Source organism: Mesorhizobium sp. P2_H9 (genome assembly GCF_056403215.1).
The window spans coordinates 1-57671 of sequence record NZ_JBFUFX010000005.1 but is presented as its reverse complement, the minus strand read 5'-3'; the positions used below and the strand labels follow the sequence as shown (position 1 = coordinate 57671).

Here is a 57671-nt window from a genome sequence, read left to right as displayed (position 1 = left end):
ACCACCGGCAACATCATCCGCGGCCTGCGTCTCATCAACGACGTCGACTGGACGGTGTGGTTCGAGGGCGTCAGCCGCATCGACACGCTGCTGCGCGAACGCACCGATTTCGCCGCGCTCGATTTCTTCTCGCGCGACCAGTATCGGACTTCGATCGAGGAGCTGGCGCGCCGCTCCGATCTTTCCGAATTTCGTGTCGCTGAAACGGCGATCGAGCTTGCCGGCCATGCCGCTCCAGGCGATGCCTCAGGCACTTATGCGACCCCTTCCGATCCGGTTGCCAAGGCCGATGTCGGGTTCTTTCTCGTCGGTCCGCGCCGGCAGGAGCTGGAAAAGGCGATCGGCTATCGGCCGACCATCAGCGTTGCGGTCAAACGGGCATTCGCCAGGACCGGCTGGCTCGGCATCGTCGTGCCAGTGTTTGCGCTGACGGCGCTGCTTCTGGTCCTTTCCGGCAATGCGCTGGCCAATCTCGGCCTGTCGGTGCCGTCGATCGTCCTCATGCTGGTGCTGTTTGCCGTGCCGGCGAGCGAAGGCGCGCTCGCCTTCTTCAACACCGTCGTGTCGCTGTTCCTGAAGCCGACGCGGCTCATCGGCTATGACTACAGGCACGGCGTGCCGGCCGAGGCGCGCACGCTGGTCGTGGTGCCATCGCTGATCGGCTCGCGCGACGACGTCGAGGAAAGCATCCGCAACATCGAAGTGCATCATCTCGCCAACACGGCCGATGAAATCCATTTCGCGCTGCTTTCGGACTGGCCGGACTCGAAGACCGAAATCGATGCGGCCGACGTCGAGATCCTGCAATATGCCCGCGACGAGATCGCCCGGCTGAATGCCCGCTATCCCTCAGAGGGCGCACCGCGCTTCTATGTCCTGCACCGCCGCCGGCTCTACAATGCCGCTCAAGGCTGCTGGATGGGCTGGGAGCGCAAGCGCGGCAAGCTGCACGAACTGGATCTGCTGCTGCGCGGCGACAGCGATACGACTTTCCTGCCGCCCGGTGTGCCGTTGCCGGAGAACGTCGTTCACGTGATGACGCTGGACGCAGATACCCGCACCACCCGTGACGCCGTCGCCACGCTGGTCGGCAAGCTTTGCCACCCGCTCAACCGTCCGCATTTCGACGCGGCCAAGCGCGTTGTGACCGCCGGCTACACCATCCTGCAGCCGCGCATCACCGCGTCCCTGACCAGCGGCGACGACGCCTCGTTCTTCCAGCGGGTGTTTTCCGCCAATCGCGGTCTCGATCCTTACGTCTTTGCCGTGTCGGATCTCTACCAGGACGTCTTCGGCGACGGCTCCTTCACCGGCAAAGGCCTCTATCACGTCGACGCCTTCGAGGCGGCGCTGAAAGGCCGCATCGAGGAAAACACCATTCTCAGCCACGACCTGCTCGAAGGCGCGCTGGCGCGCTCAGCGCTGGTCACCGACGTCGAGCTGGTCGAGGACTATCCGACCCGCTATTCGGTCGATGCGTCGCGTCACCATCGCTGGGCGCGTGGCGACTGGCAGCTTCTCGGTTTCATCCTCGACCCGCGCTCCGGCGTGCCGGCGCTGTCGCGCTGGAAGATGGTCGACAATTTGCGCCGCTCGCTGACGCCGATCTTCTGGGTGATGGCGGCGATCGCCGGCTGGACGCTGCTGCCGTTCACGCAGGCCGCGCAATGGCAGGCCCTGCTGATCCTCAGCCTGTTCATGGCGCCGACCTTCAATATCGTCAACGCCATCCTGCCGAAGAGTGGCGACCAGACGGCGCGCGGCCACTTCTCCGCTTTGGCGCGCGATGTCGCCTTCGGCACCGCCATGGTGGCGCTGAAGATCGTGCTGATGGCGCACAATGCCTGGATGATGGGCGATGCCATTGTGCGTACGCTCTACCGCCTGTTTGTCAGCCGACAGAACCTGTTGGAATGGCGCACGGCGTCGCAGGCGCATAAGAGCGGCGACAACGATATCGGCTCCTATTACGGCATGATGTATGGCGCCGTGATCATCGGCTTCGTCGGCCTCGCCATTCCGGTGCTGGCCGATTCCACCGGCGCCTTCGTCGCCTTCTTCTTCGCTTTGTTCTGGATCGGCTCGCCGGCCATTGCCGCCTGGATCAGCCGCTCGGCCGAAACCGAGGACCGGCTGCGCATATCGGCGGCCGACATCCATGCGCTGCGCACGGTGGCGCGGCGCACCTGGCATTATTTCGAAACCTTCGTGACGTCAGAGCATCACAATCTGCCGCCTGACAATTTCCAGGAAAGCCCGGCGCCGGTGGTGGCGCCGCGCACGTCGCCGACCAATATCGGCGTCTATCTCTTGTCCGTGGTTTCAGCGCGCGATTTCGGCTGGATCAGCCTGTCCGATGCCATCACCCGCATCGATGCGACGATGACGACCATCGAGAGCATGCCGCGCAACCGCGGCCATCTGTTCAACTGGTACGATACGACGACGCTGAAGCCGCTCTATCCGCTCTATATCTCGGCCGTCGACAGCGGCAATCTCGCTGGCCACCTGGTGGCAGTGGCTGCCGCCTGCGCCGAATGGGCCGAAGCGCCGTCCGTGCATCTGCAGGGCGATTTCGAAGGCGTTCTCGATACGGTGACGATCCTCGATGAGAGCCTCGAGGAACTGCCCGACGACCGTCGTCAGCTCAGGCCGTTGCGCCAGCGTCTGGCCGACCGCCTCGACGGCATGCGGCGCGCGGTGATGACGATCAAGGCGCAGCCGGAAATGGCGTCGATCCGTACCATCAACCTGGCGGTGCTGGCCGGCGAGATTCGCAAGCTCGCGACCGCCATCCACACCGAGGCCGCATCGCCGCGCAGCGACGTCATCGCCGACTGGGCGGCGCGGCTGGAGGCGACCTGCGAGGCGCATGTGCATGACTCGCACAGCGACGAAAACGCCATCGAAGCCTTGCGTGCCAAGCTGCTGGCGTTGCGCGAGCGTACGCGCCGCTTTGCCTTCGAGATGGAATTCGCCTTCCTGCTGCGGCAGGAGCGCAAGCTGCTGTCGATCGGCTACCGGGTCGAGGAACACCAGCTCGACGAGAGTTGCTACGACCTGCTCGCCTCGGAGGCGCGGCTGACCAGCCTGTTCGCCATCGCCAAGGGCGACCTGCCGACCGAGCACTGGTTCCGGCTTGGCCGGCCGATCGTCGAGATCGGTTTCCAGGGCGCGCTGATGTCCTGGTCCGGCTCGATGTTCGAGTATCTGATGCCGCCGCTGGTGATGAAGGAGCCGCAAGGCTCGATCCTCAACCAGACCAGCAAGCTGATCATCAAGCGCCAGATCCAGTATGCCCGCTCGAAGAACGTGCCATGGGGGATTTCGGAAGCGGCCTACAACGCCCGCGATCGCGAACTGACCTACCAGTACACCAATTTCGGCGTGCCGGGCCTCGGCCTGAAGCGCGGCCTGGGCCAGAACACGGTGATCGCGCCTTACGCGACCGTGCTGGCGGCGCAGTTCACGCCGCGCGAATCCGTCCGGAATCTGGCCAGGTTGAAGGCGATCGGCGCCCTTGGCCGGCACGGCTATTACGACGCAGTCGATTTCACGCCGCAGCGCGTGCCTGAGGGCACCGACCATGCCGTCGTCTTGAACTACATGGCCCACCACTCCGGAATGTCGATCGCCGCCGTTGCCAACGCCATCTTCGAAGGCCGCCTGCGTGACCGCTTCCACAGCGACCCGGTGATTGAGTCGGCCGAACTGCTGCTGCAGGAGAGGGCGCCACGCGACATCCCGACCGCCACCGTAAGGACGGAGGCCGACGAGCGGTCGAAGGACGAAACCGAGCTCGAGAGCCCGGATTCCCGGATCATCCTCGATCCGGCCAGGGCGCTGCGTTCGACCAGCGTCATGTCCAATGGCCGCTACTCGGTCATGGTCACCGCCACCGGCTCCGGCTATAGCCGCTGGGGCGAACTTGCCGTCACCCGCTGGCAGCCGGACCCGACCGAGGACCGGCTTGGCTCCTATATCTTCCTTAGGGATGCCGGCACCGGCGACTGGTGGTCGGCCACATCAGAGCCGAAGCGTGCAACCGATGAACGGGTGCAGACGCTGTTTTCCGACGACAAGGCGAGTTTCGTCAAATCGGTGGGATCGCTGCGTTCCGAGGTCGAATGCATCGTCATCTCGGAAGGCAATGGCGAGGGACGGCGGGTCACGCTGTTCAATGACGGCGCCACCGACCGGCATATCGAAGTGACCTCCTTTGCCGAACTGGTGCTGGGTTCCGAGACGTCGGACAATGCGCATCCGGCCTTTTCCAAGATGTTCGTGGAAACCGAGATCGCGGCCAACAACGCGGCGATCTTCGCCACTCGGCGCAAGCGCGACAAGAATGAACCAGACGTGACCGTGGTGCATTTCGTCACCGATCCGTCCGGGTCGGCGCGTGATGCCGGGGCGGAGACCGATCGTCGCGCCTTCATCGGTCGCGGCCGCACCATCGCCGAGGCCGCCGCCTTCGATCAGGGCGCCAAACTTAGCGGCCATTCCGGCTTCACGCTCGACCCGGTCGCTTCGCTGCGCCGGCAAGTGCGCGTTCCCGCCAACAAGAAGATCTCGCTGACCTTCTGGACCGTGGTTGGCGCCAACCGTGCCGAACTGGATGAAGCCGTCGCGCGGCTCGATCATCCCGAAAGCTTCGCCCGCCAGGCGATGCTCGCCTGGACGCGCAGCCAGGTGCAGACACGCCATCTCGGCCTCAGCCTGACCGACGCCGCCAATGTGCAGAAGCTGGCGCGCTACCTGATCTATCCCGATCCGTTCCTGCGCCTTCCCGCGGAATCCATCGCGTCGGGGCTCGGCAAGCAATCCAGCCTGTGGCCGACCAGCATCTCCGGCGACTTCCCGATCTTCCTGGTCAGGATCGGCGACGTCGCCGATCTGGAGATCGTCGCCCAGGCGCTTCGCTTCCAGGAGTACATGCGCGCCCGCGGCATGATGATCGACTTCGTCGTCGTCAACGAGCAGGCTTCGTCCTACGTGCAGGACCTGCAGCGCGCCGTCGAGACGCTGTGCGAAAACAGCCGCTTGCGCGGCAAGGAACTCGGGCCGCGCCAGCACATCTTTGCCGTGCGCCGCGACCTGATGGACGAGGCGACCTACAAGACCTTGCTCGCCGTCGCCCGCGTCGTGCTGCACACCCGCAACGGCACCATCTTCGACCAGATCGAGCGCGCCGAGGCGGCAGCGCTGCAGGCGCGCGATGCACTGTTGCCGCCGGGTACGACAACCCTTCGCGAACCGTCCTTGCCGGTGCCGAGCGCGCCGGTATTTCATGCTCCGGTCGATAGCAGTGCTGACGGCAGCGGTCTCAGCCTGTGGAACGGGTTTGGCGGCTTCGAAGGCGACGGACGCCACTATGTCACCCGCCTTGCCGGCCGGCGCACAACGCCGCAGCCATGGATCAACGTCGTCTCCAACGCCTCGTTCGGCTTCCACGTTTCGGCGGAGGGCGCTGCCTTCACCTGGAGCCGCAACAGCCGCGACTATCAGCTGACGCCGTGGTCGAACGATCCGGTCTCAAACCGGCCGGGCGAGGGCATCTACATTTACGACCATGCCAGCGGCCGGGCGTTCTCGCCGACAGCCGCCGTGGTACGCGATCCGGCCATGACCTATGAGACATGGCACGGCCAGGGCTTTTCGACCTTCCGCTCCAGGCGCGGGCCGCTGTCGATGGACCTGACCCATGTCGTGGATCCGCTCGACCCGGTGAAGATCACGCGGCTGCGCATCCAGAATTCGGGTTCGCTGCCGGCGCGGCTGCGCGTCTACGCCTATGCCGAATGGGTGCTTGGCGGTCATCGGTCGCGCACGGCTGCAACCATCGTTTCGTCAAGGGATGCCGCCACCGGCGCGCTCTTGGCGCAAAATCCCTACGGGCTGGATTTTGCCGAACGGGTGGCTTTCCTGGCCGCCGATGGCGCCGTGCATTCGGTGACATCCGACCGCGGCGAGTTCATCGGCAGGAACGGCACCAGCGAGCTGCCGCATGCTGTGCTGAGCGGTGCTGGCCTGTCGGGCCGGGTCGAGGCTGGCGACGATCCTTGTGCTGCCATCGCACGCGACGTCGACATCCCCGCCGGCGGCGACGTGACACTGCTCTGGCTGCTCGGCGACGCAGCTTCTCCCGAGGAGGCCAGTGCCCTGGTGCAGACCCACCGCGGTAAGGATTTCGATCAGCGGCTGGCCGACAATGAGCGCGAGTGGCGCGGCTTCCTCGACACCATCCAGGTCGAGACGCCGGACAAGGCGCTCGACGCCATGGTCAACCACTGGCTGCCCTATCAGAGCCTTGCCTGCCGCATCCGCGCCCGCTCCGCCTTCTACCAGGCGAGTGGCGCCTTCGGCTTCCGCGACCAGCTGCAGGACACGCTGGCCCTTCTGGCGCACGATCCGAAACTGGCGCGCGACCAGATCCTCAACGCGGCGCGGCGGCAATTCCCCGAGGGCGATGTGCAGCATTGGTGGTTGCCGCGCACCGATGCGGGCGTGCGCACCATGATCTCGGACGACGTGGTCTGGCTGGCGCACGCCACCGCACGTTATCTGCTGGTGACCGGCGACACCGCGATCCTCAAGGAGCAACTGCCCTTCATCGACGGGCAGGTGCTGGGTGAGGGCGAGCACGATGCCTTCTTCACCCCTGAAATCTCCAAGACCACCGCCTCGCTCTACGACCATTGCGCGCGGGCGCTCGACCTTGCCGTCAAGCGCAGCAGCCCTGCCGGACTGCCGCTGATCCTTGGCGGCGACTGGAACGACGGCATGAACCGCGTCGGCGAGCAGGGCAGGGGCGAGAGCGTCTGGMTGGGCTGGTTCCTTCTGAAGACGCTGGGCGACTTTGCCGCTGTCGCCAAGACGCAAGGCGACAGCAAGCGAGGGCAGGCTTGGACCAAGCATGCCGACGTGCTGAAGCGGGCGCTGGAAAGCACCGCCTGGGACGGGCAATGGTATCGCCGCGGCAGCTTTGACGACGGCACGCCACTGGGGTCGCACGATTCCGACGAATGCAAGATCGACTCGATCGCCCAGTCGTGGAGCGTGCTCTCGGGCGAGGGCGATCCGGCGCGCTCGACCACGGCCATGCAGCAGGCGACAAAGATGCTCGTCGATGACGAGCTCAAGATCGTCAAGCTGTTCACCCCGCCCTTCTCCAGGACGGAGAAGGATCCGGGCTACATCAAGAGCTATCCGCCGGGTGTCCGCGAGAATGGCGGCCAGTACACCCATGCGGCGACCTGGTTCGTTATCGCGCTCGCCGAGATGGGGCGCACCGACGACGCCTACCGCTGTTTCTCGATGCTCAACCCGGCCAACCACGCCCTCGATGAGGGTGCGGCCGAGCATTATCGGGTCGAGCCCTATGTCGTCGCCGCCGATATCTATGCCGGCGAAGGCAAGGGCGGGCGGGGCGGCTGGACCTGGTACACCGGCTCTGCCGGCTGGCTGTACCGGGCCGCGGTCGAAAGCATCCTCGGCATCGAACGGCGCGGCCAGAGCATCCAGTTCAGGCCGAAACTGCCGGGACATTGGGATGGCTATTCGGCCACCCTCAAAATGCTGGGCGCCGAAATCAAGCTTCGCGTCATCCGCGACAAAAAAGCCAAGGCTATCTCGCTCGAGGTCAACGGCACCAAGACAAAAGGGTCGTCTTTCGAACCCAAGGCCGGCGACAAGACCGACGTGATCGTCAGGATTCCGGCCTAAAGCGCCGCGTTCCGGAATGCCGCGCGCCCCTTTTTGGGGCGCGCCACAGTATCCATTCGAAATCGGCACCGACTTTTGCCCATCTGACCTTCGACGGGGAAACCAAGGGGTGTAGATTCAATGGCTTAGAGCGTCCGCGGGCCGTACGGTGCTCATCGCTTTTACTTGGCCCGAGATAATCTCCGGCAAGCCGCCCGAGGGCTTCGGGGACGCGCGCAATCCCTTGCTGATTAAAATTGTGGCAGGGTCCGTCCGCTGCCATGATTTTGCCGCAAGGCTGGCATTTCACCTTTTATCTCAAACCGTTAGATGATCACGCCAGATTTCGTGCCGTCGCCATGTTTTGTTCGCGAAATGGGAACTGACGCGGTACAGGGGCATTGTTTTGCGACGCATCAACAGGTACGAGTCTGAAAATGATGCAGTGCACAATAAATAGTTTGGCGGAGTAAGCTGAAGTGTCCCTTCTGCAAATCTACTGGAGAGCGCTGGGTTATCTCGCAGCCGACAGGAAGCGCGTCGCGCTTATCTGCGGCGCGAATGTCGCCCTCGCAGCCATAGCCATCCTTGAGCCGATCATGTTCGGACGGGTGATCGGTGCCATCTCGGAACGCGGCTCCGTCTTCCAGACGCTGGCGATGTGGGCCGGCCTTGGCGCCTTCAACATCGTCGCCTTCGTTCTGGTGGCGCGTGGCGCCGACCGCTTTGCCCACAAGCGCCGCAGCGAGGTGCTTTGCCAGTCGTTCGAGCGCGTGATCACCATGCCGCTTGCCTGGCATCATCAGCGCGGCACCTCCAACGCGCTGCACACGCTGCTGCGCGCGGTCGAGACCCTGTTCAGCCTCTGGCTCGAATTCATGCGCCAGCACCTGTCCACCGCCGTCGCCCTGGTTCTGCTGGTGCCGACCGCGATCAGCATGGACCTGCGCATGTCGCTGGTGCTCTTGGGCCTCGGCGTACTCTATGTCGGCATCGGTCGGCTGGTCATGCGTCGCACCAAGGAGGGCCAGGCGGCCGTCGAGCGGCACTATCACCAGGTGTTCGCGCATGTCACCGATTCCGTCAGCAACGTCGCCGTGCTGCAGAGCTACAACCGCATCGGTCATGAGACCGAGGCGCTGAAGCGTTACGTCAAGAACCTGCTTGATGCGCAGAATCCGGTGCTCGACTGGTGGGCGATGGCCAACGCGCTGCACCGCCTGTCGTCGACGATTTCGATGATGATCGTGCTTCTGATCGGCTCCTATCTGGTGATGCATGGCCAGTTGCGCATCGGCGACGTCATTGCCTTTACCGGTTTTGCCACGCTGCTGATCGCTCGCCTCGACCAGATGTCGGCGTTCGCCAACCAGATTTCCGAAGCCAGGGCCAAGCTCGAGGAGTTTTATCAGCTCGAGGACTCTGCGGCCGAATCCGCCGAGCCCGATGGTTTGCGCGATCTCGCCAATGTCACCGGTCACGTCCGGTTCGAGAATGTCGGCTTCGAATTCGCCAATTCGGGGCAGGGCGTCGACGACGTGTCCTTCGAGGTCCAGGCCGGCCAGACCGTCGCCATTGTCGGCCCAACCGGCGCTGGCAAGACCACGCTCATCAATCTCTTGCAGCGCGTCTTCACGCCGTCCAGCGGCCGCATCCTGATCGACGGCGTCGATACCCGCGCGGTGACCCGCAAGTCGCTGCGCCACTCGATCGCCACCGTATTCCAGGATGCCGGCCTGCTCAATCGCACGATCGAGGACAACATTCGCGTCGGCCGCGCCGAAGCGACCTATGACGAGGTTCACGCCGCCGCCAATGCCGCTGCCGCGCAGGATTTCATCCTGTCGAAGAGCGCCGGCTACGATACGGTCGTCGGCGAACGCGGCGGACAGCTTTCCGGTGGCGAGCGCCAGCGCATTGCCATTGCCCGCGCCGTGCTCAAGGACGCGCCAATCCTGGTACTCGACGAGGCGACCAGCGCGCTCGACGTCGAGACCGAAGACCGCGTCAAGGAAGCGATCGACGAATTGCGGCGCAGCCGCACCACCTTCATCATCGCCCACCGCCTGACCACCGTTCGCGACGCCGACCTTGTCGTGTTCATGGACAAGGGCCGGGTGATCGAGATGGGCGGTTTCGCCGAACTGTCGATCCGCAACGGCCGCTTTGCCAGCCTGCTGCGCGCCGGCGGCCTGCTCAACGACGAGGAGGTTCGCCGCCTCAGCCGCACCGTGCAGCAACAGCAGGAACAGGCTGCCTGATCTCTCTTCCTTCTCCCACAAGGGGAGAAGGGAAGACCTTGGTGCGACACCACCACTCGATTGCCCCTCATGCGTCGCCGGTCTATGTAGAACCGCATGAGCGACACGACTTCACGCCTTGCCGGCTGGATGGATCTTGCCAACCCGACGCGCTTTGTCGGGCTGGCCGACAGGATCGTGCCTTGGCTGGCGTCCATCGCCGCCATTGTGCTCGCCATCGGGCTTTATATGAGCTTCACGGCGCCGGAAGATTTCCAGCAAGGCATCACCGTGCGCATCATGTATATCCACGTGCCTTTCGCCTGGCTCGCCATGATGTGCTACACGGTGATGGCGATCTCCGCCCTCGGCACGCTGGTCTGGCGCCATCCGCTGGCCGACGTCGCGCTGAAATCCGCCGCACCCATTGGCGCCGTCTTCACCGCCCTGGCGCTGATCACCGGTTCGATCTGGGGCAAGCCGATGTGGGGCACCTGGTGGGTGTGGGACGCGCGGCTGACCTCGGTCTTCATCCTCTTTCTGATGTATCTCGGCATCATCGCGCTGACCCGCGCGCTCGACGACGCCAGCCGCGCCGCCTGGGCCGCCGCCATCATCACCTTGGTCGGCTTCATCAACATCCCGATCATCAAATTCTCGGTCGACTGGTGGAACACGTTGCATCAGCCGGCATCGGTGTTCCGCCTCGGCGGGCCGACCATCGATCCCAGCCTGCTGTGGCCCTTGCTGGTGATGGCGCTTGGCTTCACCGTGCTGTTCTTCGCCCTGCACCTTATGGCGATGCGCACGGAAATCCGCCGCCGCCGCGTGATTGCCATGCGGCGGGTGGCGGCGAGGCAGGCGGAGGGGTAGCCGATCTAAGGCCCGCTGCGCCGGCGCCCCGACAAATCAAGTGTCTGCCGTCTCTGAACGGCCTGTCATTTCTGCAGATTGTGAACTTCGAACGAAGTCTCCTGAGGCGGCGAGGTGAACCCGCCCTTGATGCCCTTTTTCATTTGAGGCATCAGGATATCGTCCCGGAACTGCTCCCAATTCTTCTTGGATTCGTGAACCGCAACAATTGACCAGCCACCGGCCGACGGACCGGCAACATGGAAGACCTGGCCTTTTGGCAGGCTTTTTCCGCCTGCTGGATGCACCGCGGCGATGGACGCCTCGTACTGCTCCTTCGTGCCACCAGGAAAATAATGCATGATTGCGTAAGCCATTTTTTCCTCCCGAGCAAAGCCGGAATCCATCCAATGGCCAGCCTGCTGAACGCAGATTGACGTAAGGGAACGCAGGCGACAAGCCGGACCTTAGACAGGGGCGACCGAGGGCTACCTTGAACTCGGAGTTTGGATTATGTGCGTCACCCTGTGCGGCCGCGCGCGGCCACCGGCAACGTTTCCAGCACCTGTTCGCCCGCAATCAGATGCACCTGGTCGAACAGATTGGTGACGACGCAGCAATGGTCGGGCACGATGCGCACGCGCTCGCCGATACGAAGCTTGGCGTCGCCCGTAAGCGTGATGTTGCCATGTTCCTCGCTGAGGCCGGTGATCCTGGCGCCGGGAATGCCCAGCAACTCGCCGAAATCGGCAAGCCCCAGCGTGTCGCTGGACAAGGCCTTGCTGCCGGAATCGAGGATGGCCCGGGTCGGCGTCGGATGGCTGACCACCGTCGACAGCACCGTCAGCGCGCAATCGTCAAGGCTGCCGACGCCTTTGGCAACCTGGTAGCGGTCGAGATAGATGTAGGTGCCGGGCCGGTATTCGGTGACGACGCTGTCCTCGCCGGAGCGCCACATATCCGGTGTGCCGCCGCTGGAGATGCGCTCGCAGGCAAGGCCGGACGCGGCAAGCGCCTGCTTGGCCTCGGCAAGCCAGGCTTCGGCCTCGTCGGCCCGACCGGCAGCCGGGTAGGTCATCAGCCCGCCGAAGCTAAGCCCCGTTGCCCTGTCGATCTCTTTCGCCAGCGCCACCGCCTCGCTGGCCGACTGGACGCCGCAGCGCCCCATGCCGGTGTCGCATTCGACCAGCACCGGCAGAGGGTGGCCGGCATCGGTGAAGGTGGCGGCCAGTCCCTCAAGCGTCTCCTTGCTGTCGGCGGTTACCGAAAGCGTCACGCGGCCATGCAGCGCCAGCAAGCGCTCCAGCTTGGCTCGCCCGAGAATGTTGTAGGGTAGAAAAATATCGGCAAGCCCGGCATCGGCCATCACTTCGGCTTCGCCAATCTTCTGGCAGGTGATGCCGACGGCGCCGGCGGCGACCTGTTTCCTGGCCCAGTAAGGCAGTTTGTGGGTCTTGATGTGCGGCCTAAGTTTCAACCCATGCCGGTCGGCATGGGCCTGCGCACGCGCGATGTTGGCTTCGGCGCGGCCGGCATCGATCAGGATCGCCGGCGTATCGAGATCGTCTATGCTGAGCATGAATATCACCTTGGGAAATTTGCCCAGACTTATGGCCTCGATCGAGCCGGATGTCATGAGGCCAGCATGCAGTTTACGTCGACACCGGATCGGTGTTCGGTTATGCGCTGTAGGCACCGCCTGAAGAAGGGATCATGATCATGAAGCGCTCCACCATCAACGACATTATCCGCGACGCCGACGCCTTCATCCGCTCGTTCGGCTACATCATGCCGCCCTTCGCCTACTGGAGCCCGGAAGAGATGAAGGCGCGCAAGGCGGACTCCGCCGCCGTCTTTAGCTCGCGGCTCGGTTGGGACATCACCGACTACGGACAGGAGAAGTTCGATGAACTCGGCCTGTTTCTGTTCACCGTGCGCAACGGCGTCTACGCCGACATGAAGAAGGGCATGGGCATGCTCTATGCCGAAAAGATCATGATCTCGCGCAAGGACCAGCTGTCGCCGATGCACCGCCACAACATCAAGGCCGAGGACATCATCAACCGTGGCGGCGGCAAGCTGGTGCTCGAACTGTTCATGCATGATCGCGACGGCGGGATCGATCCGAAGGCCGAGGTGTCGGTGCCGGTCGACGGCACCATCCACCGCTTGCCGGCGGGCGGGCTGCTGAAGCTCGATCCGGGCCAGAGCGTCACTTTGATGCCCGGCGTCTGGCATGCCTTCTGGGCCGAGGGCAAGGACGTGCTGATCGGCGAGGTCTCGACCGTCAATGACGATCTCACCGATAACGTCTTCCGCGAGCCGATCGGCCGCTTTTCCAACATCGACGAGGATGTAGCGCCGCTGCATCTGCTGGTGTCGGACTATGAGAAGTGGGTGGGGTAGGGCGCGTCCAAAAGACGACCTACCGCTGGTGCTTGTCGGCCTTGCGGGTGCCAAGCAGCAGCTTTCGTTCGAGATGCGCGCGTAGCTCTCCGTAGTATGCCGTCAGGAACGCGCGGGCATCATGCGCTTGCGGGGCCGCGCCGATCTTGCGCCCGATCGTCTCGGCCACCGTCTTCAGCGCGAAATAATCGTCGCGACGCAGCACCTCCTCCAGCTTGTGCAGTTCGGCGATGCCATAGGCGTCGAGTTGGGCCTGGCTGAAGCGGAAGGTTCCGGCGCCAGGATCCTTTCGTGTCGACAGGTCCTCGACCAGCGCGACCTTCGGCGCCTCGACCACCCAGGTTCCGGCCAGCAGGTCGCCGATGCGCATGCGGTCGCGGTTGAACAGCGGGAACAGCGAAAAGAGCAGCGCCCATACCAGACCGAAGATCGTTGACAGCGTATCGGCGACGCCGGCCCCGCCGCGCGCTGCGATGATCGAAAGCGGCAAAAACACCTCGATCTCACGCATCAGGTTGCGCGCGATGACTTGATCGATCGTGAGACCGGCGCCACTGCGGGAAGCGACCCGAACGCCGACCATCCGCTTGCCCGGCGTTGCGGCGCGCCGGCCAGCCTCGAAGGCAATGAAATAGATGTTGCGCAAGAAGAAGATGAAGATGATCCAGGCGATGAAGAGCGGCTCCGCTTCTTGCGCGCCGAGCCCCCCAAGACCGAAGATCACAACGAGAGTGACCGCGATTGCAGCGATGACGATGATGACCACATCGAGCAGGAAGGCCGCAGCCCGAGTGCCGGCATCCGCCAGCTTGACCTTGAGGTCGACGCCCTCCGGCGTAATCAAAGGCCTTGTCAGCGCGGCCGGGTTTCTAGCCGTTGCCATGCCGCACCATCCGCAACAGGTAGAAATAGGCGATCCATAGCGCGAGCATGCCACCGCCAATGGCGTAGCGTGCCGTATCGCCGGTAATCGTCTGCCGGCCGATGCCTTCGAGCAGGCCGGCAAACAAAAGCATCATCATCACCCCAACCATGGCGGTCGCCGCAATCCGCCCGGCCTGGGCAGCTGCCGCCATGCGGCTCAGCTCGCCGGGGAAGGCGATGCGCGTGCCGATGCGCATGCCGGCGGCACCCGCCAGCGCGATAGCGAACAATTCGGTGGTGCCGTGGATCGACAGCCAGCCACCAAGTTCGAAGCCCAATCCCTTGGCGGCATAGATCTGGAATATGGCGCCCAGCATGCATCCGTTCATCAGGATAATCAGCACGCTTGGCACCGTAAAAGCGAAACCGAGGGCAAAGGCCAGGATCGCCACTTGGGTGTTGTGGGTGAAGAGATAGGCGGCGAAGCCGGACAGGAAGTGACTGCCGCCATCATAAAGCACGCTGCGCAGCATCTCGGCCGACGAATCCGGATTGCGCCCGCCGGCGAGGCCGGGCGCAATGATGGCGTCGTACCAGCGCTTGTCGGATGCGACCAGCCAGTAACCGGCAATGGCGCCAACAAGCGTCAATCCGACCGAGGCCCAGGTCTCGCGCCACAGATCGCGGATCGCCGCCGGCCAGTCACGCAGGAAAAAATCACCGATGCGCTGGCGCAGCCCGCGCCGCGCACCGTAGAGATAGAAATAGCCGCGCAGGCAGAGCGCTTCGAGATAGGCTACCAGGGCGCTGTCGAGCGAAGTGGCCCTGGCTACCGAAAGCGAGGATAGCGCCGAGCGGTAGAGCAGCGGCAGCGACAGCAGCTCGTCTTCCGAAAGCACGCGCGGCGCCCGTTTCTCGACGCGGGCGAGCAGCGCTTCGAACGCCTTCCAGTCGGCCTCGCGCTCCTGCCGGAAGCTGGCCAATGACTGGCGTACCGCATCGGTGCCGGCGGGCAGCGTCATAAGAGGTTCTCCTCCTTGAGCTGGATATAGCGCTCGATCAGCGTGGGGCCGAGGCGCTGGTGGTCGGCCTCGATGACATGTGCGCCGAGCAGCCTCAGCCGCGCGATGACCACTTGCCGCTCCCTCAACAGACCGCCGGCGGTCACCGACCGCGCGACATCCTCCGGGGTCGCGGGTGGCATATCGGCCAAGGTTTCCAGCTCGACATCCTTCATCATCATGAACAGCACCAGATGGCGCTCGGTCAGCCGTCCCACCGTGCGCAGCATCAGCTCGGCACTGATCGGATCGACGAAGTCGGTAAAGATGATGACCAGGGAGCGCCTGTCGAGCTTGGCTGCCAATGTCGTCAACGCCAGGGTGAAATTTGTCTCCTCGGTCGAATAGTCGATCTCGGCGGCGCGCTTCTGGATCATCGCGAAGCTGGCCGAGCCGCGCACCGCACCGCTGGAAACGCGCGGCCGCGCATCGAAGCCAAACAGGCTGACCAGATCGCCGCCCTTCAATGCGATGAAAGCCGTGAGCAAGGCGGCAGTCACCGCGCGGTCGACCTTCGGGACGCCGTCGACCGGCTCGCACATCAGCCTTCCGCTGTCGATGGCCAGCACGATGTTGTTGTTCTCCTCGATGCGGAACTCACGCGCCAGCAACTTGCCGTGGCGGGCGCTGCGCTTCCAGTCGATCATCCGCCGGCCCATGCCCGGCTGGTAATCCTTCAGCGACTCGAATTCGCGTCCCTGGCCGGCCCGCTTTTGCGCGTGGCCGTCGGCAAGGGTGGAGCGCTGCAGCAATGTGATCGCTTCGTCGCGCGCACTGCTGACGTCGGGCAGCACCGCCACTTTCCGGTCCATCGGCAACACGACCTGGTTCCAGATCAATCCGAACGGTCCACGCCAGCGCAGCCATAGCCGATCAAAGCTGGCGATGCCGCGCCTCAGTGCATCGAATTCGAGGTCGAGCGTGCCGCCATTGGCCGGCAGTGCGCCACCGGTGCCGGCGACCGGCGCCAGCCGCTGGTCATGGCCGACTCGCGCCTGCAGCATGCGCGCCCGCCCGCCGAAGCTCGCCGCGATATGCAGGGTGAACCGCCCGCCGACGCCGACTTGCGGCGGCGCTGAAAGGCTGGCGGTGAGCGAGGCGCGTCCACGCCCGGCGGCCGCGTCGACCGCCAGGAAAGCAAGCAGTGCGCAGATCCACAACAGGCCGAGATACCAGAAGGAAGGTAGCGCAAGCGCGATCAGGAAGGCGGGGATGGCGCCCGCCGCCGCTGCCCAGACCGCTCGGCCGCTCGGATAGATCAACGGGGCGCTGCCGTCTGGTCGACGAGGTCGGAAACGATCTGTTCCACCTGCCGCCCGTCGATTTGCGCCGCCGGCGACAGGATCACGCGATGACGCAGCGCCGGCACCGCCAACGCCTTGACGTCGTCGGGGATGACATAGGCGCGGCCGTCGAGCGCTGCCCTGGCGCGCGCGGCGCGCGCCAGCATGGCGCCCGCACGCGGGCTGGCGCCAACCTCCAGGTCGGGGCTTTCGCGCGTGCCGCGCACGAGAGCCGCAATGTAGCCGACGACATCGTCGACCAGCGTGACCTGGCCGACGGTGGCGAGCGCCTTCTCCAGCGTCTTGCTGTCGGCCTGTGCCGCGATGCCGTATTGCTTGATGTCGTGGGAGGCGGAACCGCCGCCGTGATGGACGATGATGGCGCGTTCCTCCTGCGCGTCCGGATAGCTCACCTTGTGCTTGAACAGGAAGCGGTCGAGCTGGGCTTCGGGAAGTGGATAGACGCCCTGGTGCTCGATCGGGTTCTGCGTCGCCACCACCATGAAGTTCTGGCTGAGCGCATGCGTGGTGCCGTCGAAGGTAACGGCGTGTTCCTGCATGGCTTCCAGCAGCGCCGCCTGCGTCTTCGGCGGCGTGCGGTTGATCTCGTCTGCAAGCAGCAGGTCACAGAAGATCGGACCGCGCGTCAGCGTGAATTGTCCGCTCTGGAAATTGTAGATGTTCGAGCCGACGATGTCGCCAGGCATCAGATCGGGCGTGAACTGGATGCGCCCGTAGACGACGCCGAGTGCCTGCGCGAAGCAGCGCGCGGTCATGGTCTTGGCCGTACCTGGCGGACCCTCGAGCAATATGTGCCCGCCGGCGAACAATGCCGTCAGCATCAGATCGACCGTGTCTCGCTGCCCGGTGATGGCTTTCGCCACCTCTTCCCTGATCGCGTTCGCCAGGGCCTTCACATCATCGACGTTCACCAAGCCTCCTTGTCGTCCAGTCATGCAGCTCTACCGCTGCCGCGTGCATCTTAGCCAATGTGCCGGAATTGTTCGCGGCCTTGAAGCGCGCGGTAAATCCGCCGGCTTCGTCCTTGTCGCGGGAGTCTAGCCAGTGGTCGAGGGCTTCCCCCTGCAGTCCCTGCGGCGCGCCGAGCAATGCTCCGGCGCGCGCACGCATCAGCACCGCATAACGGTCGCCGAGCTCCTGCAGCCGTCCGGCGCGCCTGAGCAGCATCGCCGTGGTGTCGACCAGTGCCCGCTTGCCGAAGGCGATGGCGCGGGTCTCTGTGCGTGGCGGCCCGAACCGGCCGAGACCGTGCAGGAAGGCAAGTGCGGCCGCCGCCAGCACCGACAATGTCAGCGCCAGGAAGGGCGGCTCGACCAAAAGCTTGGCGAGATCGTATTTCTGCCCGATGCCGTGCAAGGTGAGGTCAAACATCACCGCGCCCTTGCCGGGCTCCAGCATGGCGATCATGTCGAGTGCCGCGGCAGCCTTTTGCGGATCCTTCAACGCCGCATTGTTGATCAGATCAGGGTCGGTCAGGATGTAGAACGGCTCATCGTCGAGCTCGATGAGAACGGCCTTGCCGTTGCCTGCCGCGATCAGCGGATGTTCGTCGGCAACCCACTGCAACTCGTCCGGCGTGGCCACCATGCGACCCTCGACGCTGATCTGTTCCATTGTGGTCTTGCCGGCACCGAGTTTCGCCTTGGCGATGCGGCCGAGCCAGTCGTTGACGGCTGTATCTGGCAGCCGCTCGATCTTCATCTCCCAGCCCTCATGCTCCCACGACGGCATGGTGACCCATTTGGGCAACACGAAAAGCGTGTCCTTGCCCGAGCGAAGCCTGATGATTCTTTCGAGCGCAGCTGGGTCGCTGTTCGGAGCGATGGTGACGATCAAAAGGAAACCGGACGCCAGACCGGAACTGAGATCTTCCTCGCTACGCACCATTGGTGGTGATTGTCCGTTGGCAAGTTTCAGCCATTCGACGAGCCCTGCATACCCAGAACCGCCTTTGGAGAGCGGCGTGGCGCCGCCTGCCGGCTGGCGGAAGTCCGGCGCGTAGGTCGACAGCAGGAAAAATCCCGCTGCCGCGAGCAGGCTGGCAAAAATGCCCCAGAACAAGGTTCTGCGGTTGAACGGTTCCTGCGCGGCATCGACGGCAGGCGCACTCATGTCCAGGCATCCCTGAAGGCAAAACGCTCGTAGGCGCCGCGCGCCTGCTGCCAGCCTTCGACGCCGACCGGCCGGCGGGCAAACAGGGCAGCCTCGACAATGCGCGCGATCTCGCTGAATGCCTGGCGTGCCCGCGACGGCAGGGAAGGGGCAGTGGCAATGTCGCGTGATGTCAGCGACGGGCGCAGGAAGTCGGGCAGCCGCCCTGCAATGTCGGCGACGCTGCGCCGAAGCAGAAGATGCACCGCCTCGTCATACGCGCCGCGCGCGGCGAGCGCGTCGGCCTCGGAGAGCAGGATCTGCGCCGCGCCGGCATCCGGGCGCCACTCCTCTTCCGCTTCTGCCTGTTTGCGGGCGCGTCGCCACGGCAGGCGCCACGCTACCCCCTTTGCTTCGAGAGCGACGAGAAGCGCGATGATTGCCAGGCCGATGATCACCGCGCCCCAGAACAGGTAGATCATGTAGGGGCCAATCTTCCCCAATCCGTCCAGCAAAGGCTTCAGCCATGCCGGCGGCTCGGGCTGCGCAAGGGTCGGCAGGTCGAACTGAATCGAATCATCTGCGAGCAGCTGCTTGTGCACCTTGGCCAGCCACTCGGCTCCCGCAGCGTCTGGCTGTGCAGCTGTCACCCACTCCCCCTGCAACCTGCGGTTCCGCGCGGACACTGGCAATGCAGCAAGAAAATTGCAAGTGGGCTGGACGCCGGAGATCAAACTTGGCAGATTTACTGTTAAGACAGCCGCCGCTATTCGGCGGTGATCACGGGGGGACGCATCATGACTTCGGCAACACTGGGTGGGGCGGACAAATTCCGTATCGGCAGGGTGTTCAACAACAGCTTCGCCGTCATCGGCCGCAATATCGGCCTGTGCCTCGGGTTGGCTTTTTTGTTCTCAGGCCTGCCGGCGATTGTCATTCGACTGCTGACCCAACCGCAAATCGACGCGATTCTGCAAGCCGAACCCGGCGCTGCGGCCAACCCTGCTGCGATGTTTGGTAACCCTTGGGTCACGATTTCCGCCTCGTTGATATCCTTTGTTCTCGCCCTACTGCTCCAGTCGGCGCTTGTGCGGGCGACCATCGAGGACTTGAACGGCAAGCGGCCGACCTTTGGCGACTGTATTCAGATCGCCATCCGCTTTTTGCTGCCGACACTGGGGATCGGCCTGCTCGTCGGCCTTGGGTCGGCCCTGGCCATGATTGCCCTGGTGGTGCCCGGCATTATCCTGTGGCTTGGCTGGTCGGTGTCGGTGCCGGTTCTGATCCAGGAGCGGCTCGGCGTTTTCGGCTCGATGTCGCGCAGCCGTGTCCTGACCAAGGGCAACCGCTGGCCGCTCTTCGGCCTGTTCCTGATCCTGATCATCATCGCAGCGGTCATCCAATGGGCGATAGCGCTGGTGGTTCTGCTCTTTGGTGGAATTGTCGCCTATGTGGCGGCAGCCCTGGTGCAGACGGTGGTGTCGATGGTGCTGTCGATTGCGGCGGCAGTCAGCTACGTCGAGCTGCGTCAGGTCAAGGAAGGCACCAGCGTCGAAGAACTGGCGGAAGTCTTCTCATAGGAAAGGCGTCGCTGCATCGAAGATCGGCCTGAGACATCAGGCCGATCCCGGCAGGGGTCGCAGCCGGGGCATCAGGCATTCCCGAGGCCCCAACGGATTCAGTGACAGCAACTTCGGTTCAATTGCACGCTCGTCCGGCAAAGGCACGATGAGGTGATTGCCACATCCGCCTTGGAAAGTGGTGTGGCGAGCCTGGCCTGCAACCCCGGCAGCTCCACACTCTCGCCGCGACGTTTCAGGCATTCGACCAGCCCGTGCAACGCCCAGACATTGTCGGGATGCTGGGCGCAGCGTTGTACCTTGCCGCTGAGGCCGAGGTCATCACGATAGACCTGCTCGGCTTCTTGCGCATGGCGCTGGTCAAGAAGCAGCGCCGCCAGCGCATGCCTGGGCGGGTGCATCCACGCCCACGGCTCGGTGTAGGACAGATTGTCGTCAAGCTCGACCGCTTGCCGCAGATGGACGTAAGCCTCGTCGTACTGGCCTTTGTGGTAGGCGATTTCGCCATCGAGCAGAGCGGCGCCGACGGCCAGCGAGGCGCGGGTCGGGTTGCTGAGGAAACGCCGTTCAGGCGGGATGCGCGACAGGTGCCGATGGAACCGCTCGCGCTCCAGTTCGGCTTCAGGGAAGCTTCGCAGCGTCGCATGCGCAACACCCTTGGCGTAGTGCTGCATGGCCGTCGTCAGCACATAAAGTTCGGGCTCCTCGACCATCGGCTCGTAAATGATCTCCTGCCAACGCCCGAACCGCACCAGCACATGCGATTTCATCGCATGATAACCTTCCACCGTCTGGGTCAGCTTTGGCCGGTCCGGAATGCTGACGACACTGCGGGTGACCAGGCTGCGCACCTTGTCGGCCGCCCACAGCGCCGGCTGGTACTGGCCTGATAACATGCAGGTGAACATCATCAGATGCAGGTCGTGGCAGCAGCCGAGCAGATAGTAGGTCGGCTCATCGGCATAGGCGAGATAGAGGTCGTTGGCACGAACCGCCTTTTCGCTGGCGAGTTTGGCCTTCTCATAGTCGCCGCACAGCACATAAATATGCCCTGGCATATGGTTCATATGCCCGGCATCGGGGCACATTGCGCCGAGCAGATCCGCCGAGCGCATGCCGCGCTCCGGCATGGTCGACATCTCCAGCAGATGGATGTGCAGATGGACGATCGCCGGATGCTGCGCGACGCCGGCCTCGTCGGCGAGCCGGATCGATCGCTCGCAAACCTCCGCCTCGACGACGTCCGAGTTCGGCGCCGGCTTGCCGGTCTTCAAATCCCACAGACGCCGTACTGTACGCATCATCAGCGCTTCGACAAACAGCGCCATCACGTCGTGGTCGTCGGGAAAGCTTTGGTACCCGCGCCGCATCTCGGCGGCAAAGGTATTGTCCCACTGCTCGAACACCTGTGGCGTCACCGCGTGCGGCTTCTGGAAACGACAGGCCAGCGCCTCGATCAACCGCTTCTCCACCGCGCTGGCGTGAGCCGCGTTGGCGCGTGCAAGCTGGATATGTTCGAAACAGCGTTTGGTCGCCGCATTGGCTTCGGCCTCACCATGCTCCTTCCACGTCAAATTGTAGAAAGGCCCGGCGGCATAGGCGATGCCCCAATGCACGAAAGCGCAATCAGGATCGGTCTCCAGTGCCTTCTCGAAGCATTTGATGCCTTCCTCGTGGTTGAAGCCGTAGCACCAGTTCAGGCCGATATTGAACCAGCGCTGGGTTTCTGCCGAGCGGGTGGAAATGGGGCGCCGATAGGTGCCAAGGTTGAAGTGGTGCATGCCTGCGTGCGTCTCGCGCAAATTCCTGGCCTGAGCCGATAAGTCTGGTCAGTGCAATCTGTGACGAATGCGTGCGCAAGGCAAATGGCATTCCACCGGTGCGTGCCCCGGGTCAGTCGTCGAATCTTCCGGGGCGAAACCCTTCGAGCAACGGATTGGGCTTACCACTGACGATCTCGCCGGCCAGCAATTCTCCGGCGACGAGCCCGAGCGTCGCGCCGCTATGGCTGAAGACGACGTGATAGCCTGGAATGCCGGTCAACTGGCCGATCACCGGCTCGCCGTCCGCCGGAATTGGTTTTGGCCCGGTGTGATAACTCTGCAGGGCAAGCGTCGGGTTTCCATCCAGGACCTTGGAGGCTTCGTCGAGCAGTCCCGCTATCGTCGATGGCCTTGCCCCGTACGTGCCGTCGCCACGCACGACGACTTCGTCTTCGGACCAGGCCGAGTCGAGCGCGAAGGCCCCGTTCGGAGTCGGACGGATGGCGATACGCGGCGTGTTCAACACTGCGCGCAGCGGATGCCGGATCGGGCTGCTGAAGACGAGCAGCGCGCGCGTCGTGCCGTCGCCGATGCGTCGTCCGACTTTCGCGGCCATGTCCGGCACTGCCGAACCGGTCGCGACCACGACGGCATCGGCATCAACGACCTGGCCGGACGCAGTCTTCACGCCACTGACGCGGCCATTGGCGAGAGTGACGTCTGCGGAACCGGCATCGGTGAGGATGCGGCCGCCGCGTTCGAGAAACTCCTTCAGCATTAGGCTGATCAACGAAGGCAGGTCGACCCATCCTTCGCCCGCATTGAAGATCGCGCCCTGGGGCGAGACGGCACTTGCATCGACACCCGGCGTGACGGCGGCGATGTCGCCGGGCGCGAGCAGACGCGTCTCATAGCCGATCGCCTGTTCGTGGCGGAAGATTTCCGGGATCTGGTTGGAAGCATCATCGGTGTCCCAGGTGAGCCCGCCGTCGAGGCGGAGCCAGGCACCGCTGTCCTGTCCGGCGGCCAGCGTCCTGTAGCGGTCGAGGCCCTGCATGCGGAGCCTGTGATAGGCGGCCGAGCGCTTTCGCGCCGAGTTGAGCCAGGCGAGCGAACGCGACGATGCGCCATTGGCGGCTGGACCGTCATTGACGATCGTCGTCTTGGCGCCGAGGCGGGCGAGATGGACGGCGGTGGAGACGCCGAAGATGCCGCCGCCGACGACGACGACCTTGAGAGCGGATTTATCAGTCATAGAAGCAGCTTTCGATGATCGGATGATGGGTTTTTCAGGGATGCGCCGAGCCTGGCCGGTTGGCGCGGCGGCATCTTTCACAGCACCTCGGCGAGGAATTGCTTGAGCCGCGGGCTCTTCGGCCTGTCGAATATCTCCGCCGGCGGGCCAACCTCGACGATGCGGCCCTCGTCCATGAAGGCGACCTGATCCGCCACCTTGCGGGCAAAGCCCATCTCATGGGTGACGACGATCATCGTCATGCCGCGCCGGCCGAGATCGGCCATGAGATTGAGAACGCCTTTGACGAGTTCGGGGTCGAGCGCGCTGGTCACCTCGTCAAACAGGATGACCTCCGGGTCCATCGCCAGGGCGCGCGCGATCGCCACGCGCTGTTGCTGGCCCCCCGAAAGGCGGCTCGGCCGGTAGTCCTTGCGCGCGGCCAGGCCCACTTCGGCAAGGCGCGCTTCCGCCTGGCGCCTGGCCTGGCTTTTCGCCATGCCTTTGATCTCAGTGAGGGCGAGCATGACGTTCTCGAGCGCGGTATGGTTCGGGAACAGATTGAAATGCTGGAAGACCATGCCGACGCGACGCCGCAGCGTCTCCGGTTTCATCGCCAGGATGCTTTCGCCATCGAGCAGTACGTCGCCCGCCTTCGGCTCGACCAACCGGTTGAGGCAGCGCAGCAGCGTCGATTTTCCGGAACCCGACGGTCCGATGACGCAGGTGACCGTTCCCGGCTCGACCTTGAGCCGGATCTGCTTGAGCACCTGCAAATCGCCATAGGCCATGTCGAGATCGCGGACGTCCAAGCTGCCGGCCTTGATGGCTGACGGCGCGGCGCCGGTCGACACCGAGGCTTTGCCTGACGTGGTCTCAAGCTCGCCGACTTCTACGAGGCCGCTGACGACGCCGCCGGATTTTTGCCTGCCGAGCCGCAGGTGATTGTCGATGGTGTTGACCACATGGGTCAGTGGCACCGTGATGATCAGGTAGAACATTCCGGCCAGAAGCAGCGGCGACAGGTTGCCGGTGACCACCGCCTGGTCCTGCCCGATGCGGAAGATCTCGCGTTCGGAGGCAAGCAGGCCGAGGAAATAGACGAGACTGGAATCCTTGACGTTGCCGATGAACTGGTTGACCAGGGCAGGGAGCACGCGGCGCACGCCCTGCGGGATCACAATCAGCCGCATGCCCTGGCCGTAGCTCATGCTGAGCGCGCGGCACGCTTCCATCTGACCAGTTTCGACGCTCTGGATGCCCGAGCGAAAGATCTCGCCAATATAGGCGCCGGCAATCAGGCTGAGCGCCAGGATGCCGAGCGGGTAGGGCGAGGGGCCGAAAATCTCGCGGCCGATGCGGGCGAATCCCTGGCCGATCAGCAGGATGGTGAGAATGGCGGGCAGGCCGCGAAAGATGTCGGTGTATATGCGTGCCGGAATGCGCAGCCAGGCCGAGCGCGAGATGCCCATCACGGCGAGGACCATGCCAAGCAGGATGCCGAGCACGGTGGACGCCGCCGCGAGGATCAGGGTATTTTTCAGTCCGACGGCAAGCAGCGCCGGCAGGACAGACGCCATCGCGTCCCAGTCGAAAAAGCTGCGCTGAAGGTTCTCAAGCCAGTTCATCTGCAAACCTGCCTTGCGCGGCGGCAAGGCCACCGGTCGTGCGATCGCTCATGGGTGAGGGCCGCCGGCATTCGCGCCAGCGGCCCTACGCGGCTCAGTTTTTCTTGGGAAGATATTGCTCCGGCATCGGCGATCCGGGGAACCATTTCTGGTAGAGGTCCCTCCAGGTGCCGTCTTGCATCGCTTCATGAATGCCCTTGTTGAGTGCTTCACGAAATGCGTCGTTGCCCTTGCGAATGACAAAGCCGGCCGGCGCATCGAAGGAAGGGATGTTGATCGCGATCTTCAACGCCGGATAGCGCTCTCCGTACTGTTTCGCCGCCTCGTAATCGAGGAAGTGCGCGTCGACCGTGCCATTGTTGAGAGCTGCGATTGCGGAGTTGTTGTCCGGGAATTTTACCAGGTCGGTGTTCTTGAAGCTTTTCGCGGCATAGATCTCCTGCAGCGTGCCCTGCACGACGCCGAGGCGTTTGCCGGCCAGGCCTTCGGCATCGGTGATCTTGGCGTCCGACGTCAGCACCGAGAGGTAGCCGGCCAGGTAGCCATCGGAGAAATCGACGTTCTTTTTCCGCTCGGCCGTGGTGCCGATTGCGGCGACCGCGACGTCGAAACGCTCATTGGCGACCGAGGGCATGAGTGCCGAGAATTCCTGCCCAGTGAAGGTCACCTGATCCGCCTTGAATCCCATCCGGTTCACCACATTCAGGAAGAACTCGAGATCGAAGCCGGTGAACTTGCCATCGGCGGTCGTGAAGGCGTAGGGCTTGGCATCACCCATCGTGCCGACGCTGATCGTCTTGGCATCGATCAGATTGTAGGGGTTGTCGCCGGCGGCCCATGCCTTGGGCAAGGACAGGGCAGCCAGTGCGATGGCGAAAATGATCGAGCCGACACGCTGCCGCGGGCTCGATGTGAAAAGGCCACTGATGCTCATTGTTGTTCTCCACTCTGAAGATCGGTCCGCAGGGGGCGCTGAAGCTTTCACAACGGACACGCGCCAATTTTCGAAACGGCTTTCAGTACGACGCCTCCAGGCGCTCTTTTATTGTGAGACCGGTCTCAAATGCGATTGAGACCGGTCTCTTGACATTTGTAGCCACAGGAATGACCATCCGTCAACGAACTCAGAAGCGATTTTTTCGAGAATGAAACGTCCGACCAAGGCTGCTTCCATCACTGTCAGCGATGTCGCCCGCCAGGCGAAGGTCTCGAAAGCGACGGCAGCGCGCGTGTTGGGTGGCTATGGTCGGGTGAGCAAGGAGGTGCGCACCGCCGTGCTCGAAGCCGCAAAGGTGCTCGACTATCGTCCGAACGAGTTGGCGCGCAGCATGACGACCGGACGCTCCGGCAGCATCGGCGTGGTCGTCGGCGACATCGAGAATCCGTTCTTCTCGCTTGCGGTGCGCGGCATCAGCGACGCGGCGCGCCTGTCGGGGATCAATGTGATTCTGGCCAATTCGGGCGAACAGGTCGAAGCCGAGAAGAATGCAATACGCGTGCTCATGGCAAAGCAGGTTGACGGGCTGATCGTCACGCCCGCCCAATCCGGAGAAATCGCCCATCTCGTCGAGATTGCGCACTCCGCCTGTCCGCTGGCGCTGCTCGATCGGGCGCTGCCGGGCCTCGATGTCGACACCGTCACCGTCGATGACCGGGATGCGGCGCTGCGCGCCACGCGCATCCTGACGCGGGCGGGCCACACCAGGATCGCCTATGTGACCGCTGCGGTGTTGTCCGGAGATTTTCGCGGCGGCGAGTCGAGGATCAACACCTCCAGCGTGCGCGAGCGCATTGTCGGCTTCCTCGATGCCTGCCGGGACGCCGGCATAGAGCGAGCCGAGCGCAACATCCATTTCGGTACCGGACGGTCCGAGACATCGCGGGCGGCGATGCATGCGTTGCTCCGGAGCGCCGAGAGGCCGACCGCAATTCTCGCATCCGACAGCGTCGTCGCACTCGAACTGTTCAAGGCGATCCGGGAATGCGGGCTGCGCATTCCGCAGGACATGTCGCTGATCACCTTCCACGATGCCGACTGGACCAGCGTGACGACGCCTCCGATCACCGTCATCGACCAGCCGGTCTATGCGCTCGGAAAATCCGTGGCGGAGCTTCTGATACGCCGCCTGAAAGGCGATGACAGGCCGCCCGAAAGGATCGTTCTTCCGACCACCATCATCGAGCGGATGTCGGTCGGACGGGTTCCGGACGTCGTCAGGCAGGCTATTGCCTGACGCGCCCACAGTCGGTGGCCGCGTCAGGCATCCGGTCAAAACGGGTCAGCTCTCCAGCCAGACCTTCTCAAAGTGCTGCTCCAGCGACTGGTGCTGCTCGCAGCCATGCACGCCCTTGCGATAGGTTCGGTAGACCGAGCGCCAGTAGGGCTGGATGATGATGCCGGAGTCGCGCAAATTCTGCTCGATCTTGGCCATGATCTCCTTGCGGGCCTTGGCGTCGGGCATTGCCAGTGCCTTGTCGAGCAGCGTGTCGAACTCGGGATTGGCATAGGCGCTCTCGTTCCACGCGGCGCCCGATTTGTAGGCGAGCGCGAGCACCTGGACGCCGAGGGGGCGTCCGAGCCATTCGGTGCAGGAGAAAGGATATTTGCTCCAGTCGTTCCAGAAGGTGGCGGCCGGCAGCACGGTGCGCTTGATCTTCAGCCCGGCCTCGCGCATTTGCGCGGCAACGGCGTCGCCGGTGCTCTTCTGCCATTCGACGTCGACGGAGATGAGGTCGAATTCGTGGTCGGCCTTGCCGGCCTCGGTGAGCAGTTTCTTCGCCGTATCGATGTCACGCTTGGCCGGGCCGATATCGGCATATTCGGGGTGCATCGGGCCGACATGATGGTTGTCGGCGGGCTTGCCGCGACCGCCGAGACCGAGCGCCAGCACGGCGGAATTGTCAACGGTGAGCTGGGCCGCGCGGCGCACCTTGACGTCGTCATAGGGCGGATTGCCGACATTGAAGCGCGCCACGATGGTTGAGCCGGTGGCGATCTCGGAATTTTGCAAGCCCATCTGCTCGGTCTGCGAGACGGCGTCCGAAGCGGTTTCGTGGTCGGTGTCGATCTCGCCGGATTCGAAGGCCGACAGCATCGCGTTGGGGTCGGAGCCGTAGTCGACCCATTTGATGCCGTCGAGGTAGAAGTCGCCCTTCCACCACGGCTTGTCCTTGCGCTTAACCTCGGCGCCGGTCTCGGCATCCCATTTCACCAGCTCGCAAGGTCCGGTGGTGATCGCCAGCGCCTTCATCGGGTCGCCGTCGCCCTCATAGGAGCGGTGCATGATCAGCGCCGGATAGTCGGCCATGCCGGCAATCAGCGAAATGTCGGGCTTCGGCAGATTGAGTTTTATGGTGAAGTCGTCGACCTTCTGGATGCCGCCATCGACCAGTTTCTTGGTGTCGGCGTTGACCAGCGCGCCCATGCGCGCAGCGACCGAATTGCCTGCTACCGAAGCGTCGCACCAGCGCGTGAGATTGTGGATGACATCGTCGGCGTTGAAGGCGTCGCCATTCGACCAGGAAATGCCCTTGCGCACATGCAGGGTGAGGGTCTTGGCGTCATCGCTGGCTTCCCAGCTTTCGAGCAGCCAGGGTTCAAAAGTGAAGTCGGTGTTCCAGCGCACCAGATATTCGTTGCAGTGGCGGGCGACGTTGGACATTTCGACACCGTCGAATGTGCGCGGATCCTTGAAGCCCTTGACGTTCATGGCGACGCGCAAGGTGCCGCCGCGCTTCGGCTCCTCGGCCAGGGCCGGAGAGGTGCTGAGGCCACCCAGCGCTAGTGCGCCGGCAGCACTGACGCCGAAGGCGGCCATCATGGCGAGATATTCGCGCCGGTTCAGGCCGCCCTTTTTGAAATCGTCGGCGACGGGCTTGGCTTTGGGGTGCAATTTTCTGTCGGTCAGCATGAACTTCATCGTCGTTCCCTCTTGTTGGGCGCCCCGGCGGAACACCGACGCGATGCGTTTCGCCGGGACGCCGTTGCCTCGAGGGATGATAGGGCCGGGTTACGCAGCGGAGTGTTCGGCTTTCCGCAGTTCTTGTGCGCTGTTCCGCAACCAATGGGACAGCTAATCTCCCCCCAAGTGGGGGAGATGTCCGGCAGGACAGAGGGGGGCGCTGTCCCGCCGACCTCTCAGACAAGTTCAGCAGTGCTCTCAGATGGATTTCGGATAATCAGATCGACGGTGGTGATCCTTCGCGCCCCCCTCTGGCCTGCCGGCCATCTCCCCCACGAGGGGGGAGATCGGCGCTGCTTCGTTGGCCCTCAGTAAGGCCACTCACCTTTACCCAGCGCCGCAACCGCCGCGATGATGCGCGTAAAAGCCTCGCCGGCGTCGGGTACAGTCGTTCTGGCGCGCAGAAAGCTGTGCACCAGCCGGGGCTCCTGATGCCACCACGCCTTGCCGCCGGCGGCAACTATGCGGTCGCGATATGTCTCGCCGTCCGAGGACAGCGGGTCGCACTCTGCGGTGATGATGACCGTCGGCGGCAGGCCGGAGAAATCACTGTCGCGCAGCGGCGAAAAGGTCGGATCGTCCGGCGACTGCGCCGGGCCTGAGCGGATGCTGCGATAGAATGCGACGTCGCGCGCGGACAGCAGCGGCGCCTCACTGTGCTCGATGTAGGAGCCGGCGCTCTCGTCGCCGCCAAGGTCGGGATAGATGAGCACTTGGCCGGCTGTCGCACTCGCCTGGCGGCGCGTGGCGTGAGCGACCGCGGCGGCGAGATTGCCGCCGGCGCTTTCACCACACAGGACGAGCGGCAGAGCGGTCGTCGCGGCTGCCCATTCGAACACCGCCAGCGCATCGTCAAAGGCGGCGGGATGCAGATGTTCGGGCGCCAGCCGGTAGTCGGCGGAAAGCACGGCAAAGCCGGTGCCGGCGCAGATTTCGGCGCAGATGTCATCATGGCTGTCGAGCCCGCCGAGCACGAAGCCGCCGCCATGAAAATAGAGGACCATTGCTCGCGCGGCCTTGCCGGCAGGCTGGTAGCGGCGGACTGGAATGCCGTGGTCGGCGCTGGCGATCAGGCCATCACTGACGGATACGCCCGGCGGATGACCCTGGTGGAAGGCCCGGCACATCGCGTCATAGACCTCGCGCTGCCTGTCGATCGGCAGTTCGGCGATCTCGGTCGGGTACCAGCCATTGACCCGATCGACATAAGCCCACAAAGCCGGATCGAGCCGCCTGGCGTATTTCCTGCGCTCCGTCATCTGGTGGATCGTGCCCACTGCAATCCAATCGTCAAAGCTCGTCGTAGAGCCGGGCCGCGTTTTCATAAGTGAAGCGCAAAGGCACCGAGCCCTCAACCTGCCATGCGGTCACCGTATCGCCCGATATCAGCCGGCAGGCGCCTTCGGTGTTGGTGACGGCGCCGCCATAGAGCCGGTTGGCGAGGTTGAGGATGGCGGTCTGGTGCATCGCAGCGCTGGCGCTGCCGCAGGCATCCTTGACCAAAAGCACGCGAAAGCCTGATGCCACCGCATCCCTGACGGTGGCGTCGATGCAGGCCTCGGTCCACACGCCTGATACAATCAGCCACTCGATGCCGCGCGCCTTCAATTCGTTGGCCGCAGTTCCCGAACCGAAGGCGCTGGCCTGCGTCTTGACCAGCATCGTCTCGCCCGCCGCCGGCGCCACTTCCGGGCAGATCGCGGTCAGCGGATCGCTCTTGTCGGAGAAGGCCGACTTGCCGTCGGCATCGAGCGGATGGAACGGTCGCGCCTTGGCGGTATCGACGATATAAGCCCAGTGGTAGAGCGGCACATCATTGGCGCGCGCTGCCGCCTGCAGGTGCTGCACGTTGGCGAGGATGTCGCCAAAACCCTCGACCAGATAGCGCTTGTCCTGCCGATGCTCTTCCTGGAGATCGATGAACACCGCCGCCACCGTGCCGCGTTTGATGGAGATGGGGGCCTTCATGCGGATGGGCCTGCAAGAGGCAACGTAGTGGCTTTCAGTGGGCTATCGCCCTTGGTGATTGGCCGAAGCCTCCCTGACTTCGTTATCCACGGGCGGAGCGGAAGCGAAGCGGACGCGCAGACCCGAGGATCCATGCCGTGACCTTGGCCGAGTAATGCAGCAGACCAAATGAGTACCGTAGCTGCGCTCGGAAGTCGCGGCATGGATCCTAGGGTCTGCGCCGCGTCGCTGCGCTCCTTGCTTCGCCCTAGGATGACGAAGCGATGGGCGCTGCGGCTATTCCCAACAGCCGGCGATGGTTTATCGAGGCGTGCAACCTTCATCAAACCTGTTTCTCCAGAAACTCATCCTCATAGGGAAAGCGCGACAAAAGCTCCGTGCCGGTCTCGGTGACCACGATCTCGTCCTCCAGCTTGACGCCCTCGCGGCCGCCTTTCTCGCCGATATAGCTTTCCACGCTCACCACCATGCCCGCCACGATATGGCCGTCACGGCCGTAGGTTTCGTAGTCCACGGCATGCGCGATGAACGGCGTCTCGCCATGCATGCCGACGCCGTGCATGACCGAGGTATAGCGCTGGTCGACGAAACGGTCAGGAATCTTCCAGGCCTTTTCGGCGATCTCGCGGAACGCCATGCCGGGCTTCACGATCGAGATGTTGTGTTGAACCTGGTCGTGCGCCATGCGGTAAAGCGATTTCTGATAATCGGTCGGCTTGCCCGGCCCGCAGCGGAAGGTGCGCGAGAAATCCGAATAATAGCCGTAGCAGCCGATGGTGTCGGTATCGAGTGCCAAAAGTTCGCCCGGCCGGATCTTGCGGCCACTGGCCTCGTTGAACCACGGATTGGTGCGCTGGCCCGAGGTCAGCAGCCGCGTCTCGATGAACTCGCCGCCCTGGCGGATGACCTCGCCATACATGATGGCGAACAGCTCGTTTTCGGAGACGCCGGGCTTGATCGCCTCGCGCACGGCGTAGACGGCGGCTTCGGCGCCGGCCATCGACACTTGCAGGCATTTTACTTCCTCGGGCGTCTTGACCGCGCGCACCGCCAGGATTTCGCCCTGGCAATCCTTGACCTCGCAGCCGCGCTTTTCCAAGGCCAGCGCCTGCAAATGGCTGCAGCGGTCGAGGCCGAGCTTCATCGAGCCGCCGCCATGTTTTTTCAACAGTTCGGTGATCTCGTCGGCGAACGGGCCGGCGGTTTCGTCGTCACGGCCCGACACCGACGACCACACCAGCTTGGACGGCCGCGCCTCGTCGATCGTGTCGAGCACCATTGAGACATGGTAGCTCTGCGGATATTCAAACAGCACGATCGGTCCAACGGTGGGGATGAAGAAATAGCGGGTCGAATTGCGCAGAAAATAGCCGAACATGTTGCGCGAGCCGGTGGCGTAGCGCTGGTTGTAGGGGTCGAACAGGACGACGCCGCCATAGCCGGCCTCGCGCATCCAGCTGCGCAGCTTGGCCAGCCGCCCCTTGCGCAAAGCATCCGCGTCGATAAAGGACGGCTCGGTGTCGGACAGCCACATACCGCCGGCCGGGTCCGCCGTGGCCGGGTGGCGCATGCGGTCCTTGAAGTCGACGTCCTCGGTGCTGTCGGGGTCGAATACGACGATGCTCATGCGTGCCTCCTGAAGCGGGCAAAATGGGCCATGCGCCGCGCAAAGTCTGTGCGGAATCCCGCAAATGTCGTGCGGAATGCCGCCGGGTGGCTAATGCCGCCGCGCCACCTTTGGCGCATGCCCATGCTCTTCGCGAAACGCCCGGGCAAAGCTCGACATCGAGGCGAAGCCGCAGGCCAGAGCCACGTCGCGCACCATCAGCGTTGAATGCGCCAAAAGGTCGGCGGCGCGCTTCAGCCTGAGCCGCCGGTAGTAGCCATTGGGCGAGATGCTCAGCTCGGAGCGGAAATTGCGTTCGAGCTTGTCGGAGGAGACGCCGAGCCGCTCCGCCAGTTCCGTCATGGCGAGGCGCTCCTCCACCGCATCCTCCATGATGGCGATGGCTGACAGCACCAGTTCGTTCTGGACGCCGGTGCGCAGGCGCAGCGGCATCAGCTTGCGGTCGACGCTGGAGCGCAGCGGGCTGTGCACGAACCATTCGGCGACGCCGGCCGCCAGTTCGGCGCCATAATCGTTGGTGATGATCTCCAGCATCATGTCGAGGCTGCCGACGCCGCCGGCCGAGGTGAAGCGCTTGCGGTCGATGACGTAGAGATCGCGCCGCAGCTCAATTTCCGGAAACGCCTCGGTGAAGGCCGCCTGGCTGGTCCAGTGCAAGGTGCAGGCATGGCCGTCGAGCAGGCCGGCGCGGGCGAGGAAGAACGCGGCATCCGCCACCGCGCCGATATGGGCGCCATTGCGCAGGCTCTTGCGGATCCAGTTCATGGCGTCGTCCGCCACGACATGGTCAGCATTGCCGCCCGAGCAGACGACGATGCGGTCGACCTTGGGCGCATCACCGGCGAAAAAGCCGGGTTGGATAACGACACCGTTAGAGGCCTCCACCGCTCCCTCGGCGGCGCCAACGATCACCCAGCGGTAGCAGTCCTTTTTCGCCAGCACATTGGCCGCGCGCAGCGGCTCGATCACCGAACTGAACGCCATCATCGGAAAGCCGGGAAACACCAGCACGGCGAAGGTAAGGGGGCCTTCGTTTGCCGTCGGCTGCGTTCGGTCGCGGTTTCGGCTGGTGGAATTCACGATGGTGACTTTCGCGCGCCATGGGTGGCTGACAGGGGAAACTGTAGCGGGCGGTTCGGCACGCTGGCAACGGAGACGACAAACGATGTTTGCGCCCCGCCCTGTCTGCCAGCGAACCAACCGTTCACCAAACGGGATAGCAAAACCTTAAGCGGAAACAGCGAGAATGGCACCAGGTCAGGCGATGGAACGATGGCGGTGGAACTCAACTACGACTTCGAACTGCAATCGATCTTTCCGAAGGCCGTTTGGCTCGTCCCCGAATGCAAGGACCTGCTGGCCCAGGTCGGCATCGCCCACAACATGAAGGGCAATTACGTCGCTGCCTTTATCGATCCGGCAACTTCTGTCGCGCTGTGGCGAGGGCCGGCCGAACTCAGGTCGACATTGATAAAGTCTGGCTGGAGCACGCTGCCATATGAAGGCGAAGCCGCGCCGGACAAGGCGCAATTCCTGATCCCGCAATTGATGGACATGCATGCCAAGCACAGAAGCGGCGCCTATGACGCACAGGCCGTCAAATATGCCGTTTGGGATATTTACCGCTTCACCAATCAGCTGACTGTCGGAGAGATTCTCGGCGCCGACGGCCAGCCGACATGTTCGCCGCTGACCCAGCAAAGAATGAAGGGCGCAAGGCCAACCGCCGGCTTCGACGCCAGCAAAGCGGTCATGGCAATGGCGTCCGACAAAAGAAATCATCCCCCAGCCGACAATGCGGCGCAGCCGGCCCCATCAACCAGTGCCGGCTCCAGCCTGCTCGGGCGCGCCGCTCGCGTCTTTGGCCGCCGGCCGAACTGACAGCTGTTGCTTGTATCAGGTGGCGTGGACGGCCGAACGCGGTCGCTTCTTCGGCTGGCGACATTTCGCGATTGTGTATTTCCCAGCCGCTGCATTGGTGGCAGACAGGAGCGGGCGTTTCGGCACGCCGTCAACGGAGAAGGCACGATGTTTGCGGCCAAGGCCATCGACACCACCGACAAGGCAGCATTCTACCGCAACCTCGCCACGCAATTGAAGGCGCTGCTCGACGGCGAGCGCGACTCGATCGCCAATGCCGCCAACACATCAGCGCTGATTTTCCAGATGGTGCCCGATATCAACTGGGCCGGCTTCTATTTCATGGCATCCGACGAAGAACTGGTGCTTGGGCCCTTCCAGGGCAAGCCGGCCTGCGTGCGCATCGCGGTCGGCCAGGGCGTGTGCGGCACCGCGATCGATCTCGAAATGTCGATGCTGGTCAAGGATGTGCACGACTTTGCCGGCCATATCGCCTGCGACGCTGCCTCGCGCTCGGAGCTGGTCGTGCTGCTCAGGGACAATGACGGCGTCTTCGGCGTGCTCGATCTCGACAGCCCGACGCCCGGCCGCTTCGACAAGGCCGACCAGGCCGGCATCGAGCAACTGGCGTCGATCTATGTCGCAGCGAGCTCCTTCGAGGAGTGAAACGAAAACGAGCGTGACCGGCATCCGATAAACGCTGCTGACGGGTTGGAGAACTGCATGATGCAGGATGCCGTCAAGAACCTTTGCAAGGTTGCTCCGAAGTTGACGGACGATCTCGATGCCGAGCAAATTGTTGCTGCGCAGAAGTGTATTGAGGCCTTTGTCCTTCCACTGTCCGTGGATGATGTCAGCGCACTGATATCGTTGTTGCCCGCTGCGGGCGACACTGCCTTCGGGCTCAATTGGACCGTTTTGCATGCGATCGAAGCGGCTCCTGAATGGCCACTCTGGGACATGCTTCGAGACGAAGGAAATGATTGGGTTCTCAGCTTTCGCCAAAGGCTTGCCAATGCGGGTCTTGAGGCCCCACAGGATCGTCGTTCAAAGCCCAACTGATCACATCGCCCGCAGGCTATGTCCAGTCTGGCTCAACGACTGGCCCTTGCGTTTGACAACAGGGAAGGGCGGCCGGACCGTTGTCGCTGCCAAGCGCCCACCTCCTTGTCTGAGCCACAACGGACGAGCTAAAGTCCAAGAGGATTTTGCCGGGGGGCAACTGGTTGTCGCAAATCGTTCAATACCAGGTCTTTGTCGATGACCACTTTCATTACCGGGATGAGAGTGAACGCTACCTGGACGCAACATTTCCGACTTACGATGAGGCCGTGGCGCGATGTCGAGCCATAGTCGACGCCGACCTGGAGAACTCACTCAGACCGGGCATGACCGCCGAGAAACTGTTTGAACTATACAGCCTGTTTGGCCCGGATCCATTCGTCTTGGCAGAGCCTCGGCAAAAGATTGATCCACCGTTCTCCGCTTGGGAGTATGCGCAGGCGCGAAGCAAGATCTTGGCGAGCGCGTCAGCCACCTCGCCGGGCTAGCCCCCCAGGTAGGCTTGGGAGTCGACTGCGTGTGTGCGGTGCTCATGTGCCTGTCGCTTAGACTCAGGCCCAGCCCCCATGCCGCATTGCACAATCTGCCCGCTTGTACATATTGAGGCATGGTCCGCTCCTCACTCGCCGTTCTGGTGATCGACGAAAATCGCATCCGTGCCTCGATCATCGAGGCCGGCTTGCGCGAGGCCGGCCATGAGCGGGTCACCGTCATCCATGACGTGTCAGGCATTGCGCGGCGGATCGCCGAGATTGAGCCCGACGTCATCGTCATCGATCTGGAAAATCCGAACCGCGACATGCTGGAAAACATGTTCCAGTTGTCGCGCGCGGTGAAGCGGCCGATCGCCATGTTCGTCGACCGTTCCGACCAGGCCTCGATCGAGGCGGCGGTCGATGCCGGCGTGTCGGCCTATGTGGTCGACGGTCTGCGGCAGGAACGGGTCAAGCCGATCCTCGACATGGCCGTCAGCCGCTTCAATGCTTTTTCGCGCATGGCTCGTGAACTGGAAGAGGTTCGCGGCGAGCTCGAGGGCCGCAAGGTCATTGATCGCGCCAAGGGCATATTGATGAAGTCGCGCGGCCTCTCGGAAGAGGCTGCCTACACGCTGCTGCGCAAGACGGCGATGAACCAGAACCGCAAGATCAGCGACATCGCCCAGAGCCTGGTGACCGCCGCCGGGCTGCTCGGGCCGTCGGAGGACGAATGAGCGCGACACACCAGATCACCGCCGGGTTCATGCCGCTCTTCGACAGCGCCGTGCTGGTCGCAGCGAGCGAACTGGGGTTTGCCGCGCGCGAAGGCGTCGACCTGACGCTACATCGCGAGACCTCCTGGGCCAACATTCGCGACCGCATCGCCATCGGCCACTTCCATCTCGCCCATATGCTGGGGCCGATGCCTCTCGCCTGCAATCTCGGGCTGACGCCGCTCGCCTCCGAGACGATCGTGCCGTTCTCGCTGGGCTTGGGCGGCAATTGCATCACCATCTCCAACGCCGTCTGGGAAGGCATGGCGGCGCATGGTGCTGTGCCCGATCTCGAGCCCGCGCGGGCTGGTGCCGCCCTCGGTGCCTTCATCCGTGAGCGCGCCGCCGCCGGCCGCGAGCCGCTGCGCTTCGCCGTCGTGCACCCGCATTCCGGGCACAATTATGAACTGCGCTACTGGCTTGCCGCCTGCGGCATCGATCCGTCACACGAGATCGAGATCGTCATCGTGCCGCCGCCCTTCATGGCCGATGCACTGGCCGCCGGCCGCATCGATGGCTATTGCGTCGGCGAACCCTGGAACAGCGCTGCTGTCGCCGCCGGCACCGGTCACATTGTCACCGTCAAGGCGCTGCTGTGGAAGAACAGTCCGGAAAAGGTGATCGGCGTGCGCAAGGCCTGGGCCGACGAAAACCCGGAGGCGCTGGCAGCACTGCTGCGCGCGCTGCATCATTCGGCGCGCTGGTGCCAGGATCCGGCCAACCATGGCGAACTGGCGGCTGTGATGGCACAGCCGGGCTTCCTCGGTCTGCCGCCGGCAGTGCAGATGCCGATCCTGACGGGAAAACTCAGGCTGGGCGAGGGCGCCGACCGCGTGGTCGAGGATTTCTTCCTGCCTTTCGACAAGGCGGCGAACTTTCCGTGGAAGAGCCATGCGCTGTGGTTCTACACGCAGATGGTGCGCTGGGGACATGTCGCGCACACGCCGGAAAACCTCGCCATTGCCCGCGACTGCTACCGGCCCGACCTCTACCGCTCGGCGCTGAAGCCGCTTGGCGTCGCGCTTCCCGGCGCCAATTCCAAGGTCGAGGGCGCGCTCGCGTCTGCCACGCCTGTCGGCTCCGCCGGCGCCAGCCTCGTGCTCGGTCCCGACGGCTTCTTCGACGGCCAGATCTTCGATCCCGACGAGATCGACGCCTACATTGCCGGCCAGAAATCCGCCCGCACTGACGCCTGATCAATTCCGCGCCATTCTTGTGCATTGCACAAAAATTGTGCGTGCAACTGCGCTGATGAACAATCTTTGGCTTGCTCGCCCAGCGCGCCGGCGCGTTGGCGATTGTATCATATTATTGATTCAATTGATGTTTGTCATTCGTCCCGAAACTGGCACGGTTCCTGCTTTGCAATAGGCAGACCCTTCTCGGGGTCACGGAACAGGCGTCCAATGGCGGGCGCTACAGGCAAAGCTGCCGCTCAGGTCAACACGCGATCCCGGATGGACGGACGCGCGCGGCCTGGCCGGCGGCTTTTTTGTTTTGATCGAACACGCAATCGACGGCGCAGATCCCAAGCTGTGCCCAACGGGAGACGACGATGACGAAACGCATCAAGACCGAAGCCCCTCTCGAGGGCATGACTCGCCGCAATTTCCTGATGGCAAGTGCTGCCACCGCGGCAACCCTGGCGGCCGCGCGTGCGCTGCTACCCTCCGGCGCCCATGCCGCCACCGCCGCTCCGGAAGTCACCGGAGCCAAGCTCGGCTTCATCGCGCTGACCGACGCGGCGCCGCTGATGATCGCCAAGGAGAAGGGGTTTTTCGAGAAATTCGGCATGCCCGATGTCGAGGTGCTCAAGCAGGCCTCCTGGGGCGCGACGCGCGACAATCTGATGCTCGGCGGCGAGGCCAACGGCATTGACGGCGCCCACATCCTGTCGCCGCTGCCTTACCTCATGCACACCGGCAAGGTGACGCAGAACAACCAGCCGATGCCGATGGCGATCGTGGCGCGGCTCAACTACGACTGCCAGGGCATTTCGGTCGCACAGGAATACGCCGCTACCGGCGTCGGCCTCGACGCCTCCAAGCTGAAGGACGCCTTCGCCGCCAAGAAGGCCGAGGGCAAGGAGGTCAAGGCCGCCATGACCTTCCCGGGCGGCACGCATGACCTCTGGCTGCGCTACTGGCTGGCCGCCGGCGGAATCGATCCCGACAAGGACGTTTCCACCATCGTCGTGCCGCCGCCGCAGATGGTTGCCAACATGAAGGTCGGCAACATGGACGTGTTCTGCGTCGGCGAGCCGTGGAACGAGCAGCTCGTCCACCAGGGCGTCGGCTTTACCGCAGCCACCACAGGCGAACTCTGGAAGGGCCATCCCGAAAAGGCGCTCGGCCTGCGCGCCGAATTCATCGACAAGAACCCGAACGCCACCAAGGCGATCGTCATGGCCGTCATGGCGGCCCAGCAATGGTGCGAGGCCAAGGAGAACAAGGACGAGATGGCCGCCATCATCGGCAAGCGGCAATGGATGAACGTGCCCGTCGCCGACATCATCGGCCGCCTCAAGGGCGACATCAACTACGGCAATGGCCGCGTCGCCACCGGCACCGATCTCTACATGAAATTCTGGAATGGCGGCGTATCCTATCCCTTCAAGAGCCACGACAGCTGGTTCCTGGCCGAAAACATCCGCTGGGGCAAATTCGCGCCGACCACCGACATCAAGGCGCTGGTCGACCAGGTCAACCGCGAGGATATCTGGCGCGAGGCGGCGAAGGACCTCGGCGTCGCGGCGAGCGACATTCCGGCATCCTCGTCGCGCGGTGTCGAAACCTTCTTCGACGGCAAGACCTTCGATCCGGCCAACCCATCGGCCTATCTCGACAGCCTGAAGATCAAGGCTTTGGCCTAGGGCGCCCAAGGCGCCGTTTGTCGCCCTCGCAAACGGCGCCATGCCGCTGTCGTCCAAGAATACTGCCCAAGGAGTTTTTCTACGACATGTCCATCCAAACCATCGAGGACACCAAGGTGAAGACGTTTCCCGCGCCGGCCAAGCCGGCCGAGGTCATCGCCTTCACCGCCAAGACGCGACGCCGTTTCGACCCGGTGGTGATCGCCGGCAGACTGGCGAGCGCGCTGGTGCCGCCGGTCATCGTCATCGCGCTGATGCTCGTCGTCTGGCAGATTGCCTGTTCGTCGCCCACATCAAGCCTGCCGCCGCCCAGCCAGGTGTGGACCGAGGCCTACGATCTGATCGCGCATCCGTTCTTCAACAATGGCCCGCAGGACATCGGGCTGGCCTGGCGCGTGCTGATCTCACTGCAGCGCGTCGCCATCGGCTTTGGCCTGGCGGCAATCGTCGGCGTCGCGCTTGGCGCCCTGGTCGGCCAGTCGATCTGGGCGATGCGCGGCCTCGACCCGGTGTTCCAGATCCTGCGCACCGTGCCGCCGCTCGCCTGGCTGCCGCTGTCGCTGGCAGCGTTTCGCGATTCCAGCCCGTCGGCGATCTTCGTCATCTTCATCACTTCGATCTGGCCGATCATCATCAACACCGCCGTCGGCGTGCGCAACATCCCCGAGGATTACCGAAACGTCTCGCGCATCCTGAGGCTCAACCAGCTCGAATTCTTCGTGAAGATCATGGTGCCGGCAGCCGCCCCTTACATCTTCACCGGCCTGCGCATCGGCATCGGCCTGTCCTGGCTCGCAATCGTCGCCGCCGAAATGCTGACCGGCGGTGTCGGCATCGGCTTCTTTATCTGGGACGCATGGAATTCGTCGCGGCTGCCCGACATCATCGTCGCGCTCGCCTATATCGGCGTCACCGGCTTTTGCCTCGACCGCCTGGTCGCTGGCGTCGGCGCCTTCGTCACCCGCGGCACAACGGCAAAGTGAGGAGAGGGGCGATGGCGGCCTATCTGAAACTCGACCATATCGACAAATCCTTTGCTCGTGGCGGCCAGGTCAGCGAGGTGCTGAAAGACATCAGGCTGACCATCGACAAGGGCGAATTCGTCTCCATCATCGGCCATTCCGGCTGCGGCAAGTCGACCTTGCTCAATTTGATCGCCGGGTTGACCAAGGTCTCCGCCGGCGCCGTGCTGCTCGAAGACAAGGAAGTGGACAGCCCTGGGCCAGAACGCGCCGTAGTGTTCCAGAACCACAGTCTGCTGCCGTGGCTCACCGTCTACGAAAACATCAATCTGGCGGTGTCCAAGGTTTTTGGCCGCAGCAAGAGCCGGGCCGAGCGCCATGACTGGATCATGCGCAACCTCGACCTCGTGCAGATGGCGCACGCTAGGGACAAGCGCCCGGCGGAAATATCAGGCGGCATGAAGCAGCGCGTCGGCATTGCCCGGGCGCTGGCCATGGAGCCGAAGATCCTGCTGCTGGACGAGCCGTTCGGAGCGCTCGACGCGCTGACCCGCGCCCATCTGCAGGATGCGGTGATGGACATCCATTCCAGGCTCGGCTCGACGACGATCATGATCACCCACGATGTCGACGAGGCGGTGCTGCTTTCCGACCGCATCGTCATGATGACCAACGGTCCGGCGGCGACCATCGGCGAGGTGCTTGCCGTGCCGCTGGCCCGGCCGCGCCGCCGCGTCGAGCTCTCTTCCGACCGCACCTTCCTGCGCTGCCGCGAGGCGGTGCTGAAGTTCCTCTACGAACGCCACCGCTTCGTCGAAGCGGCGGAGTAAGGCCATGAGCGAAAAGCGCGCCTCAGCGGCAATTGGCAACCTGCATCGACAATGGGCAATCTACCGCATTGCACAAATTTTATGCTGCTGTGCAAGGCATTCTGACTAATCTTTGATCCGTTGCCGAGCGTGGTCGAAGGTTGCGCGGCTGCAATTCGCATTGATTGCATTCGATAATCCAGAGCGAAATCGAATTGGCACGCTTCCTGCTTTTCGGAATGCAGGCCCGCAAGGGCCAAGTGACACGGCGTCCAATGGCGGGCGCCACAGGCAAAGCTGCCGCTCAGGTCAATACGCGATCCCGGATGGACGGGCACGCGAAGACCTGGCCGGCGGCTTTTTTTGTTTTGACCCAATCGACGGCGCTGACCCCAGGCGGCGCCCAACCGGAGACGACGATGACGAAACGGATCGGAACTGGCGCGTCCCTCGCGGACTTCACGCGCCGTGATTTTCTGGCCAGCAGCGCGCTGACGGCGGCGCTGTTCACCGCGGCACTCCTGCTGTTTCCCGTCGACGCCAAGACCGAAAGCAAGGACCTGACCGTGGCCGGCCCAGTCTCGTTGCACGCACCGATGCCGCGCCGCTGATCATTCACTCACAAGACACCGCGGTGCCTTCCACGCCGCAAACCGGAGCCAGACATTGACCGCAAATCTCCCAGCCGCGCCCAGCCAGGACAGTGCTTCCCGGCAGGCGCTTGTGATGTCCACCATCGCCTTCACCGTCTGCTTCGCGGTGTGGACGATCTTTTCAATCATCGGCGTGCGCATAAAGCAGGAGCTTGGGCTGAACGAGACGCAGTTCGGCCTGCTGGTCGGCACGCCGATCCTCACCGGTTCGCTCGTGCGCATGGTGCTCGGTGTCTGGACCGACCGTTTTGGCGGACGGCTGGTATACACCGCGACCATGCTTGCGGCGGCGGTCGCGACCTTCCTGCTGGCTTTTGCGCACACCTACGGGCAGATGCTGGTCGCCGCGCTCGGTGTTGGGCTCGCCGGCGGCTCCTTCGCCGTCGGTGTCGCCTATGTCTCGCGCTTCTTCCCGGCCGGCAGGCAGGGCACGGCGCTTGGCATCTTCGGTGTCGGCAATGTCGGCGCCGCGGTCACCAAGTTCCTGGCGCCGTTCGTGCTTCTTTCCTGGGGCTGGCAGTCGGTGGCACAGATCTGGGCGGCAGCCCTGGTCGTCATGGCCGCCATCTTCTGGTTCACCACCGGCGACGATCCGGTCATCCGTGAGCGCCGTGCCGGCAAGGCGGCGCCGACCAGAAGCTTCTGGCAGGAATTCGCGCCGCTCAAGAACCTGCAGGTTTGGCGCTTCGCCTTTTACTATTTCTTCGCCTTCGGCGCGTTTGTGGCGCTGTCGCTGTGGCTGCCGCGCTACCTGATCGGCGTCTACGGCTTCGGGCTTGCAACCGCCGGCATGATCGGCGCCGCCTATTCGATTCCCGCGAGCATCTTCCGCGCCTATGGCGGCGTGCTGTCCGACCGGATTGGCGCTCGCACCGTGCTCTACTGGACCTTCGCGGTCAGTGCCGTCGCGACACTCGTTCTGTCTCTCCCCTCGGCAGACTACGTCGTGCGCGGCATAGGCGGGCCGATCGCCTTTCATTTCGAGATCGGCCCGCTCGCCTTCATCGCCGTCGCCTGCGTGCTCGGCTTCTTCATGAGCCTAGGCAAGGCCGCCGTCTACAAGCACATCCCGGCCTACTATCCGCAAAGCGTCGGCGCCGTCGGCGGCGTTGTCGGCATGATCGGCGGGCTCGGCGGTTTCATCCTGCCAATCGCCTTCGGCGCCCTCAACGACCTTACCGGCGTGTGGTCGAGCTGCTTCATGCTGCTCTTCGTCATCGTCGTCACAGGCTTCGCCTGGATGCACGTCTCCATCAGGCGCATGGAGCGCGCGGTGCCAGCCGAAGCTCCAAGCCTGTCCTACGCGGCTGAGTGAGACTGGAGCGGATCAAGAATATGACCGAGAAACTCGTCATCATCGGCAACGGCATGGCCCCCGGGCGCATGCTGGAGCATCTCCTGGAAAAGGCGCCGCACCGCTACCAGGTGACCATCTTCAACGCCGAGCCGCGCGTGAACTACGACCGCATCATGCTGTCGCCGGTTCTGTCGGGCGAGAAGGCCTATGAGGAGATCATCATTCATGGCGACGGCTGGTACATCAAGCACGGCATTACCCTCTACAAGGGCCACAAGATCGTCGCCATCGACCGGCAGGCAAAGACCGTCACCTCCGATCATGGCGTGACCGAGCCCTACGACAAGCTTGTCATCGCCACCGGCTCGGTGCCTTTCATCATCCCGGTGCCGGGCCACAATCTGCCCGGCGTGCTGACCTATCGCGATCTGGACGATGTCCGCGCCATGATGCTTGCCGCCCAGTCCAGGGCAAAGGCCGTGGTCATCGGTGGCGGCCTGCTCGGGCTGGAGGCCGCGGCCGGCCTCAATGCGCAAGGCATGGACGTCACCGTGCTGCATGTCATGCCGACGCTGATGGAACGCCAGCTCGATCCCGCCGCCGGCTACCTCCTGCAGCGCGCGGTTGAAGAACGCGGCATCAAGGTCATTACCAAGGCCAACACTCAGGCAATCACCGGCAACGGCAAAGTCGAGCAGGTGGAACTTGCCGACGGAACCATCATCCCGGCGACGCTGGTGGTCATGGCTGTCGGCATCCGTCCGAACGCGGCGATCGCCAAGGAGGCCGGCATTGCCGTCAACCGCGGCATCGTCGTCGATGCAGGCATGCGCAGCAACGATCCCGATATCTTCGCACTCGGCGAATGCGCCGAGGTCAACGGTATGGTCTACGGCCTCGTGGCGCCGCTCTACGAGATGGCACGCGTCACGGCCAGCCAACTCGCCGGCGACGAGACTGCCGCCTTCGTTCATTCGGACACGCCGACCAAGCTCAAGGTCACCGGCATCGAGCTGTTCTCGCTCGGCGACTTCGCCGATGGCGACGACCGCCAGGAGATCGTGCTGCGCGATGCCTCGGCCGGTGTCTACAAGCGCCTCGTCCTGAAAGACGACCGCATCATCGGCACCGTGCTCTATGGCGAGACGGCCGACGGCGCCTGGTTCAACGACCTCAAGAAAAAGCAGACCGATATTTCGGAGATGCGCGACACGCTTATCTTCGGCCAGTCATACCAGGGGGGTGCCCCCCTGGACCCTATGGCGGCCGTTGCAGCCTTGCCGGATGATGCGGAAATCTGCGGCTGTAACGGCGTTTGCAAGGGCAAGATCACCGGTGCGATCACCGGCAAGGGCCTGACCTCGCTCGACGATGTGCGCGCCCACACCAAGGCGTCGGCGTCCTGCGGCTCCTGCACCGGGCTGGTCGAGAAGCTGATGGTGCTGACCCTTGGCGACACCTACAACCCGGCCGCCGTGCAGCCGATGTGCTCCTGCACGACGCTCGGTCATGACGAAGTGCGCCGGTTGATCAAGGCCAAGCACCTGAAGACCATTCCAGCCGTCATGCAGGAACTGGAATGGAAGACCTCTTGCGGCTGCGCCAAATGCCGGCCCGCGCTCAACTACTACCTCGTCTGCGACTGGCCGAACGAGTACGCAGACGACTACCAGTCGCGCTTCATCAACGAGCGCGTGCACGCCAACATCCAGAAGGACGGCACCTATTCGGTGGTGCCGCGCATGTGGGGCGGCGTCACCAACGCCGCCGAACTGCGCGCCATCGCTGACGTGGTCGACAAGTTCGAGATCCCGATGGTCAAGGTCACCGGGGGACAGCGCATCGACATGCTCGGCATCCGCAAGGAAGACCTGCCGGCGGTGTGGGCAGATCTCGGCCAGGCCGGTTTCGTCTCTGGCCATGCCTATGCCAAGGGGCTGCGTACGGTGAAGACCTGCGTCGGCTCCGACTGGTGCCGCTTCGGCACGCAGGATTCGACCGGTTTTGGCGTCCGCATCGAGAAATTCATGTGGGGCTCGTGGACGCCGGCCAAGGTCAAGATGGCGGTGTCGGGCTGTCCGAGGAATTGTGCCGAGGCGACCTGCAAGGATGTCGGCGTCATCTGCGTCGACAGTGGTTATGAGATCCACTTCGCCGGGGCCGCCGGTCTCGACATCAAGGGCACCGAAGTGCTCGGACTTGTGAAGACGGAAGACGAGGCGCTGGAGCATATCGTGGCGCTGACGCAGATGTACCGCGAGCAGGGCCGCTATCTCGAGCGCATCTACAAATGGGCCAAGCGCATCGGCATCCCGGAGATCAAGCGCCAGATCATGGAGGATGGCGAGAAGCGCAAGGCCTATTACGAGCGCTTCGTCTTCAGCCAGAAATTCGCCCAGGTCGATCCATGGTCGGAACGCGTCTCCGGCAAGGACAAGCACGAATTCCGGCCGATGGCTTCGGTCGGTTTTGCGCAGGCGGCGGAGTGACCATTATGAACTGGATATCGATTGGCTCCATCTCGGACATTCCGCGCCGCGGCGCGCGCTGCGTCGCCACGCCCGAAGGAAAAATCGCCGTTTTCCGTACACAGGACGATCAGGTCTATGCCATCGACGATCACTGCCCACACAAGGGCGGGCCACTCAGCCAGGGCATCGTCCACGGCGCGGCCGTGACCTGTCCGTTGCACAATTGGGTGATTTCGCTGGAAACGGGCAAGGCGCTGGGCGCCGACGAGGGCGCGGTGCGCACCATTCCGGTCAGGATCGAGGGCGAGCTTCTGTTCATTGCGCTGGAAGCGCTGGCCAGCCGCGCGGCCTGAGACATGGAGATCGAAGCAGCACGCGAGGTGAGGACCACCTGCCCCTATTGCGGGGTGGGCTGCGGCGTGCTGGCGAAGGTCGCCGCGGGCGGGCAGGTGTCCGTCCGCGGCGATCCTGACCATCCGGCGAATTTCGGCCGGCTCTGTTCCAAGGGCTCGGCGCTGGCCGAGACCATCGATCTCGACGGCAGGCTGCTCTATCCCGAGATCGACGGCCGCCGGGCCGGCTGGGACGAGGCGCTCGACCGCGTCGCCTCGACCTTCTCGCAAACCATCGCCGAGCACGGCCCCGACGCAGTCGCATTCTACGTCTCCGGCCAGTTGCTGACCGAGGACTACTATGTCGCCAACAAGCTGATGAAGGGCTTTGTCGGCTCGGCCAATATCGACACCAATTCGCGCCTGTGCATGGCCTCGTCGGTTGCCGGCCACCGCCGTGCCTTCGGCTCCGACACCGTGCCGGGCAATTACGAGGATCTCGAGCTTGCCGACCTCATCGTGCTGGTTGGCTCCAATCTCGCCTGGTGCCATCCCGTGCTCTACCAGCGCATCGCCGCGGCCCGCGAAAAGCGGCCGGAGATCAAGATCGTGCTGGTCGATCCGCGCCGCACCATGACCGCTGACATCGCCGACATGCATCTGGCGATCGCGCCGGATGGCGACGTCGCTTTGTTCACCGGCCTGCTCGCTTGGCTCGGCCAGCACAACGCGCTCGACCGCGCCTACATAACGGAGCACACGACCGGCTTCGGGCAAGCGCTTTTTACCGCATCAGCGCTCGATCTTGCCGGCATCGCCGCCGCGACAGGCTTGAGCGAGGAGGAACTTTCCCGCTTCTACAGCTTGTTTGCCGCCACAGCGAAAACCGTCACTGTCTATAGCCAGGGCGTAAACCAGTCGTCGTCAGGCACCGACAAGGTCAACGCCATCATCAACTGCCATCTCGCCACGGGGCGCATCGGCAAGCCCGGGGCAGGGCCGTTTTCGGTGACCGGTCAGCCCAATGCCATGGGTGGCCGCGAAGTCGGCGGCCTGGCCAATATGCTCGCCGCCCATATGGAGATCGAGAACCCCGCGCATCGCGCGCGCGTGCGCCGCTTCTGGAACGCGCCGAACCTCGCCGACAAGCCCGGCCTGAAAGCGGTCGACATGTTCGAGGCTGTGGCCGATGGGCGCATCAAGGCGCTGTGGATCGTGGCCACCAACCCGGTCGATTCGATGCCGGATGCCGATGCCGTCGAGGCGGCGATCAAGGCTTGCCCCTTCGTCGTGGTGTCGGACGTGCTGGCCGACACCGACACGGTCCGTCACGCCCATATCCGGCTGCCCGCCGCCGCCTGGGGCGAGAAGGACGGCACCGTCACCAATTCCGAGCGCCGCATCTCGCGCCAGCGGGCGTTTCTGGGCCTGCCGGGCGAAGCGCGGCCCGACTGGCAGATCATCGCCGAAGTCGGCAAGCGGATGGGCTTTGCCGAGGCGTTTGCACATGAGACGCCAGCCGAGATTTTCGCCGAACACGCCGCGCTGTCGGGGTTCGAGAATAACGGCGCGCGGGATTTCGACATTGGTGACTATGCCGCGATCGATGCGCAGGCGTATGAGCAATTGGCGCCCTTCCAATGGCCAGCGCCGAGCCCAGAGGGGGGTGCTCAAGCTCGACTTCAGTCAGAAGGCGAGAGCACCCGCTTCTTCGCCAACGGCAATTTCTACTCGCCCGACCGCAAGGCGCGCTTCATCGCCATCCGCCCGACCACTCACAGCCGCACCAGCCCGGACTTCCCGCTGATCCTGAACACCGGCCGGGTCCGCGACCACTGGCACACCATGACGCGCACCGGCAAAAGCCCGCGCCTGTCCCAGCACATTGCCGAGCCCTTCGTCGAAATCCACCCGGTGGACGCGCAGCACTACGGCATCGGCGATGCCGACATCGTGCGCGTCTCCAGCCCGCGCGGCGATGTGCTGGTCCGCGCGCTGGTGACATCCCGCCAGCGCCACGGCAGTGTGTTTGCGCCGATGCACTGGACCGATCAGTTTGCCGCAAAAGGCCGGCTCGATGCACTGACCGCGCCGCTGACCGACCCGATTTCCGGCCAGCCGGCGCTAAAGCATGTCGCCGCCCGCATCGAGAAATTCGCTGCAAGGACCTTCGGCTTCGCGGTGATGCAACGGCTGCCGGCGGCGGTTGCCGCAAGCTACTGGGCCGTGGCCAGATGCCGGGGCGGTTGGCGCGTCGAACTGGCCTTTGCCGATGACGACATCGATTGGGCCGCCTTCGCCGGATCGTTGTTCGGCACGCCGTCGGGTGCCGACATCCTCGCCTATCACGACCGCGATGCCGGCCAGCATCGCATCGCCGCCTTCGACGGCGACCGCCTGTCGGGAGCCCTGTTCGTCGCACCCGGCCCGGTCGCCGTGTCGCGCGGCTGGGCGGCCGAGCAGCTTGAGGCGACCCATGCCGGCCAGCGCGAGCGCTTCCGCATCGTCGCCGGCCGCGCCGGTGCCGATCGGCCCGATGCCGGCGCCATCGTCTGCTCCTGCTTCAGCGTCGGCGCCAATCAGATCGCGGCGGCGGCAGCGGCGGGCTGCGCAACCGTCGAGGCCATCGGCAACGCCCTGAAGGCCGGCACCAATTGCGGCTCCTGCCGTGCCGAAATCCGGGGGATCATTCAGGCCAATCGGGTGCAGGCGGCGGAGTGAGGGCGCAGAGCCCAGGCTGCTAGAGCATGATCCCGAAAAGTGGAATCCGGTTTTCTCGGACAAAAACGGGAACCGTTTTGTCCAGTGATCATGCTCAAACGAAGAGATGGAGCCCCATCCCGATCCCATCGGGATGGAACAGGCTCTGGGTTTTCGTGAAGCGTCGACCTCTTGAAGGCTGGCAGCTATGGGTGATCAAGCGGCCAGCGACCATCCTACTGCGATCGCCCAGGCCGCCAAACTGTCGAACTCTCGCCCAGCGGCCAATTGGCGCTTCCCCGCGCGTCTGATCCGCGGCCTGCCTCAATGATCCCAACCATCGCGCGCGTAAATTCAACCATACTGTTTGCCGTGACAGCTGCCTTGTCGGGACTTTGCCCAATCTGTTCGGCGGCTCCGCAGCATGACAGGCGGATGAGATCGTAATGCGGATCTCTCTCGTCGTCTGGCAACGCCGCTATTTTCAGGGCGCGACGGTGAATCATCCGCAGCAGCTGCGCCAGTCCTATTCCGACACTCATGCGTTTTGCTCCGCATCGGTCGCACGTCCAGGCATTGAGGCGCTGGAACGTCGATCGGAGGTTGCATCTCGTCCCCGATACGGAAAGGCTGCGCCATAGCTATTAACATATCGTTGATTGCTAATATAACTTGCATCACAGCAGCTTGGCAGCTTGCCGCAGCCGGACGGGTTGCGCGACCGGCGAAGCCATCGGCAGCGCGCGGAAGGCCGGCACCAATTGCGGCTTCTGCTGCGCAGAAATCCGGGCGATCATCCAGGCCAACCGGGTGCAGGTAGCGGAGTAAGTTTCAGAAAAAGAACCCCGGCACCGGGCCGGGGTTAAGATCTGGCTAGCCCGGCAGATCAGAACGGCATTCGGCCGTTCGACTGTTCAAAGCCAGACAGCGAACCGTCACTTTTTGCTCGGATCGTCCGCCGGGTTGACGTAAGTGATGGCGAAAGGCCCTAAGCCATGAACCTGGACGATCGTATCGCTTGTCGTCCACGCGTAGTGGTTCATTCCGGTCGGGGCCACGCCGAAGCCGCCGGCAGTCAGTTCGATGCCTTTCGTTTCGTCGAGCTTGTCGCCCATGCCGATATGAAAGTTACCGGAAATCACTGTCACATATTCCGACGTCGGATGATTGTGCGCGGGGATCTTGTAGCCGGCGGGCAGCTTCAGCCGCAGCACATAGATGCCGTCCTTTGACGGATCTCCGGCGATAACAGCCATGTCGGCGCCGGCGGGTAGGACAGCAGGAGCCGGGCCCCATTTGATGCTGTCCGCGTTCATCGGCATGTCGTCGGCAAATAGCGGCGCCGTGCCGAGAAGCAGCAGCGCCAGCGTCGAGGCAAATCTGAGCATGAAAATCTCTCCATATTTCATCAGGGGTGGCGCCAAGCATCGAGGCTGAGCCACCAACCGCCGGGGCCTACCAAGGCGTATGCCTGAGCACATCCCCCGCGCGGGGGACGTGCTGGAGCGAAGCGTTTCCGTCGATGGCGGCTTTCTGACAATGGCGGCCCGGCGGCATAGGAGGCTCAGCCGACTTTAACGAGTTGAATCGCGGAATGAGCGGATTGTACTTTCCCTGGCTGGTCCCTTGGGCCGGCGCTTCATTCTTGCCAGCCGGCCAGTTCCGGCAGGTCGTCAAGCCAGCTTTTCTCCGCCATCAAGGCATCGCCGGCCGCCGGTGCGGCCTCGCTGGCGTTTTGCATGAGCCAGTCCATCCACTTCCGATAGGCAGCCGGGTCCAGCTGGGGCGGCAGCACCTTGGCCTTGGCCAGCATGCGTTTGCGGAAACTGACTTGCCTGCGCAGTTTGGTGGTCGTGAACTTGATTGGCTTGCCTTGGTATTCAACCGTCCAGCGCCCATCCCCGTGGCTGGTGAGCCTCTCGATGGCGAAACCCGCATCGACCGGCCTATCCCGCCAGGGAAGCTCGATGGCATTCTTTCTCAGATCGAGTGCCCATCGCCTGTAACTGGCGCCGTCACGCTGGGGCGGCAGTACACCAGCCTGTTCGAGCATCTTCCTGCGGAAGGTCGGCTGTTTCTTGATCTGGCCTGTCGTCAGTTCGATGCGATGCCCACGGAATTCAACGTGCCACCGGATCCTGCCATTGCCGAAATATTTCACCAGCCTGTCGATGACGAACTCGTCATCGGAAAGCATCACGCATCCCTGCCTGATGCTGTCGAGAATGTACTGGCTATCGGTGGGCATGAAGCGGCCTCGTGCGGGAATCTGTCACGAAGCTTAGCCAGTGGCACGCACCAGTGGCCACCAATCTTTTTCGCCACGGGGGATCACGCCGATGAAAAATGAAATAGGGTCAACTTGTCCAATTAAATAGTTGCTTTTATGTAGTTTTTGGTTGGGGAGCCTTGCCTCGCAACCTACTTTGGACCGCGATCGGCAATTGAAAAACGCGAATATGCTTTGACGCGAAGCTCGTTACTTCTGGCGGAAGGCGGAGTGGAACGACCCAACCAGCGGGCCCAAAATGTAGTCGAGTGCTGTGCGTTCCTCGGTGACGATCATCACCGAGGCCGGCATGCCCGGATAGAGCGATATCTGAGGGGCGGCGGCCAGTTCCGCCGGATCCACCGTGATGTCGGCGACATAATAGGGAAGGCCGGTCTTGCTGTCGGTGACCCGGTCGGCCGAAATGTGGGTGACACGCCCGTGGATGATCGGTATCGAACGCTGCTTGTAGGAGGTGAAGCGAACTTCGGCCGTCATGTCGGAGCGCAGATTTGAAATGTCCTCGACGCGAACCTGCGCCTGGACGATCAATGAATTCTGCGTCGGCACGATGTCGAGGATCGTCTGCCCCGGGGCGACGATCGCTCCGATCGAGAAGACGCTGAGATCCATGACCTGGCCGTCATAGGGTGAACGGACCTCGGCGCGGTCCATGGCCGCCTGGGCTGCGAACATCTTTGGCACAAGATCCGCCAGGTTCGATTGGGTGTCGATCAGCATGGCCGAAAGCTTGGACCGGCGTTCGTTGGTCAATTGGGCAATCTGGCTTTCGAGTTCGGCCTTGTTCTGACGGCTGCCGGCGATTGCGCCGAGGTTCTCGTCGATCAGGCCCTGCAGATCCGAGGCGGATCTTTCCAGTTCCAGAATGCGCGGGCGGGTCGTCAGTCCGGCCTTCAGCAGTTTTGACAGGCTGGCCTTCTCGTCGATCGTCGATTGCAGCTGGGCCTGGTAGGATTCGACCCGAGCCTGCTTGCCCTGGATCTGCTCATCGAGCTCGGCAATCCGCCGTTCGAGGATCTGCCTGGCGCCGGCCATCGAGGCGCGCTGGCTTTCCAGGTCGGCAATCTGGTTTGCCATCGCATCCCTAAGGTAGGCCTCGTGGTCCTTGAGGATGTCCTTTGGGAAGGCAACAGCCTCGCGGCCGTCCAGTTCGGCCCGAATCCTGGCATCGGTTGCGCGCAACAGCGCATATTGCTGGGCATAGAGATTGAACTCTGAGCGCAGCCTGGTGTCGTCGAGCAGCAGCAGGATCTGGCCCTTCTGGACGATGTCGCCGTCCTTGACGCGGATCTCTTTCACCGTTCCGCCGTCAAAGTGCTGGAGGCTCTTGCGGTTGCCTTCCACCTTGACGACCGCATCGGCGAGCACTGCGCCGTTCAGCGGCGCAAAGGCGGCCCAGCCGCCGAAGACGCCAAAGAAGGCGAGGATGATCAACAGGCCGATCACGGCCGGCACCCGGATCGAATCCGAGGCCGGGACGCCGGCTTCGCCGGGCAGGCTGCGGTAGGTGAGGGCGCCGTCGCTCATCGATCTCTCCGGCCACAGCTCATTGGGTTGCCACCGCCATTGGAGCCGCGCGCTGGTTGAGCAGCGCCACGATCTCATTTCTCATGCCGAAGGCTTCGACGGCGCCGTCACGCAACAAGAGGATCTTGTCGACATTGGCGAGCGTGGAGGGCCGGTGCGAGACGATGATGACCGTGCTGCCGCGGCGCTTGAGCTCGATCGCGCAGTCGCTCAGCGCGCGGTCGCCATCTGCGTCGAGATTGGAACTCGGCTCGTCGAGAATGATCAGGTTCGGCGTGCCGAACACCGCCCGGGCCAGGGCGATACGCTGGCGATAGCCGCCCGACAGCACCGCGCCGCCTTCGCCGATCTGCGTCTCGTAGCCCTGCGGCAAACGGATGATCATGTCGTGCACGCCGGCCAGCCGCGCCGCCTCGATCACCTCCTGGTCGACATTGGTCTTGAAGCGGCCGATATTGGCAGCGACGGTGTCGGCGAAGAGTTCGATGTCCTGCGGCAAATAGCCGATATGGTCGCCCAGCGCGTCGCGGCCCCAATGCGACATGTCGGCCCCGTCCAGCCTGACGGTGCCGCGGCTGGGCTGCATGACGCCGGCGAGGTGCCTGGCCAGCGTCGACTTGCCGGCGCCCGAAGGGCCGACGATGCCCAGCGCCTCGCCCGCCTCCAGCCGGAACGACACGTCGCGCAGCAGTACCTTCTGCTGGTTCGGAATGGCGAAACTCACCTGCTCGACCGAAATCTTGCCGGTGGGTTTTGGCAGGTTGAACGAGCGTTCCTTTTGCGCATCGCCATCAACCAGCTTGCGCACCCGCGCCAGAGCGGCACGCGCCAGGATCAGGCTGCGCCACAGGCCGACAATCTGCTCGATCGGCTGCAGGCCGCGGCCCAGCAGTAGGCTTGCCGCAAACATCGAGCCGGCGGTGGTCTGCCGTTCGATCACCAGATAGGCGCCGAGGCCGAGGATGAGCGACTGCATGGTCAGGCGAAGGAAGCGGATCAGCCCCGACATCAGCGCGGCGCGGTCGCTGGCTTCCGCCTGGCGCAATAGCGCAAGGTTGCGGTCGCGACCCCAGCGGCGGATGAGGCCGTCGATCATGCCCATGGCGCGAACGACTTCCGCGTTCCTGAGGCTCATCTCGGTGAAGTTGTAGTTGGTTGTCGCGATGTCGTTGGCCTGCTTCAGCGGCGAGCGCACGAGATACTCGTTGAGCACGGCCATGGCGACCAAGAGCAGCGAGCAGCCGAGCGCGAAGAAGCCCAGCCAAGGATGCAGCAGGAAGATGATGGCGATATAGATGGGCGACCAGGGCAGGTCGAACAACGCATGGATGCCGCTGCCGGTGATGACCTGCCGGAACGTATCGAAGTCGCGGATCGGTTGGCTCTGCGAGGCGCCCGGCGACGGCGTTTCGACCGATGCGGCCAGGATCTTTGCCGAAAGCAGCCGATCGAGGCGCGCGCTGGCGCGCGTCAGGATCCAGGCGCGCACAAGGTCGAGTCCAGCCAGCGCGAGAAAAGCCGTGAGCAGCACCAATGTCAGCATAACCAGCGTGGTTTGGCTGCCGCTGGTGACCACCCGGTCGTAGATCTGCATCATGTAGAGCGGGGAGGCGAGATAGAGCAGATTGATCGCCAGGCTGAACGCCGCCGCGACCAGGAAATAGTAGCGGCACGCCCGAAGCGCGTCCTTCACGATCTTGGATTTGTTGTCGAGACTCAAGATACCCAGCGGAGAACCGCCCCCTGCCCAAATGCGCGCCCCGAACCGATCCTACTCCTGATCGTCCAACCGGCCACGCGTTCCCTTCCTAATCCTGCCGTAAACCTTAATTCGTAAGCTGAATCAGGCACCGGCCACATCAGCTGAGCCGCGCATATCCGCGCGGCTCACTTGCTTGTTTCACACCACAAAGTCGCTCGTCGTCAGGTGAACCACCGTTCTGCCGGCGCCGTCGTCAGCAATTGCGAAGCTGTTTGCATCGTAGACGCCAAGGAGGTGGAGCGTTGCGTTGTGCGTGCCGTCCGTGACGGTCAATGTTCCTCCGGCGCCGTCGAGGTCCGCCTGATAGGCAGCGGACGTTCCGGTGCCGAACAGGATATCTTCGAGGTTCACCTTGTCGTCATTGGTGATGCCGGCGATGCTTCCGCTGAAGTCGAATGAATCGTCCAGCTGCAATGTGCCGGCGGCATCATGCGCGAAGGTGACGTCCGTCGACGAGGCGCCGCCGAACTCCAGCTTCGACAGGTTGCCGATCGTGGCATCGCCGTCGCCAGTGACCTGGCCGTTGATGTCAATGTTACCGCCATTGGCCCACAGCATGCCGGAATTGGCCAGGCCGCCGGTGATCGTAAGGCCGCCGGAGCCGGTTGCCTCCAGCGTTCCCGAATTGACGACGACGCTGCCTCCGGTATCGATGACCAGCGCATTCGAGCCGGTGGCGATGATGGTGCCCCTGTTGTCGAGGCTGAGCATCCCGCCGCCCAGCTGACCAGCGCCCGAGATCGTGTTGTCGATATTGACCAGAGTGACGTCCGGCCCTGTGCCGGAGATGACGTTGGCAGCGCTGTCGGACAGCAGGATCTGCCCGCCACCCTGCAGGGTCACGCCGTTCTGGATGATCTGCAGCAGCGTGTCGCCGCCGCTGGAGTCGAGCGAGACGAGGCCGCTGTTGTTGATCATGCCGCTCAGCGGCAGCAGAGCGCCATCGCCGATGGTCATGGTACCGGCATTGTTGACCACCGGCGTCTGGTCGAAGGCGAAATTACCGTCCGTGAGCGCGCTCGAATGCACGCCATCCAGCAGGATCGACTGCCCGTCGCCAAGCGTGATCACCGCGTTGCCGTTGGCGTCGTCGGCCATGTGCGCCTGGACGTCAGCGAAACTCGCGAAGCCGGAATAGCCGATCAGATCGATCTTGTCCGCCGCCGCATCGAAGCTGTGGACTGTGTCATTGCCGATCGGCTGCGAGAAGACAAAGAGATCATTGCCGCTGGAACCGGTCAGCACGTCGTCGCCGGACCAGGCAAAGATCGGCGAACCCGGCGCGTAGGCCTCGACGTTGTCGGCAACCGAGGCGCTTCCGGTCGTGCCGTCCGCGTTGGTCCAGGTCATCTGGACGTCGAGCACCGCCGCCCCGGCGAAATCGGTGGGCGTGGCGACGGTCAAGGCGTGCAGGTCGTTGGTCTGTATCGTCCAGGTTCCGTCGGCGTTGTGGGTGGCGCCGTCGATGGTCCAGCCCGAAGGCACGTCCTTCACCGTGACGGTAACGAGCGCGCCTTGCTGTGACGGATCGGTCAGGGCAAGATTGATCGGCTCTCCGGCGATGCCGGCGGGCGCTACTGCCAGGCCACCGGTATCCAGGAAATCACCTATTGCCACCGACGTGGTGCCTGCCAGATGGATTTCGAGCAGCCCAGAGTTGCCTTGCGCCAAGGCACCAGCGGTCTGGTTGGCATAAACAATCGTCTGATTGTTGGCGCTGTCAAAATGCCAGGCGATAGTATGCGCCGCGATATTTGCGGCCCCCACGTCACTCGCTTTGAACGCCGTGAAAGCCGAAGCGGTAAAGCTCGTCAAATCGATCTTGTCCGCGCCGGAAGTGAAATCGGCGATCGTGTCATAATTGGCAACGTTGTTGACGACGCCAGACTGGGAGTCCGTGATTGCATTGTACTTGAAGGTATCGCTTTGCCCGCCTCCTGCCAGAAAATCGCCACCCGCGTTTCCAGTAAGGGTGTCGGTACCGGCGCCGGCGATAATTCCATCGAAACCAGATCCGCCTGTAATAGTGTCGCTATTGTTGAGGCCATAGAATAGATTGATGCCGTTTGTCGCAGAAATCGTATTATTTCCGGTGTCTCCGACAATGATATTGACAGGAACTGACAACGATATGCCACCGGAGGTCGCTATCACCGTTATGTGATAGGTTTGACTAGTGCTAACATTGCTTCCGCCAACCGACAGTACCCCCGTGCTGCTGTTCACGCTGAACTGATTGTTGTCCCCTCCAGCCGCGAGAGCGTACGTATATGTGTGGCTCCCGTCCGGATCTCCGATAATTTTGAAAGTCCCAAGCGAGAGGTTCTTGTTCAATTGATTTCCCGTCTCGAGCCCGCCAAGTTGGGTACTTGTGAGGGACGCACTAATACCTGCGACCGCAACGTCAAAGTTGCTGCTCGGGCCGGCTAGGCCGTGATTATCAGTAGCCTGAACCCCGATCGTGTAAGAGCCCGCGTTGAGATTTTGGCCGTCGGCGACGCTTACGACACCGGTTGTCGAATTGATCGCGAACAGGTTGTTGGGGTTGCTCGTAAAGGTATAGGTAACCGTGTCTCCGGCGTCGGGATCGGTCGAATTTACCGTGACCCCTATGACTGTGCCATTCGCAGCGTTGGCGGCAACGAAATTGTTCGCGCTGTTGGTGTCGGTAGGCGCCGTCGGCGCCTCGTTGACGTTGGTGATGCTCAGGACCACGGCCTTGCTGGCGCTCAGGCCGCCGCCGTCGGTGTCTACGACATTGAAACTGTAGGAACTCTTGGCCTCGAAGTTGGCCGAGGTGTTGAGCGTCACTTGGCCGCTTGAATTGATGCTCAACAGGGAAGCATCGGTGCCGGTCAAGCTCCAGGTCTTGGTATTGTTCGGCGCCGTGTTGTCTGGATCGGTCGCCGTCGCGGTATACACCACCGTGCTGGCCGGCGCGTTCTCCGCCACGCTYGCCGTCGCACCCGAGGTCACCGTCGGCGCCTCGTTGACGTCGGTAATGCTCAGGACCACGGCCTTGCTGGCGCTCAGGCYGCCGCCGTCGGTGTCCACGACATTGAAGCTGTAGGAGCTCTTGGCCTCGAAGTTGGCCGAGGTGTTGAGCGTCACTTGGCCGCTTGAATTGATGCTCAACAGCGAAGCATCGGTGCCGGTCARGCTCCAGGTCTTGGTATTGTTCGGCGCCGTGGTGTCTGGATCGGTCGCCGTCGCGGTATACACCACCGTGCTGGCCGGCGCGTTCTCCGCCACGCTCGCCGTCGCACCCGAGGTCACCGTCGGCGCCTCGTTGACGTCGGTGACGGCGATGGTGAAGGTCTGCGCGGTGGTCGGGCCGGCTCCGTCGGAGGCCTGGACGGTGATGGTGTGGCTGGTCGCCGTCTCGTAGTTGAGCTGCGAGGCATCGGCGACCGTCACCACGCCGGTGGTGGCGTCGATGGCGAAGCGTCCGCCGGCATTGTCGCTCAGCGAGTACGTCACGTCCGGGCCGTTCGGATCGGTCGAAAACGCGGTGATGCCGACGGCGGTGCCGTTGATGGCG

At 63.5% G+C, this 57671-nt stretch carries 42 protein-coding genes (1 of these 42 running past the window's edge); 20 read left to right on the top strand and 22 right to left on the bottom strand.

What is annotated here, in order from left to right:
- From AC1DXN_RS10485 to AC1DXN_RS10475, 3 genes are all read left to right on the top strand, one after another.
- Window positions 1-7725, top strand: partial view of a glycoside hydrolase family 94 protein gene (locus AC1DXN_RS10485; RefSeq protein ID WP_477421542.1) — the 3' portion only. Its footprint begins 852 nt before the window's first position; the window shows 7725 of its 8577 coding nt (coding positions 853-8577); its start codon lies off the left edge, out of view; it ends in the stop codon at window positions 7723-7725.
- A gap of 458 nt (window positions 7726-8183) precedes the next feature.
- On the top strand, window positions 8184-9965 hold the full coding sequence (locus tag AC1DXN_RS10480; protein WP_477242746.1) for a glucan ABC transporter ATP-binding protein/ permease: 1782 nt from the start codon (window positions 8184-8186) through the stop codon (window positions 9963-9965).
- Between the two features lie 96 nt (window positions 9966-10061).
- Entirely contained in the window at window positions 10062-10817 is a 756-nt protein-coding gene (locus tag AC1DXN_RS10475) for a heme ABC transporter permease (protein ID WP_477242747.1), read from the top strand.
- 65 nt (window positions 10818-10882) lie between these two features.
- Here the strand turns inward: AC1DXN_RS10475 and AC1DXN_RS10470 are convergent, their stop codons facing one another.
- Window positions 10883-11173, bottom strand: a complete 291-nt coding sequence (locus tag AC1DXN_RS10470; RefSeq protein WP_477242748.1) for a hypothetical protein — start codon at window positions 11171-11173, stop codon at window positions 10883-10885.
- A gap of 143 nt (window positions 11174-11316) precedes the next feature.
- Window positions 11317-12375 (bottom strand): D-TA family PLP-dependent enzyme, encoded by a 1059-nt coding sequence (locus AC1DXN_RS10465; protein ID WP_477273475.1) that lies wholly within the window; start codon window positions 12373-12375, stop codon window positions 11317-11319.
- A gap of 140 nt (window positions 12376-12515) precedes the next feature.
- Here AC1DXN_RS10465 and AC1DXN_RS10460 point away from each other — a divergent pair, with 140 nt between their 5' ends.
- Window positions 12516-13202: a D-lyxose/D-mannose family sugar isomerase gene (locus AC1DXN_RS10460; RefSeq protein ID WP_477243110.1), complete on the top strand. Its 687-nt coding sequence runs from the start codon at window positions 12516-12518 to the stop codon at window positions 13200-13202.
- A gap of 19 nt (window positions 13203-13221) precedes the next feature.
- On the opposite strand, the gene AC1DXN_RS10455 is transcribed toward AC1DXN_RS10460, so the two are convergent.
- The 6 genes from AC1DXN_RS10455 to AC1DXN_RS10430 are packed head-to-tail and all read right to left on the bottom strand — an operon-like array spanning window position 13222 to window position 19172.
- Window positions 13222-14085, bottom strand: coding sequence for an RDD family protein (locus tag AC1DXN_RS10455; RefSeq protein ID WP_477273473.1), 864 nt, complete (start codon window positions 14083-14085; stop codon window positions 13222-13224).
- Entirely contained in the window at window positions 14072-15088 is a 1017-nt protein-coding gene (locus AC1DXN_RS10450; RefSeq protein ID WP_477273471.1) for a stage II sporulation protein M, read from the bottom strand. Before AC1DXN_RS10450 ends, AC1DXN_RS10455 begins: the two co-directional genes overlap by 14 nt.
- Entirely contained in the window at window positions 15085-16389 is a 1305-nt protein-coding gene (locus tag AC1DXN_RS10445) for a DUF58 domain-containing protein (protein ID WP_477273469.1), read from the bottom strand. Before AC1DXN_RS10445 ends, AC1DXN_RS10450 begins: the two co-directional genes overlap by 4 nt.
- Window positions 16386-17342, bottom strand: a complete 957-nt coding sequence (locus AC1DXN_RS10440; RefSeq protein WP_477273467.1) for an AAA family ATPase — start codon at window positions 17340-17342, stop codon at window positions 16386-16388. Before AC1DXN_RS10440 ends, AC1DXN_RS10445 begins: the two co-directional genes overlap by 4 nt.
- The gene (locus tag AC1DXN_RS10435) at window positions 17329-18543 is read right to left on the bottom strand and encodes a DUF4350 domain-containing protein (protein ID WP_477273465.1); all 1215 of its coding nucleotides are present in this window, start codon (window positions 18541-18543) and stop codon (window positions 17329-17331) included. Before AC1DXN_RS10435 ends, AC1DXN_RS10440 begins: the two co-directional genes overlap by 14 nt.
- Window positions 18540-19172: a DUF4129 domain-containing protein gene (locus AC1DXN_RS10430; RefSeq protein WP_477273463.1), complete on the bottom strand. Its 633-nt coding sequence runs from the start codon at window positions 19170-19172 to the stop codon at window positions 18540-18542. Before AC1DXN_RS10430 ends, AC1DXN_RS10435 begins: the two co-directional genes overlap by 4 nt.
- Window positions 19173-19319: 147 nt before the next feature.
- On the opposite strand from AC1DXN_RS10430, the gene AC1DXN_RS10425 reads away from it, so the two are divergent.
- Complete coding sequence (locus AC1DXN_RS10425; RefSeq protein WP_477273461.1) at window positions 19320-20102, top strand: hypothetical protein; 783 nt, start codon at window positions 19320-19322, stop codon at window positions 20100-20102.
- 98 nt (window positions 20103-20200) lie between these two features.
- Here the strand turns inward: AC1DXN_RS10425 and AC1DXN_RS10420 are convergent, their stop codons facing one another.
- From AC1DXN_RS10420 to AC1DXN_RS10405, 4 genes are all read right to left on the bottom strand, one after another.
- Window positions 20201-21883 carry a tetratricopeptide repeat protein gene (locus tag AC1DXN_RS10420; RefSeq protein ID WP_477273459.1) on the bottom strand — a complete coding sequence of 561 codons (1683 nt, stop codon included), beginning with the start codon at window positions 21881-21883 and terminating at the stop codon, window positions 20201-20203.
- 112 nt (window positions 21884-21995) lie between these two features.
- On the bottom strand, window positions 21996-23120 hold the full coding sequence (locus AC1DXN_RS10415) for an NAD(P)/FAD-dependent oxidoreductase (protein WP_477273457.1): 1125 nt from the start codon (window positions 23118-23120) through the stop codon (window positions 21996-21998).
- A gap of 77 nt (window positions 23121-23197) precedes the next feature.
- On the bottom strand, window positions 23198-24727 hold the full coding sequence (locus tag AC1DXN_RS10410; RefSeq protein ID WP_477273455.1) for an amino acid ABC transporter permease/ATP-binding protein: 1530 nt from the start codon (window positions 24725-24727) through the stop codon (window positions 23198-23200).
- A gap of 94 nt (window positions 24728-24821) precedes the next feature.
- Window positions 24822-25661, bottom strand: a complete 840-nt coding sequence (locus AC1DXN_RS10405; RefSeq protein ID WP_477273453.1) for an ABC transporter substrate-binding protein — start codon at window positions 25659-25661, stop codon at window positions 24822-24824.
- Between the two features lie 211 nt (window positions 25662-25872).
- On the opposite strand from AC1DXN_RS10405, the gene AC1DXN_RS10400 reads away from it, so the two are divergent.
- Window positions 25873-26961, top strand: a complete 1089-nt coding sequence (locus tag AC1DXN_RS10400; protein WP_477273451.1) for a LacI family DNA-binding transcriptional regulator — start codon at window positions 25873-25875, stop codon at window positions 26959-26961.
- A gap of 45 nt (window positions 26962-27006) precedes the next feature.
- On the opposite strand, the gene AC1DXN_RS10395 is transcribed toward AC1DXN_RS10400, so the two are convergent.
- The 5 genes from AC1DXN_RS10395 to AC1DXN_RS10375 form a co-directional block, all read right to left on the bottom strand.
- Window positions 27007-28647: an ABC transporter substrate-binding protein gene (locus AC1DXN_RS10395; protein WP_477273449.1), complete on the bottom strand. Its 1641-nt coding sequence runs from the start codon at window positions 28645-28647 to the stop codon at window positions 27007-27009.
- 350 nt (window positions 28648-28997) lie between these two features.
- Window positions 28998-29948, bottom strand: coding sequence for an alpha/beta hydrolase (locus tag AC1DXN_RS10390; RefSeq protein WP_477273447.1), 951 nt, complete (start codon window positions 29946-29948; stop codon window positions 28998-29000).
- A gap of 31 nt (window positions 29949-29979) precedes the next feature.
- A complete protein-coding gene (locus AC1DXN_RS10385; RefSeq protein ID WP_477273445.1) occupies window positions 29980-30657 on the bottom strand; it encodes an isochorismatase family protein in 678 nt (225 codons plus the stop codon).
- A gap of 322 nt (window positions 30658-30979) precedes the next feature.
- Complete coding sequence (locus tag AC1DXN_RS10380; RefSeq protein ID WP_477273444.1) at window positions 30980-32284, bottom strand: M24 family metallopeptidase; 1305 nt, start codon at window positions 32282-32284, stop codon at window positions 30980-30982.
- 90 nt (window positions 32285-32374) lie between these two features.
- Entirely contained in the window at window positions 32375-33271 is an 897-nt protein-coding gene (locus tag AC1DXN_RS10375; RefSeq protein WP_477274000.1) for a GlxA family transcriptional regulator, read from the bottom strand.
- Between the two features lie 285 nt (window positions 33272-33556).
- Here AC1DXN_RS10375 and AC1DXN_RS10370 point away from each other — a divergent pair, with 285 nt between their 5' ends.
- From AC1DXN_RS10370 to AC1DXN_RS10305, 14 genes are all read left to right on the top strand, one after another.
- Entirely contained in the window at window positions 33557-34165 is a 609-nt protein-coding gene (locus AC1DXN_RS10370; protein WP_477273442.1) for a hypothetical protein, read from the top strand.
- Between the two features lie 147 nt (window positions 34166-34312).
- Window positions 34313-34810, top strand: coding sequence for a GAF domain-containing protein (locus AC1DXN_RS10365; RefSeq protein WP_477273440.1), 498 nt, complete (start codon window positions 34313-34315; stop codon window positions 34808-34810).
- Between the two features lie 57 nt (window positions 34811-34867).
- The gene (locus AC1DXN_RS10360) at window positions 34868-35206 is read left to right on the top strand and encodes a hypothetical protein (protein ID WP_477273438.1); all 339 of its coding nucleotides are present in this window, start codon (window positions 34868-34870) and stop codon (window positions 35204-35206) included.
- A gap of 164 nt (window positions 35207-35370) precedes the next feature.
- The gene (locus tag AC1DXN_RS10355) at window positions 35371-35694 is read left to right on the top strand and encodes a hypothetical protein (protein WP_477273436.1); all 324 of its coding nucleotides are present in this window, start codon (window positions 35371-35373) and stop codon (window positions 35692-35694) included.
- Between the two features lie 119 nt (window positions 35695-35813).
- The gene (locus tag AC1DXN_RS10350; protein ID WP_477273434.1) at window positions 35814-36416 is read left to right on the top strand and encodes an ANTAR domain-containing response regulator; all 603 of its coding nucleotides are present in this window, start codon (window positions 35814-35816) and stop codon (window positions 36414-36416) included.
- Window positions 36413-37651 (top strand): CmpA/NrtA family ABC transporter substrate-binding protein, encoded by a 1239-nt coding sequence (locus tag AC1DXN_RS10345; RefSeq protein ID WP_477273432.1) that lies wholly within the window; start codon window positions 36413-36415, stop codon window positions 37649-37651. Before AC1DXN_RS10350 ends, AC1DXN_RS10345 begins: the two co-directional genes overlap by 4 nt.
- A 359-nt stretch (window positions 37652-38010) precedes the next feature.
- Entirely contained in the window at window positions 38011-39327 is a 1317-nt protein-coding gene (locus AC1DXN_RS10340; protein ID WP_477273430.1) for a CmpA/NrtA family ABC transporter substrate-binding protein, read from the top strand.
- A gap of 86 nt (window positions 39328-39413) precedes the next feature.
- Window positions 39414-40310: a nitrate ABC transporter permease gene (gene ntrB / locus AC1DXN_RS10335; protein WP_477273428.1), complete on the top strand. Its 897-nt coding sequence runs from the start codon at window positions 39414-39416 to the stop codon at window positions 40308-40310.
- 11 nt (window positions 40311-40321) lie between these two features.
- The gene (locus tag AC1DXN_RS10330; RefSeq protein ID WP_477273426.1) at window positions 40322-41119 is read left to right on the top strand and encodes an ABC transporter ATP-binding protein; all 798 of its coding nucleotides are present in this window, start codon (window positions 40322-40324) and stop codon (window positions 41117-41119) included.
- Window positions 41120-41313: 194 nt separating this feature from the next.
- Entirely contained in the window at window positions 41314-41709 is a 396-nt protein-coding gene (locus AC1DXN_RS10325) for a twin-arginine translocation signal domain-containing protein (RefSeq protein ID WP_477273424.1), read from the top strand.
- A gap of 115 nt (window positions 41710-41824) precedes the next feature.
- Entirely contained in the window at window positions 41825-43066 is a 1242-nt protein-coding gene (locus AC1DXN_RS10320; RefSeq protein WP_477273998.1) for an MFS transporter, read from the top strand.
- A 20-nt stretch (window positions 43067-43086) separates the two neighbouring features.
- Window positions 43087-45537, top strand: coding sequence for a nitrite reductase large subunit NirB (gene nirB / locus AC1DXN_RS10315; RefSeq protein ID WP_477273422.1), 2451 nt, complete (start codon window positions 43087-43089; stop codon window positions 45535-45537).
- 5 nt (window positions 45538-45542) lie between these two features.
- On the top strand, window positions 45543-45872 hold the full coding sequence (nirD, locus tag AC1DXN_RS10310) for a nitrite reductase small subunit NirD (protein ID WP_477273421.1): 330 nt from the start codon (window positions 45543-45545) through the stop codon (window positions 45870-45872).
- A 3-nt stretch (window positions 45873-45875) separates the two neighbouring features.
- A complete protein-coding gene (locus tag AC1DXN_RS10305) occupies window positions 45876-48572 on the top strand; it encodes a nitrate reductase (RefSeq protein WP_477273419.1) in 2697 nt (898 codons plus the stop codon).
- Window positions 48573-49486: 914 nt separating this feature from the next.
- Here the strand turns inward: AC1DXN_RS10305 and AC1DXN_RS10300 are convergent.
- From AC1DXN_RS10300 to AC1DXN_RS10280, 5 genes are all read right to left on the bottom strand, one after another.
- On the bottom strand, window positions 49487-49939 hold the full coding sequence (locus AC1DXN_RS10300; RefSeq protein WP_477273417.1) for a cupin domain-containing protein: 453 nt from the start codon (window positions 49937-49939) through the stop codon (window positions 49487-49489).
- Window positions 49940-50190: 251 nt separating this feature from the next.
- Window positions 50191-50799: a hypothetical protein gene (locus tag AC1DXN_RS10295; RefSeq protein WP_477273415.1), complete on the bottom strand. Its 609-nt coding sequence runs from the start codon at window positions 50797-50799 to the stop codon at window positions 50191-50193.
- Window positions 50800-51030: 231 nt separating this feature from the next.
- Entirely contained in the window at window positions 51031-52368 is a 1338-nt protein-coding gene (locus AC1DXN_RS10290) for an HlyD family type I secretion periplasmic adaptor subunit (protein WP_477273413.1), read from the bottom strand.
- Window positions 52369-52387: 19 nt separating this feature from the next.
- Complete coding sequence (locus AC1DXN_RS10285) at window positions 52388-54088, bottom strand: type I secretion system permease/ATPase (protein ID WP_477273411.1); 1701 nt, start codon at window positions 54086-54088, stop codon at window positions 52388-52390.
- Window positions 54089-54268: 180 nt separating this feature from the next.
- On the bottom strand, window positions 54269-57671 hold a 3403-nt coding region (locus tag AC1DXN_RS10280), incomplete at its 5' end, for a beta strand repeat-containing protein (protein ID WP_477421540.1).

Excerpts from the sequence above, each read along its gene's own strand:
- AC1DXN_RS10340 (WP_477273430.1), top strand. The coding sequence starts at position 38,011 with ATGACGAAACGCATCAAGACCGAAGCCCCTCTCGAGGGCATGACTCGC.
- AC1DXN_RS10465 (WP_477273475.1), bottom strand. The coding sequence starts at position 12,375 with ATGCTCAGCATAGACGATCTCGATACGCCGGCGATCCTGATCGATGCC.
- nirD (WP_477273421.1), top strand. The coding sequence starts at position 45,543 with ATGAACTGGATATCGATTGGCTCCATCTCGGACATTCCGCGCCGCGGC.
- AC1DXN_RS10470 (WP_477242748.1), bottom strand. The coding sequence starts at position 11,173 with ATGGCTTACGCAATCATGCATTATTTTCCTGGTGGCACGAAGGAGCAG.
- AC1DXN_RS10300 (WP_477273417.1), bottom strand. The coding sequence starts at position 49,939 with ATGCTCAGATTTGCCTCGACGCTGGCGCTGCTGCTTCTCGGCACGGCG.
- AC1DXN_RS10420 (WP_477273459.1), bottom strand. The coding sequence starts at position 21,883 with ATGCACCACTTCAACCTTGGCACCTATCGGCGCCCCATTTCCACCCGC.
- AC1DXN_RS10435 (WP_477273465.1), bottom strand. The coding sequence starts at position 18,543 with ATGAGTGCGCCTGCCGTCGATGCCGCGCAGGAACCGTTCAACCGCAGA.
- ntrB (WP_477273428.1), top strand. The coding sequence starts at position 39,414 with ATGTCCATCCAAACCATCGAGGACACCAAGGTGAAGACGTTTCCCGCG.
- AC1DXN_RS10415 (WP_477273457.1), bottom strand. The coding sequence starts at position 23,120 with ATGACTGATAAATCCGCTCTCAAGGTCGTCGTCGTCGGCGGCGGCATC.
- AC1DXN_RS10395 (WP_477273449.1), bottom strand. The coding sequence starts at position 28,647 with ATGAAGTTCATGCTGACCGACAGAAAATTGCACCCCAAAGCCAAGCCC.
- AC1DXN_RS10360 (WP_477273438.1), top strand. The coding sequence starts at position 34,868 with ATGATGCAGGATGCCGTCAAGAACCTTTGCAAGGTTGCTCCGAAGTTG.
- AC1DXN_RS10385 (WP_477273445.1), bottom strand. The coding sequence starts at position 30,657 with ATGAAGGCCCCCATCTCCATCAAACGCGGCACGGTGGCGGCGGTGTTC.
- AC1DXN_RS10400 (WP_477273451.1), top strand. The coding sequence starts at position 25,873 with ATGAAACGTCCGACCAAGGCTGCTTCCATCACTGTCAGCGATGTCGCC.
- AC1DXN_RS10380 (WP_477273444.1), bottom strand. The coding sequence starts at position 32,284 with ATGAGCATCGTCGTATTCGACCCCGACAGCACCGAGGACGTCGACTTC.
- AC1DXN_RS10365 (WP_477273440.1), top strand. The coding sequence starts at position 34,313 with ATGTTTGCGGCCAAGGCCATCGACACCACCGACAAGGCAGCATTCTAC.
- AC1DXN_RS10390 (WP_477273447.1), bottom strand. The coding sequence starts at position 29,948 with ATGACGGAGCGCAGGAAATACGCCAGGCGGCTCGATCCGGCTTTGTGG.
- AC1DXN_RS10455 (WP_477273473.1), bottom strand. The coding sequence starts at position 14,085 with ATGGCAACGGCTAGAAACCCGGCCGCGCTGACAAGGCCTTTGATTACG.
- AC1DXN_RS10460 (WP_477243110.1), top strand. The coding sequence starts at position 12,516 with ATGAAGCGCTCCACCATCAACGACATTATCCGCGACGCCGACGCCTTC.
- AC1DXN_RS10450 (WP_477273471.1), bottom strand. The coding sequence starts at position 15,088 with ATGACGCTGCCCGCCGGCACCGATGCGGTACGCCAGTCATTGGCCAGC.
- AC1DXN_RS10475 (WP_477242747.1), top strand. The coding sequence starts at position 10,062 with ATGAGCGACACGACTTCACGCCTTGCCGGCTGGATGGATCTTGCCAAC.
- AC1DXN_RS10345 (WP_477273432.1), top strand. The coding sequence starts at position 36,413 with ATGAGCGCGACACACCAGATCACCGCCGGGTTCATGCCGCTCTTCGAC.
- AC1DXN_RS10405 (WP_477273453.1), bottom strand. The coding sequence starts at position 25,661 with ATGAGCATCAGTGGCCTTTTCACATCGAGCCCGCGGCAGCGTGTCGGC.
- AC1DXN_RS10330 (WP_477273426.1), top strand. The coding sequence starts at position 40,322 with ATGGCGGCCTATCTGAAACTCGACCATATCGACAAATCCTTTGCTCGT.
- AC1DXN_RS10290 (WP_477273413.1), bottom strand. The coding sequence starts at position 52,368 with ATGAGCGACGGCGCCCTCACCTACCGCAGCCTGCCCGGCGAAGCCGGC.
- AC1DXN_RS10370 (WP_477273442.1), top strand. The coding sequence starts at position 33,557 with ATGGCGGTGGAACTCAACTACGACTTCGAACTGCAATCGATCTTTCCG.
- AC1DXN_RS10425 (WP_477273461.1), top strand. The coding sequence starts at position 19,320 with ATGACTTCGGCAACACTGGGTGGGGCGGACAAATTCCGTATCGGCAGG.
- AC1DXN_RS10375 (WP_477274000.1), bottom strand. The coding sequence starts at position 33,271 with ATGATGGCGTTCAGTTCGGTGATCGAGCCGCTGCGCGCGGCCAATGTG.
- AC1DXN_RS10320 (WP_477273998.1), top strand. The coding sequence starts at position 41,825 with ATGTCCACCATCGCCTTCACCGTCTGCTTCGCGGTGTGGACGATCTTT.
- AC1DXN_RS10305 (WP_477273419.1), top strand. The coding sequence starts at position 45,876 with ATGGAGATCGAAGCAGCACGCGAGGTGAGGACCACCTGCCCCTATTGC.
- AC1DXN_RS10410 (WP_477273455.1), bottom strand. The coding sequence starts at position 24,727 with ATGAACTGGCTTGAGAACCTTCAGCGCAGCTTTTTCGACTGGGACGCG.
- AC1DXN_RS10295 (WP_477273415.1), bottom strand. The coding sequence starts at position 50,799 with ATGCCCACCGATAGCCAGTACATTCTCGACAGCATCAGGCAGGGATGC.
- AC1DXN_RS10350 (WP_477273434.1), top strand. The coding sequence starts at position 35,814 with ATGGTCCGCTCCTCACTCGCCGTTCTGGTGATCGACGAAAATCGCATC.
- nirB (WP_477273422.1), top strand. The coding sequence starts at position 43,087 with ATGACCGAGAAACTCGTCATCATCGGCAACGGCATGGCCCCCGGGCGC.